Source organism: Neobacillus camarae, from assembly GCF_054950115.1.
The window spans coordinates 1194729-1252399 of record NZ_JBUCKX010000001.1 but is presented as its reverse complement, the minus strand read 5'-3'; the positions used below and the strand labels follow the sequence as shown (position 1 = coordinate 1252399).

Below are 57671 nucleotides of genomic sequence, written 5' to 3'. Positions count from 1 at the left end.
TGGCCGGCAACATGTTTGTTAGGAGGTGCTTCAATGAAAATACCATTATCTAAAAACACATCTGCGGCACGCAGGACCATCTCGGAACTTTCAACCTTGAACGCCGCATGATGGAAACGGCCTTTTGCTCCTGATTTATCAAGCGAAATGGCAAGGTCGTAGGATTTATTGGTCACATACAGCCATGCGGTTGTTTGCTTTCCCTCGTCTGTGATCGCTTGTTCACTCAGGTTAAAGCCGAGATGTTGACGATAAAATGTGCTATCGGCGTTGACATCGGAACTGAACAAATTGATATGGTCAAGTTGGGTAATCGAAGCACCTCTGGCAGAGTATTTTTGCGGCATATTTTTCAATCCTGGCTTTAAATGATCCGGTGTAACATATTTTTCAGCTTCAAAAAATACCTCTAACTGATGTCCATCTGAGTCGGTGAACTGGTAGGATCGGCCATGTCCGTAATCTCCTGCTGACCACCCGATGCCGAATCCTGCTTGTTCAATATCCTGCGCCCTTCGCTCAAGTGCGGCAGGTGAATAGGTTCTTAATCCCACATGTCCTATACCGGCATGGCCCGCTTCGGTCAACTTTAAGCTGTAAAGCTGCTGGTCTCCCCAGCCGCGCAAGAATACGGATTGCCCTTCCTTATGAACCACTTCCATCCCTAGCAGGTTTTGAAAAAATTCTAGACTTTCTGTTGGTTTTGGGGTTAGAAGTTCAATATGGGCTAGATGGGCTATATCTCTGATGGGTTCGTTTGTTGTCATGAGGGGGTCGCCTCCATAATTTTCGTTTCAATAGCTCCGATGCCTGAGATTTCAACCTTTACGATATCGCCTTGTTGAAGGAATTTATTCTGCGCTTCGCCTACACCGCCTGGGGTGCCGGTACAGATGACATCGCCTGGCTCTAACGTCAGGATGCCTGATAAAAATTCAACGAGATATTGGACATTGAATAACAGCTGTTCCGTATTCGAGCTTTGCCGGACCTCTCCGTTTACCGTTAAGGAGATATCGAGAGCGTGCGGATCAGGTATTTCGTCCTTCGTCACCAAAACCGGTCCCAGCGGGAGACTTTTATCCAAAGTTTTTCCCTGAAGCCATTGCAATGTCCGTTTTTGCATATCGCGTGCTGTGATATCGTTTGCCACTGTGTAGCCGTAGACATAATCTAAGGCATCCTCATAAGAGATGTCCTTACCAGTTTTCCCGATTACAAAGGCAAGTTCCCCTTCATAATCTAGCTTTTTGGTTAATTTCGAATGGAGTGGAAAGGAATCGTTTGGACCTGCAACGGCTGTTGCAAATTTCGCAAATATAACCGGATGCTCCGGGAAATCCCGTTTCATTTCAAGGATATGATTTTTGTAATTTAGACCCACACAAATGATTTTATTGGGCTTCAGAACAGGCGGACCGATGTGGACCTGTTCCTTTTTATAAATGGCTTTCGATAGATTGATGTTTCCCAGGGCAAAGCTAATGGCCTCTTTTGCAGTTTGGATTGCCAAGGGGCCGCTTGCGATAAACTCGTTTGGATTGTCCGGCAGTAAAGCGCTTGCAATTTCGAAGGCACGCTCCTGTCCGTTTTCCTTTAACAGCTGTATATAGGCTTGCTGAGGATCGACGATAGTATTTTCGTCTGCCAAGACGCCAACCCTTAGAGGTTGACCGTTTGTGGAATAGGTTAGTAGTTTCAAGATGATTCCTCCTTGCATATTGTTCTATGAATTTATCATAAGACAGTCTGAAATTTTTTTGAAATACATATATTGTATTTGAGAAATCGTGATTTCTGATGAGTAGGTTTGTATTGGTGAATTTTTGCGAACTTCCTATCTTTCGGTTGCTTGTGGACTACGTTACCCTGAGTTCTCTTTTTCAACCGTTTGGGGCACGTTGAAGCCATCTACGTTACCCTGCGCACCTTTTTTCAGCCATTTGGGGCACGTAGAACCTGTCTACGTTACCCTAGGCACCCCTTTTCCTCCGTTTGGGGCACGTAGAAATACTCAAAAAAAATAAGACCCCGCTTTTGCGAAGTCTTATTTTTCCAAAAGGTGTTTCCTAAAGAAGGTTTTAATATACTCAAATATTCGCATCTCCTGCTGCCCAATCTGCACGGTTTCTCCAGATTTTTCACTATGAAGTGTAACGGAAAAAAGCTGTTCATCCAAATCATTTTTATTAAAAAATGCATGTCCTAACCCTTCGATTAAGCATAGCGTGGCCTCATTCCCTTTGGCGATCAACGCCTCATATAACAGGACACTTTGCTGGGCATGGATCGCTGTGTCAGACAACCCATGCATAATTAAAAACGGTGGTGCATCTTCTTGGATATAGGTAATCGGATTTGCTTCACGGACCTTTTCCGGAACGGTAAAAATAGGCGCTCCAAGTAATTGTGACTCGCGGGAATCCGGGTCAGAATGCCGTTCAATCGTTCCCATTAAGTTCGATTCAACATCGATGGAAACGGCCGCCTCATTACTTTCGGGATCATCCAACTGCAAAAAGTCAATAGGACCATATCCTTCCACGACAGCCTGTACGTCACTGGAAAAGTCAGCACACCCTAGTTCCAATCCTTCCAGTATTCCGGCGCCAGTCGTGCCGGCCAGTGCCGCCAAATGTCCCCCAGCCGATGAGCCCCAAAGACCAATATGCCCACTATCAAGACCATACTGATCTGCAACTGAACGGAGCCAGCGGATTGCAGCCTTAACATCATGAAGCTGTGCCGGAAAAATAGCTTCACTGCTTAACCGATAATCAATGCTTGCCATGGCAAAACCGTGTTCCGCAAACCTTACTCGCAAATCAGGCGCTAACTTGCGGTCCCCTACCCGCCAGCCGCCACCATGCAGCCATACAATCACAGGAGCAGGTCTATCCATCCCGATAGGCAAGTAGAGGTCAAGGAGCGACGGCTTTCCATCAGGGGCCGCAAACTCTAAATCTTCTATACACTTTACTTCATACCTCATTAACTATTAACCTCTTCGACCTTCTCTGGTTGACCTGGCGGCTTTCCTAACAATATGAGGTCTACCTCACTAATCCGTTGGATAACTCGATCAAACCGATACGGTGCCGGCTCACTTGGAAAAATCGCATATTCATAAGGGTCTCCCAAAATGCGGAAGAAGTTTTCAAACGCACCAGGAGTCAAAACACCCAAGAACTTTGTATAATGGGCATCACAACGGAAACGATGTGGCGTTCCCGCTGGCACATACGCAAAATCTCCTGGCTGCAAATGCAGCTCTTCCCCATCAACCCATAATGTCATTTCTCCATTCAGGCACATAAAGGTTTCGTTTGTACGTTTATGGGCATGCTCTCCTATTGGCAAGCCCTTTGGTCCTTCAGAGACGAGCGCAAGAAATTGGCCGCCCGACGCCGCTTCTGTAGCCAGCAGAGAATGGACAGTATCACCGCTTAATAAATGGATCCCTTCCCCCGATTCAAGCACATATGGCTTCACTTCCTGTGGTATGGCATTCCCTCTTACCAATTGCGGCAGTCCAGTAGATGGTTGTCGGCTCACAAATTTTATATCCAAGTTTGTTGGTATTTTTGTAAAAACTTCTGGCTCAAATGTTTTTTGGGTTACTGGAGGTCGTTCACACTTATCAAATGGCTCCCCAAGAAAGGCGTACATTTCGGCAACAGGTCCGTTAATGGTAAATGACCAAAAGCGTGTCCGGTGGCTCTGCATCCAATACGCATGTACAGTCCCCGCCGGGATCGAAACATAATCTCCAGCAGTCAATAAATAGACCTGCCCATCCAGTTCCACCTCAAGCCTGCCATCAAGCACTACAATTCCTTCGTGGGCGTGCTCATGAACGTGAGCAGGGAAGCTATCCCCTTTTCCGCCCCACAGTTGAACAATTTCCATCTTGTCCCCAGTACTATTTTGAGTCGCAACAATTGATGCAACCTGGGTGCCGAAAAGGTAACGCTCTCCCTCTCCATTTCTAATATAATATGGCATCTTTTCTTTAAGAAGCTTACCGGTCAATTGCATTACCATCTTTCCACACTCCTTTAATTTCTGTCCGTTTTGAAGCGCTTTCAATTTAAAAATAGTATGAAACTAGTAAAAATGGAAATATATGATTTCGATTTCTGTAATTCCATTTTCATATTAATCAGGTTTTATAAAGATTTGCAGTGTTTCTTTTTTAATACTTTTAATATTTCGTCTACTATTATTTCTTATGATAAAATAAGAAAGAACGATTAACAAGTGGGGGCTTATATGGATATTCGCCAATTGCGTTATTTTATTACTGTAGCAGAGCACTTAAACTTTACCAAGGCAGCCAATCAACTTTATGTGGCTCAATCTGCCATTAGCCATCAAATCGCCGATTTAGAAGATCAGCTGGGAGTAAAACTATTTATTCGAAACAAGCGGTCGGTGCAGCTCACCCCCGCTGGTTCAGTATTTCTGAAAGAAGCGATTGAGATTGTTGATAAAACGTCCACTGCTGTTGAAAAAGCAAAACAAACCGAAGCTGGAAGTATTGGCAGCCTTTCAATAGGTTTTCTGACCGTTCACGTAAAAAGTTTTTTACCAGGTGTTATCAAACGGTTCCGGGAACTTTACCCAAAAGTGGAACTTCAGCTAAATCATTTACCCAGTAAAATGCTAAAAGAGGCATTGGAACAAGGGGAAGTGGATTTGGCGTTTACCTTGCCATCCGGTTTGAACAGAATCGAGGAAATTGAAATACAGACGGTGGCAAGAGAACCGTATTGTATCGTCATGCATAAAAATCACCCTCTAGCGAACCACCAAAAAATTAAACTATCAGATTTAGCATCAGAACCATTTATCATTCATAACCGCCACGACTCCCCCGTAGGTTCTTATGACTTTATTGTCCATTTATGTGAGCAAAGCGGTTTTACTCCGAGAATTGTGAACCAGCCGAGATTTGTCGACACTGTCCCCGTCCTGGTCGAGGCTGAAATGGGCATCTCCATTTTGCCGAAAAGTTTCGAATCTATCTCAAGCCCATCTCTTTGTTTTATTGAAATGGATGACGTGAAAAATAATGATTGCGAACTGGTGCTTGCTTGGAAGAAGAACAATTTGAATCCCTCGATACGAGCTTTTATTCATACCATGGAAACCTCTATTCAAGTTCATGACGAATAAAAAAAGTCCCAAAGAAATGATAGCCTCTTTGGGACTTTTACTATTCTACTTCATTAACTCCTGAGTCAGTTGGATTAATAGTTTGGCTTGGTCTTCTTTGATGTCCTTATTCGTTCTGGCCTTCAATTCGTTGATAAAGGCATTCAGCTGGCCATCTCTGGCATTCTTGTTGCCTTGTTCTTGGGAAGCCTTAGCTGCATTCAGTTTAGTAACATAGGAATCCAGCACTTTACTGTCGCCGCCATTTTGCGATAGGAACGATCCAGTAAGTCTTCCTAAGCTGTCAAAGTCAACCGCTACCGTGATTGTGATCGATTTGGCTGAGCTGTTTCCGGCGACATCGGTTGCTTCTGCCTTAAAGGAGTGGCTTCCTAAACCAAGTTCATAAGCTGGCAAGGAAACATCCTCACATGTAGAAGTGGCAACTCCAGATAAAGTATCCGCTGCATGACAGGTGATACTAATTTGCTGGTCCACTGTGAAGACAGCGCCGTCTTCAACGGAGAATGTAATTTCCGGACCTGTTTGGTCAATATTGAACGAAACTGACTTTTTCGGTTCAACATTTCCGGCGTTATCGACACTCCAGTATTCCAGGGTATGTCTTCCATCTTGATTAACCGTGATGGTATTTCCTTGCTGCTCTGCTGTACCATCTAACGAATAGTAGGTTGCCTTAATACCAGATTGCCAGTCTATTCCGGTCAAACTCACCGTAACCGGACTATGGTACCAACCTTGTTGTTCTGCTCCTGTTACTTCATGTTGGGTGTCCGGCTCAATCCGATCCGGTAAGTCCACTACATCAATGCTCGGAACAGGCGGCTTCTCCATGTCTGTTCCTAGGAAGAAACTCGTATGCGGCGGTTGGTTATAGCCGACGTTCTGCCATGCGATTGATAATCGGTACTGAGGGTCATGCATTAAGGTGTAAATCCGATGTTCCGTTTCTTCGGTTGTCATGTATACCCGTAAGGCACTGCTGTCGTCCGTTCTCCAGATTACCTCTTCTCTCCAGTCGCCGAACAAGTCAGCCTGAAGGACAGGATTTCCTTTTGTGCTGTTATTGGACTGGGTTCCATCTGCCGTTAAAATGTTAACTAGCTTATTATTTTGATAATCCCACTTATCGATGGTTCCTACACCAGTTTTACTGATATCATCCCATTTGTGGTCGAGCAGTTCGCGGGATAGGTCTCCGTCCCACCAGATGGCAAAGTTGCTGGATGGAATATTTTCGGAAATTTTCTGGCCTTGTGCGGAATAGAGTCCGCCAACGGTACTGTTCCATTCGCCATTAATAGCCCATGCTTCTGTTCCCGGGTATCTTGGGTCAATATCGGCTGCCAATCCGCGGCCTGTATCTTCGCCAGTGTATGCGCCCCAAAGGACTTCACCGGTTTCTGCATCGTGCATTTCATATCCATACAAATCACTGTGCTCATGCACGGCGTACACTTCAAGCCCTGGTCGTGTAGGGTCAAGGTCACCCACATGTTGGGCATCTCCATGTCCTAAACCGGTTGCATATAAGCCGGTTCCGTCATCATCGATGACAGCCGCACCGTAATTAATTTCATCTTTACCGTCATGATCGACATCTGCAACGCTTAAATTATGGTAACCTTGTCCTGCATAATCCCCGTTACCTTCAGCGTTTGAGTCAAATACCCACTGCTTAGTCAATTTGCCGTCTTTAAAGGTATAAGCTGCAAGCACAGCTCTCGTATAATATCCGCGTGCCATGATAATACTTGGGGTTTCACCATTTAAGTAAGCCACTGCCGCCAAGAAACGGTCCACACGGTTACCGTAAGAGTCTCCCCATGCCGCAACATCCCCACGAGGCGGTTCATAGTCAATGGTATTGATGGCTTTACCAGTCTCTCCTTCAAATACAGTCATGTATTCTGACCCTTGAAGAACGTAACCAGAGCTGTTGCGGTGGTCAGCATCCGCTCTGCCAATGACATTGCCTTTACCGTCAATCGTTCCATCCGCGGTTTTAAAGACAATCTCCGCTTTTCCATCTCCATCAAAGTCGTAAACCAAGAATGGTGAATAGTGAGCGCCGGCGCGGATGTTTTTGCCTAAGTCAATCCGCCACTTAAACGTTCCATCCATTTCATAAGCATCCACATACACATTGCCTGTGTAACCTGCCTGCGAGTTATCCTTGGAGTTGGTTGGGTCCCATTTTAACACTAATTCATACTTTCCATCACCGTCTAAGTCGCCTACACTGGCATCATTGGCACGATAGGAATATGGATCACCAAGTGGAGTTACCCCATCTGCCGGCTTTTTAAGTGGAATATCAAAGTAATTTTGGTTCAACACGTTGGTTGTATCCTTTGATTTCCGTTCTTTGCCGTCAATCACTGCCCGAATTTCATAGGTCGATTCAGCTTTTCCGTCTTTATCCACATAGTTGGTGCTGGAAGTGATCGGATCAGAATTAATTTTTTCTCCGTCACGGTAAACGTTAAAGCTAATGCTGTCAGGGTCGGTTCCGAGCATTCTCCAGCTGACAAACACTCCTTCTTTCGTTTTCATCGCAACAGGAGCCCGGTCAAGTTCTTCCATTTGTCTTTTCAGCTTTGTGACCGCAGGTGTTTTTAATACTTTTGATTGTTCAGAAATACCACCTGCGTTAACGGCAGCAACCTTATAGAAGTAAGGAATCGTCGTTAAAACAGTCTCATCTTTGTAGGAAGCGATTTTCGATTTACCAATCAATTCGAACGTTCCGTTCTCCTTTTTGGAACGGTAGACATTATAGGTAATAGCTCCATCCACTTGGTCCCAGCTAATGGTCAGATCATTCTTGTTCACTTCGCCAGTCCTTAGATTGCTTGGTGCAGAGGGTTTTGGCTGTGCTGGATCAACCATCGACACTTTAAGTGATAGGGATGGATCTGTTTCCACACCTGCATTGTCTACTGTTGTAGCCACATACTCGTATTCCATTCCAACATCCACTGTTTTATCAGTATAAGATGTAGTGGTGGAGCTGCCGACTAACTTATATTCTTTAGTCCCGGCCACTTTGCGGTAAACATTATATTTGACCGCATCTTCAACCGCTTTCCATGATAAAGTCACATATGGGTTATCAGCATCCAATGACTTTTCATCCACTTTCAGCGCAGATGGAGCAATCAAAATTGGGGTAAGCTCCAATCCGTTGACAATGGCTGTGGAGCCGCCAAAGCTAAAATTCATTTGTCCATCTTTAACAGAAACTTGGGACACCACTTTAGTCGTATAGTTGTTTTTAGATGCAGAAATAGTGCCATAATCCTGGCCTTCTATCGCAAGTGTTGTTCTTGCACTTCCTAAGTAATCACCTACATATAGTTTTACGGCATAAAGTCCATTTGGAACATCCACATTGAACTTCCAACCTACGTTAAAATAGCCCAGCCAATCACGGGTGACATCATCTCCTGTCTTGCGGTCACGGCCAATCATACCAGTGGCATCGACAATCCCGTATCCTCTTTGAGCAGTATACACCGTCGACAGGTTTACTTCTGTATAGCCTTGTGCTGCCGGACTTCCAGCGATTCCAAAGTCATATTTCAACGTTGCTTGTTTCGTTGTAAATTGCTTAACATCTGATTTTTCGGATTCACCTTTTCCATTGACTGCGATTACATAAACATCATACGTTTTCCCATCTTCCATACCCGTAATACTTAATCTTGGGATGGTAGATGACCCAATCATCTTATAATCACTGTCAGACGATAGTTTTCGGTAAACCCGGTAGATGTCTGCACCTTCTACTTGTTTCCAAGTCAAAAGTGCACCGGCATTACTTACACTGCTTACGACCACATCAGCCGGCTTTTCAGGAAGGTTAGCTGGCGGTTCAATACCTGTCACATACTGAGATAGCGGAATATTTAGGTTTTTAATCTCATCCGACACCATACGTGCGAGCTGGATTGCACCGTATTCTTGGAAGTGGGTATTATCCTGTGACCCATTCGGGAATGCGGTATATACACCTGGGTCTGTATGTAAAAATACAGAAAGGGATCCTTCAGGGCCAATCGTGTCATAATAAGCACGGCTTCGGGCACTTAAATCGACGACATCCACATTTAGTTCGGCAGCCACTTCTTTCATTCCCTGAACATATTCCGGGAAGCTGACATTGAACTTACCTGTCTCAGCATTAAAATCACGTCGGCCAACCGGGGTTACCAAAATCGGAGTGGCACCACGCTGACGCGCGCCGTTAATATAAGTTTTTAAATAATTCTTATAATCAGGTACGGATGCATAACGCTCTGGTATACTGATGGTTGCATCGTTATGGCCAAACTGAATTAAGAAATAGTCACCCGGTTTAATTTCATTCAAGATGGCATCTAAACGTCCTTCATTTATGAATGATTTTGTGCTTCTTCCGCCAATCGCTTTATTCTGGAATGTGATATCAGAGCTAAAAAAGCGGGGAATCATTTGGCCCCATCCGGCTTGCGGCTGCCAGTATGCATCATATGTCTGGACCGTTGAGTCACCGGCGATATAGACAGTTGGCAATTCGGCAGCCAATCTCGCCGGGAGTTTCTCGATGATGATTCCGTTTACCTTTGGAGTAGTACCCGTAAATTCAAAATTTAATTGCCCATCTACGAGTGATATGGTAAAAGTCCGTTCAATAAAGGCACCTTTTTGAATATCAGTGTTTTGAATTTTCTGGATATTTTCTGCCTTAATACCTGTATTTGCAGTGTCTTGGGCATCCCCCGCAATGACAGTCACAGAATAATCACCATATGGTAAATCTACGTTAAAGGATGTCTCAGTTGTTGTAATAAAATCTGATTTCAAGGGGTCTGCTGTGTTTCGATCTGTTGAGGTTACCTTGGAGATATCAGCAAAACCATAGCCTGTCTCTGCTGAATAAGCTGTTTCTGAAGATACTTTGGTGTAGCTGTCTTGCACCGGACTAGTTGGTGTGCCAAAGTCAAATTTTTTCACTACAGTTGATTCTTCCGCCGATACTTGGTAAGGTACTGCCGGTAAAGCTGTAATGATTAATAAAAGACTAAGAAAAATGGCAAAAAACTTATTTATTTTTCTTTCTTTCATTTGAAATGCCTTCCTCCCCTGCTAAAATAAAAAAAGTTTTTATTCAAAATCTCTCATTTTTCTCCTAAAAATCACATCCTTTCCAGCACTTGGTAACGTTTACAATGTGTATATTAGCTCTATGAACTATTTTCAGATAGAAAAAAATCAGTTATTCTTGTTTAAAAATCAGAGGTTAGTAGAAAATAGTACTTTTTACCTACTTGTAAACAGGACTTCTAGCATAAAAAAAGCGGTGAAAGACGATTCATCTTCCACCACTTTTTTCCATTGCTATGCCAGTGCAACCTGCTTCCCGGCTTTTACCTCTACTATATTACTGTCAACACTCAGCCAAACAGACATCGCGGATGGATTATATACAAAACTACTATCTGCCGAGAACTTAAGGTTTTGGAAAGCCTTGAAATAATCTACAATTTCAATGTTAGTCGCATACCAAATATCACTCCGCTGGCCGATAAACTTACAAAAGTTCTCTATCAAATCCCAATTTTGATCATTGTCAAACTCATAGCTATGGCCCCATACATACATCATGTACAAGTATTGTTTTTTATGGAGCTGGACAAATTCCTCTGCCAGTTTCATTAAATCCCGTTTATGATGGCAGGTTGGATTCCATTCGTGAAAATCATCCGGAATGGAAAAGTTCATTGTGCTATGGACAGTTCTTGCATATTCAATTCCCAAATATGGCAGCATTTCTTTGATTAATCGATTATAAGAACCATTGGGATAGGATAGTCCCCTAACCGTATATCCTGCAATTTTCTCCAATCCTTTCCGGTCTTCCATGACTTCCTCAATAATTTGTTCTTTGGGAGATCTGGCAATGGTCGGATGTGTTACTGTATGGGTTGAGATTTCATGTCCCTTATACAGCTGCGCGACCTCCTCATGGGGAATCCGGTCCCCGGTCCCAAATAGCCCGGAATTAATATGAAACGTTCCCTTAATTCCATTTTCATTAAAGATTTCTACTAATCTTCTATCGGCTGCCCTGCCATCGTCGTAACTCATAGTTAATACCTTATGTTTTCCTTCAGGAAAAGTCATAATCACTTTGGGCATAACAATACCTCCCATTCTATTAAAATCAATCGCAATCAAAGCATCATTTATTTATTGATAAAGTTTTAATGTCACCGGGCCAATCAGTCCGGATTTAACCGGTTCCTTGGCATATTCGTTTGCCTTACTATTGGTAACGATTACTTTTATGCTCAAGTGTTCATTGTCGGCAAATTGGGTGATGTCAAAAAGATACGGACCCCACAGCTTTACTCCTGCGGTTTTCCCGTTAACCATTACTTCAGCCAGTTCGCAAACCTCACCTAAATTCAATTCAGCCTTTTTATATTCTTTTATCGAATGAACAGTCACGTTAGACTCATAAATAGATTCCCCGGAAAAATATTTCATCTCTTCAAACTCAGTCAAAGAAACCAAGTCTTTGAGTGGTTTTTCATGACAGAAAGGATTGGTTACAGTCCAATTGTCGACACGAACATTCATCTTCGGCTTAGATTCTGTATAACCCTTTGCAAATGATGGCGTTCCATCTGAGTTTACACAAATAATGGCCGACTCCCGGCGCTGCAAGGAAAGCTTGAACCTTGTATAGGTATCATCCGCTCCCTTAATCTCCAATGCCTCTATAATAGAATTCCAAGCATCCCATCTTTCTAGTGCGCCATGACACTTCACAGCCAATTCACCTTCTATGGCATGGTCGTCTTCATTCACTAAAACGTAAAAATCAATGCCTTCTTTTACAATATGGGTAACCCGTAACCCAGGATTAATCGGTGTTAAATAAACATCCCGGGAAAGGACACGATCAATCGCGCCGATTAAGCTGTTATAGTTATAGATTTGGATAACATTGCCAGATAATGGGAGATTGTTCCTTCCAGGATTATAAACAATCACCGCTCCGCCGTTTTCAAGAAACAGATTGAGTTTAAGGGCAAGGTCATTTGAAACGAGTTGTTCAAGATTCTCAATAATAAGAACTCGATAATTTTGGTTTTGTATTTTCACTTTATTTTTCTCAAGAATACAATCTTGAAGAAAAAGTTCTTCTTCTAGATAATTAAATTCAATCTGATTAGTATATAATGGTTCGGCAATTTTCCATGGAAGATGATCTTCTTCGCATAAAATGGCGATATCCGTTACATTCGTGCATTCACTCAACAACCAAGACATGCGTCGTTCGTAATCTGCAATATTCTTATAATATTTCCACCATGCGTTATGAGGACCATTATCCGGTGCACGTTCATTCAGTCGTTCACCTTCAATAGAATAATAGAATGCATGCGGATAAAGTTTGTTCACGCCCCGAACGAACAGCCAGTCAACAAACCATTTCATATCATCTACTGAAAATTGCCATTGGTGTCCGTTTGGACCGCAGCAGCCAAAAACTTCATTGGCATTGCGCGGCAAACCACGATGCCGTGCTGCATCCGATGAACATTTTCCTAATGTACTGTCACGGCCGGTGATTCCTTTATTATCTTCCGGACCCACCCATCTCCACACCAAATCCTGGCCTGGCAGTTGAAAGTATTTTAAAAATCCAATATCGTCACTTGTTTCAGGATGTCCTGTCAATTGAATGCCATGACTATCACACCATTCCGAAATCGGACGGTAGTAAGTTTCTTGAAGCCGTTTGTTGACGGTCTTTTTAAAATTTCTCCTCTTGATGTTGGTGTCAGATCCAACGTTAAACCATAGTGATAATAAATCCGTGCTGTCATTTCCATGTTCCTGATAATAGTCCATAAAGCCGATTGTCCATGGCTTAATTTTTTCGGTGTCCACACAGCGTCCAACCACACTCGGTTCATCGGTGAAAAGCGCTTCGATCGTATTCCCAAAGTACTCCTTCAAGTGTTCGTAATAGACATCATGCGTCACACGAATAAACTTTTGCATGGCATCGGGATTTAATAAATCCCCTGCCGGCGGTGCTCCAGGCTCACCATCATCTTCACCGAAATGAATTCCGCGCACTGTTCCTTTTGAAAAAGTAGAAATAAGGGACACCACGAACCAATCGCCCGGCTCGGTCGGTTCAAACGAAACTGTATTGTTTTGAACTTCCAAAGAAATAATGGATTGGGGATCAATTTCATTTTCTCCGACAAATTTCGCAGCCGCCGCGAGAACTATCTCCTCGTATTCCTCTAAGCTTTCTTCAATTTGTGTATATCCGCTTGCTGGGTGCAACGACATTCTTAAGCCGCGTGCGGCATACTCCGGATTATTTTCAACTACCTTGCCATGGGCTGATCCCGATGGATACATGCCCTCATCATAGATAATCACCTTCATTCCTAACTGAGTGGTTTCCTCCATGATAAATTGCATTAAATCCATAAACTTCGGCCCTAAATATTCGATATCCTTTGGTATGCCAATTCGTGGATGGGCAACCACGCCGAGAACTCCTTTAGATTTGAAATCTCTCAATTGTCTAGAAATCTCTTCTTTCGTAAGATCCCCATTTAAAAACCAAAAGGGAAAAACAGAATACTCTGCGGATGGATTTTGAAACTGGTTTATTAATTGTTGTAATTGGCTCATTGGCTCACCTTCTTTTGTAAATTCACTACCTTAGGCAGTTCTACATTTTGACAGTTTTCCGTTACGATGTCTTCATCCGACTCGATATGCAGCCTGACATTGTTCATTTTCCAATCTTTTATATTCTTTATGTATCCAGCACCTTTTGCATATATTTCAATATCATGGAAGTTTACATGATGAATCGGCTTCTCCAAAAATGCAGCAACGGCAAACGCTACCTTAGCATCCGATGCTTTCAAATTAAAAATTTCCATATTTTTAAATTCAGGTATTCCTAATTCGGGCGGATTAACTTTTTTAGCCAGTACTTTCCAATGTTCAGGAACTTCTCCTTTATAATCTACTGGAATTTCACAGTAGCTATATTTTGGATGCCAGTTTAATTCAAAGATTAACGGATGTGCCACGTCTGTCATTTCAATGTCATGAACAATAATATTTTCAATTAAACCGCCCCGTGTTTTGGCAGATTTTAGTCTGAACCCGTTGTTTGTTTTATTAGCTTTGATGTTATAAAATTCAATATTTCTGATGTCTCCTGACGTTTCACTGCCGATAGTGATCCCTTCGCCATGTCCGAGCACACAATTCCGGACAGTAACGTCTTGACATGGACGTTTCACGCGCAGTCCATCATAATCGCGCCCGGCCTTAATGCACAAATTATCGTCATTGCAGTCAACAAAACAATTTTCAACCAATACATGTTCTGATGAATCGATATCGACTCCATCTGTGCTTGGTCCCTTACTATCAGTAATGGTTAAGCCATTCACTTGAATATGATGGGAATAACAAATATGAACGTTCCAGAAAGGGGAACGTATCAAGCTTAATCCAGATAGTTCCACTTCACTGGATTCGTGAACAATGATCATGCGCGGACGTTTGCAGTCATAATCAACAGCCCAGCGCAACCCCTGGGCTTCGTAAAATTTCCGCATTCCCCCCAGTTTATCTTCCCCCCAATACTTTTTCCACCAATACTCCCCCTGGCCATTTAGGAGGCCTTTTCCTGTAATTTTCACATTTTTTTGATGGAAGACATTAATGAGCCCGGCTGGCCAATTCATTTCTACTCCTGCAACGCGTGACCACATTTCCGGATAGGCTGATTCATCCACAATCCCTCGAATTTCCACACCTTCATCAATTCTTAATTCCACATTGGATTTGACAAAAAGAGAACCCGTTAAGTAAATTCCAGGATCAAAAACAACGGTTCCCCCCGATTCAGCCGCATCATCGATTGCAGTTTGAATGGCTTCTGTTGCACGGGTTTTGCCATCGCCAATTGCCCCATATTCGCACACATTAAAATATTTATTCTGCATGTACATCCTCCCTAATGATATTCCCGATCCGCTCCACCAAATTTCGCCAATCCACATACAGATGCATTAATCTCATTTTGAGAGAGATGCTTGTATCCGTTCTGCTTTGGAAAATGCAAAAAATGCTGACCACATCAAAATCACGGATAATAAGCTGCCGCAAAACAGGGGGATAAGTCCTGGGATTGTCGTCAGTAAAAGGTAGATTGCTACAACGCCAATTGCCATCAAGCCTGTCGAAAGCGGATTGAATAGCATGATGAAGAACGATGTTTTGAATACCTGATGAACTTTAAGCTCATAATGAACAAACGTCGGAAACACATAGCACAATGTTAATATATATCCTAAGCAAATAAGTAACACAGGATAATAGATTAAATTCATAACCCCACCGGTGCTTTTAAGCAAGTGTAGATCAACATATAAGAAGTACCCAAGAATCACAATAATGAGTCCGAGGAGGTTACTTTTCAGAAACTCCTTTTTGTAAGACTCCCAGAAAGTTTTAAACACGGGAACATCAAAATTCCCCATCAACAGTTTCCTCACCACGACAAACATGGCGATGGTTGCAGGAAAAAATCCAAATACCCCTAACCCGGCAACCGAAAAGGCAAGCCATAAAATATTAAGATACGCTAATTTCAAAATCCACTCGCAAAGTTTATATAGCGCTCCTGTAAGCCCATTCATTTGCATAGAAATTACCTCCTGTAGCCTTAATAGATTGTAAAAAGAAATGTCTAAAAAATGTAATCGGTTACGTTTAAAAGTAATCTAAGCTTTTCCTTCAAATCCAGCCCTGTATATCCGGCTAAAGAGGTCATGGGATTTGCGTAAAGGCATTCACCTTTTTCAAACCGAGTACTGCTCATAACAAAATCCCTCCTATGATTTAAAGGAAATGTGCTTTTCTAACTTAATATAAAGGGATAAAACTTTTCCTACAACCATACTTTTGTGTAATCATGAAAAAACGGCTGTTCATAAAAAAAAGTGATGGTTAACCCCGTTAACCATCACTTCCTGCTTTCATTTGATTTGCTTCTTGATTCAGCTTTCGGTATTGGCTCGGTGGAATACCGATTTGTTTTTTGAAAATCCTGTTGAAATAACTATGCCTGTATCCCACGCTCTCGGCAATATCATTTATTTTGATATCGGAATGGATTAATAAGTCTTTTGCTTTATCAATTCTTAATTGTGTTAAGTAATCAATAAAGTTAATACCGATAATCTGTTTAAAAGCTTTGCTCAGCGTATAAGGGTTCGTTCCCACTTCATCGGCACAACTTTCTAACGATATATCATCCATATACCTTTCCTGAATGGTAATAACGACCTTTTCTATAATACATTTTAATTCCATATTCATGCGGCTCTCGAGTTTATCTATATAAGGGCCGATTACTTCTGTTGTAAACCAAGTTACAATTCTCTCAGGGTCACGGATATTAGAAAGTTCATCCATCATGTTTTTTCCGTTAAAAAGGTCAAGCGGATGGATTCCTGAATGCAATATTTCATGCTGAATACTGCTAAAGAGTTGAATCACAGCCTGTTGCAGGAATATTTCACTGATTCCTTTACGAATAAATTCCTGAATGAATTTGTTAATTAATGCTTCGATTTCTTCAACTTGGCCCATTCGAATGGCTTGAATAATTTCTTTTTCAACGGCAAACGGATATTGAAAATCACTATTTCCCGAATGCTTATACTTACGCAAGTCGATAATCTGATTGCTATTCTCATAGATTCGGAATCGGATGCCTGTTTTTACATCTTCAAAAATATAAGGTATTTTCTTTACGCTGTCGGTCTTATCGCTAATGGTTATGGTTACATGCATATTAATAACCTGATTGACAGTTTCACTCACATCTTCTGCAAAGTGATGCAAATCCTCTTCAATGGCATGTTCTGGTGTATAAATAACCAACATTCCTACCGAGAAGTCGGAAAACTTGATAATATCGAATTGTGAAAACATTCTTTGAGCCAATTCTTCCATGATATTAGCCGCCATATACGTGACTACTCCATGATCATTAGGGGGGGTACTTTCTTTGGAACCGGATGGTCCAGTCAGTTGAAGCCCAATAGCAATAAAATTCTGATTTTTCACATTCCAACCATAGGTCTCCATGCGTTGGCGCAAGTCCTCTTCATTGTAGTGATGTAAATCCCCCTGAACCAGTTGATAAAGGAAGTTGTCTTTTAATTCGGTTAATTGCTCAGAAAGCCGGCTTTGGAGTAAATTGCTTTTTTGCGACAACTCTTTCCATTGCTGCTCTATAATGGAAAACGCATCCTTACCGATTTTCTTCCAATTATCGGTATCATCCTCCGAAAATACTCGCATCAGATTTCGGATTGGCGCATAAATACGCTGTGAAGTAAACCATGACAAAATGATTGCCAAAAGAAGGGCCGAACCACTGATAATCATGATTAATCTTGATATAAACAAAATAGGTTTTGTAATGGATGTCATTGGTGAAGCAGAAATATAGGTCCATTGGGATTGAATTCGGCTAAAATGGCCAAAAGAAATCAAATAGTTTATATTTTTATATTCAAATTGAAACGATCCGCTCTCATTCTTTTGTTTACCCAATTCCTTTTTTAGTACATTCATAAAGTTGGATTGACCGGTACTGTTTGAAGAAAGCAGTAATTCATCCTGTTCATTTAAAAGAAATGTGGCTCCATGATCATAGGGATTTAATGTTTTCAATAGATTGAGAGCTTTGTCATGGTCAATCTTAACAATAATCGCACCGAATGGTACCTTATTAATGATTGGAATATTGCTGACAAATGCCAGAGTCGAGGTTTTCTGTCCTTTGGCCGGCGATATTTCTTCCCAATGGAGTCTAGTTCCTTTTGACAGCATATTTTGATAAACTTGGTTCTCTTTTTCATCCAATACATTGTAATTCGTGTTAAATAGCACTGGTTTATCCGAATCCAAATAAAGTTCAGCACCGCTTATCAAATTATGGCTGCCTTCCAATAGCCCCAAAGTTTTGGTAATGTCATTTGTTTCCGTAAACTGTTTGACAAAATCAATATTTTTTAAGTTGTCTCCAAATCGAGGCTCAAACGCCCAATGGGTTGTGTATTCCTCAATGTATTTAAATTGCTCATCAATATTTTTTGCCCGCTGATAAGTTTGGCTTGCGTTGGATGCTCGAAGTTCATTTTCTACCTTACCAACGGCAAACCAATAGATTCCTAAACCTATAATCAATCCTGGTATACTGGTAATTAGTAAGATGAGAATAAAGCTATTCCTATGGTAGCTTCCTTGCCATAAGTTTTTCATTTTAGCAATCATGTTTGTAGGTCCCATTAAAAACACTCCGTTGCCTAAGCATCATTTATATGGTAATAAGACTATTATGGCATAACTATTTACAATTCGAAAGCGCTTTAATGAAAAAGTTTTGTGACATCCCACAAAAAAACACAGCACTGCAGATTCTCTTACCCACCAAAACCCACAAACAAAGAATATTTTCCCGTCTTTTAACAAAATGAATAAAGACTAGTTTTTAATGGACCAATACGATCCATTATAAACTAGTCTTTATTTCTCAAAATATAAAATCTATCATCCTTTTACAGATCCCAGCAGCATTCCTTGGGCAAAGTGCTTTTGCAGGAACGGATAAACGATTAATATTGGCAAGGTGGCCACAACCACTACAGCCAATTTCAAAGATTGGGCAGGTGGAGCTACATATTCACCCATCTGAGTCGTATCTGCCAGATTACCTTGCGATAAAATAATAATTTGCTGTAACAGCACTTGTACTGGCCATTTTGTTGCATCACTAATATACAATAAGGCATGGAAGAAATCGTTCCAAATCCCCACCGCATAGAATAACGTAAAAGTCGCAAGAACTGGTGTCGATAATGGTAAAATAATCCTCCAAAAAATCCCCATTTCTGTACAACCATCCATCTTAGCTGCTTCCTCTAATTCATTCGGAATCCCTTGAAAGAAAGTTTTGACAATAATTAAGTTAAATGGATTAATTGCCCCTGGCAGGATCATAGACCAATATGAATCCAACAATCCCAGTGATTTAACCACAATGTAAGTCGGAATCATACCGCCGCTGAATAGCATCGAAAAGATAACTAGGTTCAAAAAGAAATTACGTCCCAATAAATTACTTCTCGATAACGGATAGGCCATGGTAAAGGTAAAAAACAGACAAACGATCGTCCCGACTACGGTGATACCTATCGATACGAGTAAACTCCGTGAAAATGTCGCAGTAGAGAAAATATATTGATAGGCATCGAGCGTAAATGTTTTCGGCCAGATAAAAAAGCTTCTCGTTGTCAGCTCAGCCTCCGTTGCAAAAGACCCTGCAATGATATACAGAAATGGCAGAATCATCAGAACTCCAATGATTCCTAGAAAAATAACGTTAAATCCATCAAATACGCGCCCTGCACGTGTATTATGCATTTTTGGCATCGACATACGCCACACCTCCTCGATGATACACCATTTTAAAAGATTCCTTCTTCTCCAAATTTCTTGGCTAGTTTGTTCGATCCCAACACCAAGATGATTCCGATGACTGATTTAAACAAGCCGACCGCCGTACTATAACTGTACGCACCTTGGGTAATCCCGACAAAATAAACATATGTGTCAAAAACGTCCGCAACACCGCGGTTTAGTGAATTACTCATCAAATAGATTTGTTGGAAACCGGTATCCAGAAAACGTCCAAGCTGCAAAATCAGCATAACGATAATGGTGCTTCTAATCGCAGGCAACGTGACATGCCATAACCGTCTGAATCTTCCGGCGCCGTCTACAATCGCTGCTTCATATTGCTCTTTATCAACGGATGTGAGCGCGGCTAAAAAGATTACGGTTCCCCAGCCAGTTTCTTTCCAAATAATCTGTAACATAATTAATGGGCGGAACCACTCTGGAGCAGAAAGAAAATCCATTTTCCTGCCATAAATTTGCTCGACGATTTCATTCACAACACCACCGCTAGTTGTAAAAAAGACATACGTGATACTGGCAATGATGACCCAGGACATAAAGTGCGGCACATAGATAAAGGTTTGCATAACCCTCTTATACGAATTACTGCGCAATTCATTTAGCAATAATGATAAGATAATCGGAGCCGGAAAGAAAAACACCAAATTCAACACCGCAAAGATGGCCGTATTTTTCAATAATCTGAAGAAATCCGGATTTTTAAAGAAGTTGGTAAAGTTATCAAAGCCGACCCAGTCACTAGCAAACACGCCCTTAAATGGTGAATAATCCTGAAAGGCAATGACCACTCCCCACATTGGCAGATATTTGAATATGATAAAATAAGCTAAACCAGGGAGCAACAGGACATACAGCCATTTATCCCTTATGATGCGTTGAAGTGGAGTTATATTTGATTTTGCTTTTGTGTTTACTTCTGTTTTTAGGCCGCTTAATTCCGTTTCAACGGTCTGTGCATCAGCTCTTTCCATTGTTCCTCTCCTTCCACTTAACAAATTCTTTTTTTGAAACAGGCAGCTATGGAAACTGCCTGTTTCTTTCAAATCTTACTTTTTGCTTTTGCTTTTGTTAGCTTTGTATAACTTATTCATTTCAGCAACGTAGTCGTCCCCACCGGAAGACTTCCATAATTTAATCGCATCTTTAAATCCGTTTTCATCAATTTGGCCAACGATATATTTGACTCTGGCATCGTTGATAATGTTGTCAAGCTGCTGTCCTTTTTGAGCATAAACTTCTGAAAGCAATGAAGCAGCTGGATTTGCTACAACAATTTCTTCATTATCTACCATGATCTTGTTTTCTTTTAAACGAAGTGCTGAATAATCAGCATGTTTGAAATTGCTTTCAGGAATCCCTGGTATGAATTGGTTAAGGTCTTGGAATTCTGTATATTCTGGGTCTGTAGATGTTGTAATGGCTACGAGTTTTCCATTCTCCATCTTATAATTGCGTCCTTCAACGCCATCATAAGCAATTGTTTGAGCAGGCTCGTTATTCAATTTATCAATGAAAGATAGAACTTGTTTTAATTCCTTTTCAGTTTTTACACTTGATTTTGGAATAGCCAATAAGCCGTTATAACCATCAGTAGGGAGATTGAACAATCCTTCATCTCCTTTGACAGCTCCTGCTACATCCACAACGTCTTTATTTTTTGGATCGATTTTTTCCATAGCCTCTTGATTTCTATGAGCATCGTCCAATGTGCTGATTTGAACGCCTGATTTTCCAGTTTGGAATGGTTCATTCCATTTTGCGGTATCCATTACAGCAAAATCCGAATTGATTAATTTTTCATCATATAATTTTTTAAAGAATTTCAATGAATCCATATATTGAGAAGTCATGAAATCTGGTTGGAGCGTGCCATCCTTTTTGATGCCCCATTTATTCGGTGCGCCAAACCATGTTTGCATAATATCAAACGGTCCATACCATTTCGAAATGGTCATGCCGTAAGTGTCATCTTTCCCGTTTCCATCTGGATCATCGTTTGTAAATGCCTTTAAAACATTATAAAAATCGTCAATTGTTTTAGGTTCACTTAATCCTAAGTTTTGCAGCCAATCTTTACGGAAGAAGAATCCATTTCTTCCTAGTGGACGAGCCCGGTAAATGCCATAAATTTTTCCATCAATTGCACTGTTTGCTAAGGTAATTTCATTAGCTTTACTTAAGTTTGGATAATCTTTTAAATATGGTGTCAAATCCCAGAATGCCCCATCACGGACAGCGCTTACAAAACTTGGAAGTTTACTAGGAATCATAATGATTTTTGGCAAATTGCCAGAAGCTAAGGTTACATTTAATTTATCAGTATAGTTTGAGTTGAAAACATAATTGACAGTTATATTAGCATTCGTGTACTTCTCCAGAGCCTGTAAGGAAGGGCTGCTTTCTGTTGGCGGAGTAGCTGAATAGGCAGTCGTCATGATACTAATATCCAGTTTTTCAGAAGTTTTTTCACCACTTGCTTTACTACTTGCTTTCGTACTTGATTGTGCAGAATCATTGCTGCAGCCGATCAGGGAAGATACCAGCAAAACGGATAATGCCGGGATGGCTGCCTTCTTTCCTATTGATTTTTTTGCTTTGTTCATTCAAATTCCCCCAATAAAAAATAGTAGATTCATTGCCAACATTGTTCAGTTACCCCAACAGCCCACTAGAGCGATTAGTTTGTCGTAACTGTGTCCTGTATTGTCTTTAAATTAAACCGCTTTCATTTTTCTTGCAATTATCAATTTTTGTACTTGAAAAGCCCTTGATACAACAGGGTTTTTCAAGCTCTTTTCACTTTATTGCCGCATTATCACTTTCTTGTGTTTGTTCCATTGGCAGGTAATTTCCTATCAGTTCTAATGCTGCAATCGTATTTAAGCACCACTGTGAAGTTGTGTTTGTCGTTATTTCCGGTATTTCAGACAATTTCTTCCAAATGTCGATTTCCTGGCTTTCTATCGGCAGCACCATTTGACTTATTTCATCATTTAATAACAGATTCCAAGCTTTTTTTGCTAAATTTTCATCTTGCCTTTTTGCCGCCGCATAGGCTACCATCCCGGATGCCAGCATGGGAAGACTAAACAGTTTATCATAAAGAACACCATTACTTCTTTCCAGTTTTTCTTCATTGCTTAACACATAAAATTCTCCGAATTCGGCTAGCATATCATCCCATACTTCATCATCCAATGCCTGGGCAATTTCCATCCAGGCCTGAGGCCCGCCAAATGCAATGACCATATGATAGCCGCCTTCATTTCCATCCCCCATATGAAGAAGGGAACTTGTTTCTGGATCGTAGCCGAAGGTTGGGCCGGAAAGTAATCGGAACGGCAACTTTTTAAGAATGTCAATTCCCGTGACAATTTTCTGTTTATATTCGATATTTTCCGTACGTTCCCATTCAGAAAACCAATTCGAACAAAAGGCTGCCCAATCAGGACCCGTACGAGCATGTGTTGGATATTCTTCAGCAGAATAAAATTCCCTCATTGGGTCAAGTCCGTAAAGGGCTTGATCCGCATCTCGCACCTCTGTTAACAAATCGCGTGTTCTTTCATCGGTTGTTAAAAAGTAGTAATATTTATGCAGCCCGGCCATGCTAATACGGGCTTCTTTGCACCCGCAGCCCCAATGAACGACATTGTGCCTTGAGCCTAGTCCTGCATATTCGCCTAAGTGGTAACGGTCAACTTCGCTGGTGTGCCGGGTCATGGCTTCCGCAAATGTAAAGATGTCTTCCCTGCCTGAACGCAAGAAGGCATACCAAAGCCAAATATTTGGAACCAACTCTGTATTCTGCCATGCAAATCCCCCTAGGTCGTATCGCCATTGATGGCGCACGGGATCATAGGTGTGCATGACATCTCCATAGTTCCAATAACCGTACCATTTACGTTGTTCCACTTCATTTTTGTAAAAAGCAAAGGCATAATCCAATTGTTGCTCTAACATCGCTTTGGCAGGGGTGCTTCTATCGGGTAAGCCCCAAACTCCCAATGCTTTCGTAGCGTAATAGTACTCCGGTTCGCAAACCAGCAACAGAGGCGATTGCCACTCATCGATTTTTTGGACTAATTCTTGATGTGTTGGGGCATTGGCGTATAGTTGCAAGTAAACTTCGCTTGTATTGGCAATGCCATTTGCAGTTGCCCTCATTTCATCAAATCCCTCGTAGGCACTTACCACATGAGTTTCTTGACTGTAATGCCTGAAATCCATTGCCTCGGAATCAGGTGCCCAAAACCATACTTTTACTTTCGATACAGCTTGACTTAATTGGGAAACCTCTAAACTAGACGGAAACTTCTGCCAGAAGTTTTTCATGCCAATTGCAATGCCGCCATCTTCCCCCCCAACATAAATCAAGCCTTTTGCTCTTGTTCCATGTGTCGATTCTACCCATGAGCAGCCGTCCCCAGTTCTTTTTACGATTTTATAATGATCAGAGGAATCTTGCGTGATTTTAAAATCGTTCCAAACCGCATTTTGCTTGGCATGCTCAAGCAATGGTTGATGGTCAGGTCCTGTTAAATCCAATATCTCCCCATCAATCTGTTTTTGGTACAAACCGTTTGCATTGCGATGTCTTCTGGTAAGCAGCAGCTGGGCTGGTTCCGAGTAGATTCCCGTATCACCCGTAAATCTGATATTTCGATTCCAGAGTTCCCCTTTTACTGGTACGGAAAATTCCATGCCTAACCCTTTAATAAAATCAGTTTGCGGGTCAGCATCATATAAAAAGGTATGGACCAGTCGAACCGTGGATGTACCGGCAAAAAAGTACAATCTTAAGATAAATGGCAACAGAGTAGTTTCCTTTGAATGTTCTTGATGGACACCTTCAATTTTAATGACACTTCTTAACGGACCTTTTTGTTCCATTTCTACCTGGATAATTTTACTTTGAAGGGCTGTTTCCCGCGTGACCTTGCATCCGTTCTCCTTGCTGCAGCTTTCTTTAATCGCAACTAATCTTCCGTCTGTGCCAAAAATTTTAGAGCCGTTTTTTATGGTTTGGATAAAGCTGCTACCCCGTTTATTCACAATAAATTGGCTTTCGCCGGTATCTATTTCAATGGTATTATCTGTTTCTGTGATCTGTAATGGACGCTCATTGGTTGCATTTTCGTCTTTTACGATTTCAAATGAATCTAAATCCCCCTGTAGGATGGCTGCATGCCCAGTCCATTTTACGCTTCCATCCGGCCAAAAAGCCATGTGCCAGCTTTGTAATGGAGTTTTTTCCCCCTGAACATTTTCAAGAGAAAGAGAATCCTCCTTCCGCAACGCACCTTGCTTCCATGGCACCCCCCAGGAGACACCCGTTTGCGCTGCCGGTTTTGTGTTTAACCATTTTACTTTCATCGATGTCATTCTCCGTTCTGTCATCCTATTATTTTATTAGTTTCCCATCTATTAGTCTTGGCAGACTTTCAAAGTCGGGAACATCTGCTAAATAAACGTTACCATAGCCATTCATATCGCTTGTGAACAAGATTTTTGTCCCGTCCTGACTAAACCTTGGATGGACATGGATTTGCTGAACATGAAAGCTGCCGCGATGTTTACATAAAACTCTTGGTCCTTCCATGCCTTGATTGGTGTTTTTCCATAGGAATATACAATCCTGGTACCTTTCGCCATGGTAGGCACTCGACTGCTGTCCATCCCCCACTATGAAGGATGAATCATTGGAATGGATGTGCATATTTTGATAAGGGAATTCAAACTCTTGGCAAACTGAATTATCATAAGATGCGAACCCTAGAAACTTGCCATCTGTTCTGTCCAAAGAGTCCGTGAACCCATGATAGCCAATCGTGAGTCCATCCGCATGCCAGTATTCATGGCCGGCATATTGATTGCTTGTTCCCTCGCGAAGCTTCCAAACTTCTCCTGATTCAATATTCATAACCCAGATTCGATGGTCGACTTTTTCCCATGGTCCCTCGTGGCAGAATGTAATCAAATGTGGCTGGGTGGGTGATGCATTGACATGACCAATCCAGCGTTTTTCTTCATGAATGATTCGGGCTTCCCCTGTTTCGAGATTGAGCAAGTTAATCATGCAATAAGGTCTTGCCGCTTCTGTTTCTTCAAAACCTACGTATCCGCCAGAAAGATTGGTTTTGATAGTTTGTGACAAATCTTCTGAAAGACCGAAACATAAATGTTTTCCATCCGCTGTACAGCTTAAATTGCTAAAATGATAGCCTTTTGGCTGATGGTAGATAGTCCGTTCCTCATAGGTATCCAAGTTAATGGAGATAATTTTTTTATCATAAGTAAAATACGCTTCATGTTTGAGCGGATTTAAGAAAGTTCCCTGCAATCCATTTGTAAGCTTTGGATCCAAATCCGTAAGCTGGGTTAATTCTCCGGTGGACAATTCAATGCTGTATAAATTGATCGAGTTCCCGCGGTCAGAACATATCAAAAGCTTAGATCCGTTATCATACCAGCCGTTATTCGTGAAATAAACGTGATAATCGTGTGCCTTGTAGTTCGTTAATTGAGTAATTTTGACATTGGTAATGGAATCCCGAAACTCGCTCCATTCACTTGGCCATATTGTGCCCTTTCCCAATTTGAACGCCTCTTTTCTGTTGTAGTTGCTTTTTAAAAAGTGTTGCTAAATTCCACCTTACAAGCGCTTTCTTTTTCCAGCAATAATACTTTTTTGCACTTGTTTCTAATCGCTTCGGAAATTCGTGTAAAAAAAGACCACCAAAAAAAGGGTGATCTTAAATATCATTCACTTATTTAAAAAACTTAGCGATTGGCAGATTCAGTTCTTTTACTCCCTCGACTACCAGTCTAGCCATCTGGTTTGCACCTGTTTTGGTAAAATGGGTGTAATCGGTTCCATTGACTGACACCATAAAGTAGGCAAGTGCTTCCTCATACCCAATATTCTCAAACAACTTCAGACTTTTTTCCATTAAATCGATTAATGCTACGTTTTCATTTCTTGCAATCTCTTTCATAGCCTGGCAGTATTCCGGAAAGTCATTGATAAAACTTCCATTCTCTAGATGCAGTCTGGCTACCGGGGTAATCAACACCGGTTCTGCCTGACACCTTTTCGCAACCTCAACATATTCTTTTAAATACTCTTTATAGGTTGTGAAAGGTTCCGTATACCGTTCTGGCTTGCTTTTGGTTGCGTCATTATGCCCCATTTGGATGAACAAGTAGTCACCGGTTTTTATTTCCTCCGCAATTTTATCTAAACGCCCTTCCTCGATAAAGGTTTTAGAGCTTCTTCCACCGATTGCATGATTGGCTACTTCTACCTCATCCGTGAAATAGTTCTGAAGGAACTCTCCCCAGCCACCCTGATTTTTTTCAGTCACGTCATACCTTTGTACAGTCGAATCGGCTGCAAGGAAAATTTTCAGCTTATTTGTAATCATTAAAATCCCCTTCCCTTTGGATGCAAATGAAGAAGGGTTTTCCAAAAAGCAAAGGGGTCAGACACCTCTCCGCAATATATAGAGAATTTTTTAAAAAACTCGTTCTATATATTGGTCGAGGCGTAAAGTCAGACCCTTATTGGACAGCCCCTTCCCATCTAGTTCATTTAATTTTTGACAGTTTCAAATTCCCAACCAGGCAGATAGCTTTTTGTATTAAACAACATTTTTTCAAAAAGCTCTTCTGTTTCCTCAGGAGTAAGCGAACTTAACAAAGGATCCTGTCTAAACGCGCTCAAAGCCAATTGTTTGTCACACTTGATGGCCGCCTGCAGCGTCATTTCTTGGATATGGATGTGGCGCAAAACCATATTATTGACAGGAGTTGGCAGTTCACCCGAGACAATTGGCTGGACACTATTGTGACCAAACACCGCATTCGTTTCGACAATCACGTTTTCTGGCACTCCGGCCATTTGCCCCTTGTTCGGTAAATTGACATTCGAAATGATGTCACCCAATCCAAGGATCGCTTTGATCATTTGAACGCCCTCTTCACCTGTAGCGTTTAATACAAAGGATTCCTCTCCATTGGCAAGGCGCCGGCCCTTTTCATAAAGCTCTTTGCCTCTTTCAGCCCGCCAATCAACCGGTGTCAAACCAAATTTCCATTCTCTTACTTTTTCAGGGCTTTGCAAATACCAGGTGTTCGGCATGAATTCCGCCAAATGCCGGTCCCCGGCTGCCGCAATGACACCAAACTTTTTAAACAAGTCGAACTTTACTCTTTGGGCGGAAGAGAAATGGTCGTTCAGCCAGTTCCCCGTGTTTTTTCCCTCAAAACCGGACTCATAATATTTATCAGCAAATTTTTCATATATCGGCAAAAGATTGATATTTTGATAAGAAGCACGGTCGAGCCAAGTAAAATGGTTAATCCCCAGCACATTCACCTTTATGTCACTGCGTTTAACCTTTTCAAATCCTTCCAATTCCTCCAACATGGAAGCCAAAAGTTTTTGGGTGCCAAATACTTCATGACAGCAGCCAAATGCTTTGATTTCTGGGAATACATGATAAAGAGTTCTCGTACAAAGGCTCATTGGGTTTGTATAATTGATTACCCATGCATTTGGCGAATGCTCCTTAATGGCATTGGCAATTTCCACAAAGAGTGGAATGGTCCTTAGTGCCCTGACCATACCTCCGGGACCCACTGTGTCCCCAACAGATTGATAGACTCCGTATTGTTCCGGTGTATGTACATCTGACTTCATCTCTAAGAATGTCCCAGGCAAAATGGAGATAATCACAAAATCTGCACCTGTTAATGCTTCTTTTAATGTTTTAACAGCTTCATAGTTCCACTGGCCGACCACATCGTCACGTTCACGCAAACGGTTGCCGATCGTCTCATTTTGTTTTGCCGCTTCGTAATTGATATCGTACAGTTTAACGGTCCCAGAAATGCTTTCCTCTATCGCTAGATCACTCATTAAGCCCCACGCCCAGCCGCGCGACCCCCCGCCGATATACGCGATTTGTACATCTTTCATTTGCTTAACCATGCAAAACTCCTCCTTTGATTTGTTGAGCCATCCAATTTTTCAGTCTTAATGTCTCAATGCCTGAAAGTAAAACAATGCCAATTCCATGTGTGTCATTCAATATCCATGTTAGGTCATCTTTGTAATATTCCTTCGTGAAGGCATAACCCGAACCTTGACAAACGCCATACACATTTCCATATTTATCAACACCTACTTTAGAAAGCCCTTCAAAGCCTAGAATAACAGCTTCGATAAATTCTTCTGGGTCTTCCAGCCAGCCGTAGCGAATGCCACGTGCAAAAGCATAAATAAACATTGCCGTACACGATGTTTCCTCATAGGAGTCTGGTTCGGTTAACACTTGGTGCCATAAGCCGTTTTCCCCCTGTAAGGCTAAATAACCTTCCGCTAGTTCTCTAAAAAAGGTCAGAAGTTCTTCCCGCTGCGGATGGCTTTCCGGCAGCACAGCCAATAGTTCCGATAAGGAAAAGATAACCCAGCCATTACCGCGCCCCCATGGGATTCCTGTCGCTGTATTAAATTTAAAGTCATAGACATGTGACATAATATTCAAGCCTGGAATAAATAAAAGTTCCTTATATCGTAAAAACTGATTAACAGCATCATCAAGGTAAGCGCTGTCTTTTGTTACCTCAAAATATCTGCAAAGAAACGGTACACTCATGTACAAATCATCGCACCATACCGTATCCTTCATAAATTCCACACTGCCGAAGCTGCGATATAATGCCTGGTTTGGAAGTCGACTTTGTTTATAGGAAATATAATCCGCAATGTCATCGGCAACTTCTCTTGCATCGCGGATTGGTGCCATTTGCTGGCCAACCAGCATGGTTGCTCCAAAAGATCCGCAATCATCTAAACTATCAATCGCCGACAATTGGGTATTAATCCCGGAAGCGCCATACTGCTTTCGGTCCCATAGGGAATATTGATAGAAGGATGTGCATGTCTCGATATGACGCAAAGAGTAGTCGACAATATCCTCGCGGTTTAACTCTTTCCCCGTCTGCAAAAGTCCATACAATGTCACGCCAAGGGGATAATCCCATTTACCAAACAAAGGGTTCTCCAAATAAGGACGTACCCATGTATCCGGCATGTCCAGCCGCCAATAGGTTGGGCCGTCAACACCATCTAATAACGTATCCATCCTCAGTACATCTTCTAGCACAAGAGGCGCCGTCAACGAAAAAGGACCTGCATATATCCAAGCGCCCTTTACACCTTCGATAGGTACCGGGAGGGTAAAATTTTCTCCCCCAAGCCGAAAGCCCCAGTCTTTGTTACCCTGACAGGTGCTTTTGATCACCATCTGATGTTCCCCGTACGGGAGATCAACGGATACTTGAAACTTCTTGTTCTGTGTCGACTGGTAAAGACATTCACCATTTACATATAGTTCAACTGGGCCGTTATTTTCTCCATTCAAGATAAAAGTCCGGATGGCAGGCTTGTTATTGACTAGCTTTGTCCAAGCAAGGGCTTGAGTATTTTCCTGAATCCCAAACATTCTGGAGAGCTGCGGCCTTTGCTGATCCCATTTTTGTTCCGGAAGCCACTTCACATCATCATCACATTCGTATGTACCTTCTTGTGGGAGCTGGTCCATTACACGTTCAAGCGGCTGTGTAAATAGCCAGCCTTCTTGTCCATTTCTTTCTTCTGATGGCATTAAGAAGTGCAGCGGAAACCGTTTAAATGACCCTGTTCCAAATATCCCCCCAAATCCGGAAGGCGTTTTCATAAATTGCAGAATGAAATGATTCCAGCCTTTTTCCAGCCTTACACGGAAATTAGTTCTTCTCTTCGGATTCGTTTCCTCCACAATACTGGATCTAAAGATTGGCTCGTTACGAAGGTAAATCCGTACCGGACCAAAACAGTTTAACCCCAATGCAATATCTTTTTCGTCATCGCTCCATAATTTGGCCCAAGTATAGACCCATTGTCCATCACTTGCTTCCGGGAACTTTTCCTCCAAATTCATTACATAGCGGTAATCGCCCCCACGATGAAACCCTTTTTTACTGAATGCCCGGAACGTTATGGGGTGAGGTGGATTGGATCCTATATATCTATCGGAAATGGTTGCTAGGATTCCTTCTACCTGATTTCCGAGCTTCGCATGGATGCTTTCATTCTCATAAAAATAAGATGGCAATTCTTATTCACTCCTCCTTATATTTAATTAGGGTCATTTAATAACCTCGGCAACAATCCCCCCTTTTCTTTTACTTTAGTAGAGCAGAGGTTTTCCAACAATAACACTTTTTTAAATCCCTTGAAGGCAAAATAAGACTTTTTTGCGGACTTTGGACAAAATTGTTTTAGTAACGGATACTGCCAGTTTCATTGCCTTTTTTTATTTTTCGCGTTACAGGCAAAAAAAACTGCCGTCGATATCCGTTTTTCCTCAGGATATCGACGGCAGTTTAGGCTGCCTAATCAAAGAGTTTCTTTTTCAATACACTTATTATCTAGTAAACGCTGCTGGCACACCGCCATCGACAGTTAACATACATCCGGTAGTTTTGTCTGATTTTGATGAAGCAAAGAATGCAATCGATTCTGCGATATCACTAGGATAAATGTTTACTAACAAGGTAGTACGTTTACGGTAGTGCTCTTCTAATTGGTCAGGGGCAATGCCGTAAGCTGTGGCACGCTCTTCACGCCATTTTGAGTTCCAAATAGCGGATCCCTGGAGTACAGCATCTGGAAGAACGGAATTCACACGGATACCAAACTCGCCGCCTTCAGCTGCAATACATCTTGCCAAGTGGGTTTCAAGTGCTTTAACCGAGCTATAAGCAGCAGCACCTTTACCGGCATAAACAGAGTTTTTAGAACCGACAAATACCATGTTACCGCCAATGTTCTGTTGCTTCATTTGCTTGAAGGCTTCACGGGCTACTAAGAAATAACCAGTTCCTAGTACATTTAAGTTTAGGTTCCATTCTTTAAGAGTTGTTTCGTCAAGCGGGCTTCCTGAAGCAAGACCGGCGTTATTCACAATGATATCGACCCCACCGAAAGTAAGCGCAGCTTGATCAAATGCAGCTTGTACTTGTTCTTCACTCGTTACGTCCATCTTTACAGCAAGAGCACGATCGGCACCAAATTGCTCGTTGATTTCAGCAGCAACCTTTTCTGCCCCTTCAAGATTTAAGTCAGCTAGAACAACTGCAGCTCCTTCAGATACAAAGCGGCGTGCTGTTGCGCTACCGATTCCGCCTGCTCCTCCAGTAATGAATGCCACTTTTCTAGAGAACTCTGCTTCAGCTGGAGCAAGAGATAACTTATATAACTCTAATGGCCAATATTCAACATTGTAAGATTCGTTTGCACTTAGAGAAACAAAGTTTCCTAATGTTGTAGCACCCTTCATTACAGCGATGGCACGGTGGTATAATGCGCCGCTGATTCTTGAATTTTTAACGTCCTTACCAGTGTTCACCATACCAATACCAGGGATCAAGATAACACGTGGTGCTGGTTCGAACATTTTGTCGCCTTCGTTTTTGTTTTCTTCAAAGTATTGTTTGTAAGCTGTTTTAAAGCTTTCGACTCCCTCTTTGATGCTGGAAATCAGCGCTTCAACATCTTTTGTTTGCGGATCCCAGTTTACATAAAGTGGGATCATTTTGGTATGAACAAGATGGTCAGGGCAAGCAGCACCGATTTGCGAAAGTTCTGGTGCGTTGTTGCTGTTCACAAATTGCAGTACATCTTCACCACGGTCAAAAGTTAACAGCATTTTCTTCTCATCACTTACTGCGCCACGGATAACAGGCAATACTTTAGCTAGAACGCTAGTAGCTTCTTCTTCAGAAAGAGATTGATATTTTTGACCGCCAAAAGTTTTAGCCTCGTCAATTCTTTCATTAATATATGCTTCAGCTTCGTTAATAATTTGAATGGTTTTTGCATATGCCTCTTCAGAAGTTTCTCCCCATGTTACAAGGCCATGTTTTTCCATTAATACTAATTCTGCATTTGGATTATTTAATACTCCCTGTGCAATCATTTTTGAAAGAGTAAATCCAGGGCGAATATACGGTACCCAAACAAAACGGTTTCCAAAAATCTCCTCTGCTAATTGTCTTCCATTGTCTGCGCAGCAAAGGCTAATGATTGCATCAGGATGTGTGTGGTCCACATGTTTGAAAGGTAAGAATGCATGCAATAATGTCTCGATTGATGCTCTTGGGTGTTTGCTGTCAATCATACAATGTGAAAGATAAGCAACCATGTCTTCATCAGACATTTCTTCGCGTTCGAATAATGGGCGAATGTCTTCTAAATTAAGACCTGTGAAATTTTGAGCCTTCATTGTGGCTAAATCGGAACCGCTTCCTTTTACCCACATAACTTCAACATCACGGCCGCGGAAATCCTTTTCAATTGTCTTCATAGAAGTGTTACCGCCGCCAAAGTTACATACCGCACGATCTGAGCCAATTAAATTGGAACGGTAAACGAGCTCTTGTACCCCTTTTGTTACTTGTGATGCATTTTCTTGATTCCAAAGGTTCTGTACCATTCTTACTCCTCCGTTTGTTTGCATTTATGTTTGTTATCTTCTGTTTTATTATAATATATCTTTGTTTATTTTTGAATAGAAAAGTTCATAAAAATTTCATTTTTTTATTTTTATATTATTTTTGTTAATGTCTCGGCTATTTTAGACTATTGATTTCCACTACTGGCGTTCGCTTTCCGCGGGCGGAACGGGAGCCTCCTTCCTATCTCCCCAAACGTCCCTTTTTCCTTCTGCTCGGTCAATATAAAGATTTTCGGCACTTATAAAATATGGTGCACTTTTTCAGCTCCTGCTCCGTTCTCCCAACGGTCCTATATGCCTTCCGCTCCAATCAACTTGTTAAAAAAATAAAATTAAACTTTATCCCAGCCAATTTTAAATAAAAAACTGTCCTATGATGGTTTGAAAAAGTCACCATAGGACAGTTTGATTTCATTTTTATCTATAAATCATTGATAACAATATAAGTCGCTTTAACAGGACCGTGGACTCCGACTACTAAATTCAATTCAATGTCGGCTGAGTTGCTTGGTCCGGTTATAAAATTAATACAGGATGCCACATGGCCCGTTTCCTGATGGATTTGCCTCATTTTTTGAGCAGCCTGCGTCATTCTAGACACGATCGAACTTTTTGGGATTAAGGCAATATAGGTGGTTGGCAAGAAACTGACAGTCCTGCCTTTATTTTCGTCGCTAAAAAGAACAACCGTCCCTGACTCGGCGAGTGTGATTTCACTAATGGTAATACCCACATTAGCCTGTTCAGCCTTGGCGATATTTTCTTCACCTTTTTTATGGTCCCATTCATATACATCGATTTCTTTATTCGGCCATTCTTGCTTCATCAAAGAATCGAGTCCCCACCGGGTGAATCTTTCATCCTTCCAAGTCACAACCGAGCCGCCGCCGTAATCGCTGACGACTTCGTCCAGAACCGATGATAGTTGGCCGCTGTCGGTTGTATGAATGGTGGTATGGATTTTTTTGCATTGTTCAATTAAAACCTCTACCAGTTCATCCTGGGTTGCGCCCTTTAACACCTCGTCTTGCGGCCTGAATTTCCAGTTTGGCCGTTCTACAGGCGCGGCAATACGCGGGCGGCCAAGCTGACTGGCAATTTTATTTAAAAATGCATCGCGGTTTTGTATCGTTCCAGTCATGTTATTCGCCCCCCTTTTCCCGGTTTTTAAACCAATCCCGGAATCTTTCTTTATTTGGTGCCGGAAATTCACGGATTTCAGTCCAAGCCTTTAATGGTCCAGGCCCTTTGGAAATTTTATCTCCATCGGTGAAAGGATTCATCGCGGTTGGAGCCAGTTTCGAACCAATTTTATATAAAGTTGGAGATGCAGCCCCTAACCCAAATGCTTTCATAGCCAATTTTTCCGAAATAGGTGCTTTTCCTTCTTTTTCCACAATCACTTCACGGTGTTTGAGCAGCAGATTATGCAGCGGGATTTTCACCGGGCATACTTCCGTACATGCCCCGCAAAGTGAGGAGGCATACGGAAGTTCTTTAAACTCGTCATAACCTCCTAGCAATGGAGAAAGCACGGCACCAATTGGCCCTGAATAGATGGAACCATAGGAATGCCCGCCCACATGGCGGTAAACTGGACATACATTGACACATGCCGCGCAACGGATACATTGAAGCACCGATTGAAATTCTCCGCCCAATATATTGGACCTTCCGTTATCCACAATGACAAGATGGAATTCCTCCGGCCCATCAACATCCAGTTCCTCTTTAGGACCCGTCAGCACGGTAATATAGCTGGTTAGCTTCTGTCCAACCGCGCTTCTGGTTAACAAGGAAACAAGGACCTCCATTTCTTCAAAGGTTGGGACAAGCCGTTCCATCCCCATGACGGTAATTTGCGTTTTGGGGAGTGCCGTAACCAAATCAGCATTTCCTTCATTAGTCACCAAACTAAACGAACCTGTTTCGGCTACAGCAAAGTTACACCCGGTAATCCCGATATCCGCCGTCAAATATTCCTGACGAAGCATCTCCCGGGCATGGGCAGCCAGTTCCTCCGGTTTGGAAGTTTTGGTATAGCCCAGTTTTTCCGTGAACACATCACGGATTTGTTCTTTATTTTTGTGGAGTGCCGGAACGACAATATGGGACGGAGGATCATGGTCATCTACCTGAAGGATATATTCGCCAAGGTCAGTCTCAATCACTTCACAACCTTCCTGTTCAAGAACATGATTCAGACTAATCTCTTCGGTCACCATTGATTTCGATTTGACAATTTTCTTGGCTTGTTTCTGCCTGACAATACCGCGTATATAATCGTTCGCTTCCTCTTTCGTTTGGGCAAAAAAGACATGGCCCCCGCGTTTCGCCACATTGTCACTTAGTTGTTCTAAATAATAATCCAAGTTTTCCAAAACATGTTGACGGATTTCCTCGCCATGATTACGCCAGTCTTCCCAGTTTCCCAGTTCTTCGGCAGCGACCCGTCTTTTGACACCCATGCCATCCTGAGCACCGGAAACGGCACCGCGCATAAAGTCGTCATGGATTCCTTTATTGACACGTTCTTTGAACTGCTCGTTGCTTATTTTCATTGGCATACAAATTCCCCCATTCTCTGCGCCTTCCCTTTTTGAACGTATCAAGGTGATTAAAGGCTGTTTAATACTTCTGCTATATGCATAACCTTAATCGGTTTCCCTTTGCGGCCAATTCTTCCACCGATGTTTATGAGGCAGCCCGCATCGGCCCCTATCAGGATGTCTGCATCTGTTTCTTCCACATGGCATACTTTTTCATCGACCATCTGCTCGGATATTTGGGCCATTTTAACGGAAAAAGTACCGCCAAACCCGCAGCATTGCTCTTTACCAGGAAGTTCGGTGAACTCTAAACCTTTTACATTTTTCAAAAGTTTCATCGGTGCTTCCTTCACACCCAATAATCTTGTCATATGGCAAGATGTGTGATAGGTCGCCTTTGCTTCTAGTCGCGCCCCGACATCTTCGACTTTTAACACATCGACGATGAACTGTGTCAGTTCATACGTTCTCTCTGCCAAACTTTTAGCTTTCGGTTCCCAAACAGGATCACCTTTAAAGATATGTTGATATTCATGGAACATAAAAGCACAGGAGCCGGATGGGCACACGATGTATTCCGCATCCTTAAATGTGTCGATCATCCGCTTCATGGCTTCCTTCGATTCTTTGGTGTAACCGCTATTATAGGCAGGCTGACCGCAGCAAACTTGTGATTCCGGAAAATCTATCTCACACCCTAATCTCTCAAGCAATTCAACGGTGGCTTTCCCCACATTGCTTTGGAAAAGATCCACGAGACATGTGGCAAATAAACTTACTCTCATCTTTCTTACATCCCCTTTTTGACATAAGCAATTGGCCTAACTAAAAAACTTTTATTTATTTTTGTTTTATTATAATACATTTTTGTTTGTTTTTGAAAGCTTCAAATCTTGTTTTTCTATAATGTCTTCAACAAGCCGGATTAAAAAGGGGAATTATGGAAAATGCCATCACTTCTTTATAGTGCCTTTGACCCATAAATTCTAATTTCATTTGAGTAAAATAATAGCCATATAGGCAATATATCACATAGGGAATAATAGAAAATTCTCCAGTTTTGTGAGAGAAAGGAGAGATTGGGAAAAGTTCATATCTTATATAAGCGTTTGAAAAGATAACCAAAACGTCACTAAAGTTTAATTTATCGAAACATTAAGGAGAATGAATCAATGAAATTCAAAAAACTTTTACGGCTGGGTGTTATGGCACTAATCCTAACCATTATCGTTTCATCGCTTAGTCCAGTATCTGCCCAGCCAAACCGGCCGTGGATGAATACCTCTCTCACTGCAGAAGCACGAAGGGATTTATTACTAAAGGAAATGACTTTAGAGGAGAAAGTTTCCTTCGTCACTGGAAACATGAATAATAATTATGGGTTTTATAACGCTCCATTGGAACGTCTGGGAATTCCTGCCCTGCAAATGGCGGACGGTCCTGCTGGTGTTCGTGTTGCCAATCCAAATATACAAGGTAAGAAATCAACCGCACTGCCAGCTCCACTCTCACTGGCGGCTACATGGGATGTGAATGCCGCCAAGACTTATGGTGATTTGATTGGCAATGAGGCATTTAATACCACTCATAATGTCCTCCTCGGACCAGGCCTTGACATAGCACGTTTTCCTTGGGGAGCAAGGAACTTCGAATCACTTGGTGAGGACCCTTTGCTTCAATCAAGGATCGGAACAGCCTATGTTCAAGGAGTACAGCAGCATCCTGTCATTGCTACAGGCAAACATTACCTTTTAAATAATCAGGAAACTAATCGGTTCACCATTAATTCCAAGGCTAGTGAGAGAACCATTCAAGAAATTTATGCACGGCCATTTGGAGATATTATCAAAAATGCCGACATGGGTTCTGTGATGTGTTCCTTTAACAAAGTGAATGGCACTTTTGCTTGTGAAAACGGACCATTGCTTACCGATATTCTTAGGAAACAATTTAATTTCCAAGGCTTCGTCATGAGTGACTATGGAGCCAATAAAAGCACGGCAGCGTCTGCTCTTGCCGGCTTAGATCTGGAGACACCGGGAGACCCAATTGGATTATGGGGGGATAAGCTGCTGGCTGCCGTGCGGGATGGGAAGGTTACAGAACAAAGAATCAACGAGATGGCTGGCCGGACTTTGCTGCAAATGTTCCGCAAGAAATTATTTGATCAACCAGTTCAGAATAACCAGATTCCTGCCAGAGCCCATGGCGAAACTGCGCGTAAGCTGGCTGAGCAAGGTATGGTTCTATTGAAAAATCGGAATTCAGCACTTCCATTAGATCGTAAAAAAGTCAAAACCATTGCAGTAATTGGACCCGATGCAGATAATGCTTCAGCAGCTGGAGGCGGAAGCTCACTAGTCAATCCAACTTATACCGTCAGCCCTTTAGAAGGGATTCGCAATAAAGTGGGGCAGAATGTAACGGTAACTTACTCTCCCGGCAGTGACCCGATTAGTGCTGGAGACATTTTGCCTGGCCCTTCGGCTGTTCCATCTTCCCTTTTGACATCTACGGATGGAACTAAAACCGGGCTGAACGCTGAGTACTGGACCAATATTAATTTCGAGGGCAATCCTTCTTTGGTGCGCGTAGACCCGCAAGTAAACCTGAATCTTGGTTTTTACAACTATGGAGGGTTTAATGCCCAATCGCCAAAGCTGCCCTCAACGCCAACAGATTTTAATAATAAAATGTCTGCACGATGGACAGGGAATTTAACGCCACCTGGGACTGGGAATTACACTTTGTCACTAACCAGTCTCGGATCAGGCAAACTATATGTTAATGATCAACTATTTATCGAAAATAATAATCCAAATTTGACTACGACTACAAAGAAAATGCAGCTCACTAGCGGCCAAAAATACAAAATCCGAATTGAATATAGTACTGGCGAGCCTAGTCCAGGGGCGCAAGATTTCGGTGGAATGGTTCGTTTCGGCTGGGTGCCGCCTGCAGGGGCAATCGATCCTGCCATGAGAAAAGCGGTTGACCTGGCTAGTAAATCAGATGTGGCTGTAATTGTCACAAGGACTTACGAAAGTGAAGGCTATGTTGATCCTTCCCATCTGGATTTGCCAAACAACCAAGAACAGCTGATAAAAGAAGTCGCTAAAGTCAATCGTAAAACCATTGTCGTCCAGATGAGCGGACGGCCAGTTCAAATGAATAGATGGCAAAATGATGTATCTGGGATCATCCAGGCATGGTTTGCCGGCCAAGAGCAAGGGAACGCAGTTGCCAATGTCTTATTCGGTGATGTGAACCCATCCGGTAAACTTCCTGTCACTTTCCCTGTTGATGAAAAATCTACCCCGGTTTCCAATCCTGCACAATTCCCAGGGGTGAATGGAGAATCTCAATATTCAGAAGGAGTATTTGTTGGCTACAAGGGTTATGCGAGGAACAAAATCAAACCTGCGTACCCATTCGGATTTGGTTTGTCTTATACCACTTTCGGATATAGAAATTTGAAAGCCACAGCCAAAGGTGATAATGTCCAGGTTTCGCTTAACCTTCGCAATACCGGTAAAAGGACCGGTTCAGAAGTGATACAAGTATACGCTGGAAAGCTGCCAGCCAAGGTCGAAACACCGATAAAACAACTGGCTGGATTCGCTAAAGTCAATCTTGCACCTGGCAAACAACAGCGGGTAACCATAACTCTTGATCCAAAGGCTTTATCCTACTGGGATGAAACAACTCACAAGTGGGTTATGCCGACTGGCAAAGTCCCAATTTATGTCGGATCATCTTCAGAAGATATACGGTTAAGCGGCAATGTTACCATTGGCCGATAAGTTTAAAAAATAACCAAAAAATCCTTTTAATAATTTGAATCAAATTTCAAAAGAGTTGGGATCAATAGCCCAGCTCTTTTGTTAATAACGAATTAAGAAAATTCATGAAGGAGAAAAGCATGAACGGTGCAAACATCTTAAATACAACTAAAAAGTGGCTGCTGTTCGGGTGCATTCTGTTTATTATTTTTACTTTTTCCTCCCCCGTCCAGCCTCGTCAACCTACCATAGTAAATGTATGGCTTACGACTGGAGATCAAAAGCATCTATTATCCCCCCAGACCTCTTTGGCCTTTACAACCGATACCGAGAACCATTTACCGGCAATTGATGTGAATCCGACCATACGATACCAGACTATGGATGGTTTTGGTGCCGCTATTACAGGCTCATCCGCCTACCTGATTAACCAAAAAATGAGTACTGTTCAACGTGAATCACTTGTAAAGGAGTTGTTTTCTAAAAAGAGCGGAATAAATATCAACTTTATTCGCCACACGATTGGAGCTTCTGATTTTTCAGTTGATGAATATGGTCAACCCAGCAGTTATACTTACGATGATACCGAATTAGAAAAAGACTACGATCTGAAGGAATTTTCTATAAAAAAGGACGCCCAAGTCATTAAGTTGTTGCAAAAAATATTGAACAACAGAAGTAATGTTAAGGTGATTGGTACACCTTGGACAGCACCTTCTTGGATGAAATACGGCACAAAAACCTTGAATGGCTGGTACCTAGATTATACGGACGAGAAGGTGTATGCCTCTTATGCCAATTATTTTGTGAAGTATATCAAAGCCTATAAGAACGCAGGAATACCGATATATGCCGTAACGGTTCAAAATGAGCCGGAGTTTACAACAAACTCCTATCCGAGTATGAGTATGAATGCAGCTGAACAGGCAAAGTTTGTGGGGGAATATTTAGGCCCAGCATTTGTGACCCATAATATTTCTACCAAAATCATCGCCTACGATCATAATTGGGATAAGGGTATTGATTACGCCACTATGGTATTAAGTGATAATCGGGCAAGTGCGTATACAGATGGAACAGCCTTTCACTGCTATGAAGGCCCCCCTGATTCAATGACGTTGGTTCACAACGCCTTTCCAAACAAAAGCATTTACTTTACGGAGTGCAGCGGCGGAAATTGGGGTAGTGATTTTCGGGATAATTTCACTTGGTATATGTCTAATTTAATGATTGGGGCACCGAAAAATTGGTCTAAAACAGTCCTGTTTTGGAATCTGGCTTTAGATTCAAGCGGAGGTCCGGCTAATGGCGGTTGTTCTAATTGCCGTGGCGTCATAACGATCAATCCCAAAAATGGTTCATTTTCAAAAAATGTCGAGTATTATGCACTCGGCCATGTCAGCAAATTCGTTGATGCAGGAGCGGTTCGTATTGACTCTACTGATTATAAAGGAAATATACATTCTGTTGCATACATGAATTCAGATGGTTCTATTGCTTTGATTGTTGCTAATGTCAGCAATGATTTGATGAGGTTCAAAATACGCTGGAATTCAAAATCATTTATTTACACCTTACCATCTAAATCGGCTTCTACATTTAAATGGTCTTCTAATAGCGGAAAAAAATAACGGAAAACACACTCATCAAAAATAGATTTTGCATCTTGCCAAAAGAAGTGATCCAATTTGTAGTCCAGACACAAAAAAACCGAACAAAGGACTAAAGGTGTCCCTTATTCGGATGATCAATGAATATTCAACTTCTTTGCTCGGTCTAGTACTAACTTATTATAATTGGTAACTGATTGCTTGGCTTCCCATTTGCGTCCAGGACGCTTCAAAATTAGCTCTTGAAACAGCTTTATATGGTTGCTCAGCTAATGGATCATTGATGTAAACGTAGGTATCATCATAACCTACAATTAACACGCTGTGCTCCCGATAAGTAATTTTCACTTGGCCTGATGGTGTACTCCATGTTGAAAATTCACTGTCAGGAAGCGAGGAAAACCTTGAGTTCGTAATGACCCAGACTGGTGACCCTTGCTTAACCATTTCGTAAACAGAATCAATGCTTTGCCCTGATAAATCGACTATCTTTCCAGGCAAATATTTCTCCGCTAAATCAGCAATCGGTCCATGATAAACAGCGTATCCCGATTTATTAAATGTATAAATATTACCTACAAACCCGTCATTTGGATTGCCTTTTAGACCGCTTTGGTAACGGAAAGGGACAGTGGTGATTTCCTTAGCAAGTGTTAATTTGTCAATGGAAACCCCGGCATATTGCAGCATCATGGTAAGACTTGTTACCTCACAGCCTCGTGATAGTTCAGGCATTTGCTGGACTAATGGAACATCATTTATGACGATTTTTCCATTTTCATCTTCCGTTACATTTTTTGGTTGATTGTCAGTTGTAGATTCGGTCTCATTTTGGCTGGTTTCATTGTCATTTTGTGCGGTACCTGCGGTACTTGCCTGAGAGACATCCGATGCCGATTCTACTTTATTAGACAGTTTTTGTTCTGTTTGCGTACTTTCGCTTAGTTCACTGCTTGCACTTGTATTTTTGGTAAGCACTGTTTTGGCCCCAACATAACCTACACTTGTTAGTATCCCAAGGATGAAAATAACTAGCAGGACTTTTCGCTTCAATGAATTAACTCCTCTCGAAATTTCTCGTCTGCATATTCTCGTCATATAAACCTATTAATCTACATATTAATTATAATATGTCTTTCTTAAGAGAAACTTAATTTCATGACCAAAATAATTTAAGGATTCAAAATAATACCTATTAAAATACTAACCTTAACATATTTGACGAATTTTGACAACCGATGTTACCATCTTCGAATATTCCTTCTTATTTTTTAAGTAATTTGGAAACTAAAATAAACCGCAAAGTGACTTTGCGGTTTATTACTACATGCAATAATAAAAGTACAAATGTTAACGTTAACATTTTTATATGCCGTGTTTAAACTGTTTCTGTTTGCTTACTAATTTCGTGTTTTGCTTCCTTAGTACAACCAAGGATATTGCCAATAAGCCGACAATCTCACCCGTGGAAGCCGCAATGGCCCCGACAGACCCATTTAATTGCGGATAGAGGGTTACTAACGGGATCATGATTAGAACAACCGATAGCATATTTAAAATTTGCGGTGGCAAAAGGGATTTCGTGCTCTTCTGAAGCATCAGCAACCCGCCGAAAAAATCCACCCATGGAAACACCGACGTTTTAATGAGAAAATATTTTAATACATGCAGGCTTTCTGCCGCAAGCCTCAAATCAGCTCCTAAAATGGTCCTCATGAACCAGAGGCCTGCCGGTGTAAAACATAAAATCCCCAGAAATAAAGTGGGAACAAAGCTAAAAACGAGCACGCATTTTATAACGGCAGCTCTATTATGCTTATAGAATTGCAAAACAATTTGATGGGTATACATAAAAAAGCTCAAGACCAGGTTTGTAATACTAAAAGCCAACGCAAACGAGGCGATGCCCAGATGCGCGTCTTGGATTTTTCCCAGAAAGGCATAAATGACGGGAATCAGAATACTTTGAAAGGACATATAAAAAACCAAAGGATAGTAGAACGAGCGAATTTCCTTCTGTATAACAGGCGTCTCCTTCTTGGTCATGCTTCCATTCACAATCTTATGTCCCCGCCAAACACTGATCAAACATTCTATGGCCATGCCGATTAAAAAAATAATTGCTCCGACTGCACTTGTATTGGCGTGACCTGTAAAGACAAGAAAACTGGCAACGGCAAACATCCCAGCCAATCTAATAAGGACCCCAACAGTCACCCATTTTGTTTCTAGCTGGTTAATGATGATGCCTTGATACAAGCATCGCAAACCCGAAAAGACGATAACCGGAGATAGGACCATGAACGTAATTTTTAAGGAAGCCATTGAATCCGCTTCCGCATTGAATCCATATACGAATAACCAGTCACCAATCTTGGTAAAACCGATTAAAGCACTTAAAACGGCGATGACGAGGCAAACTTTAATAAAAAAAGCCAGGATTCGGTAAAATGAAGCCTTTTCTCTTGCCAATGCCGAGGCCGTTTGCCGGAACACCAAAACCGGCCGCTCAAGAATCCCGAACAAGGATAGAGCAATCGCATAATTGGCTATAATGATTTCGGCATGTTCAGCCCTGCTTAATGTCCCGTTAATGATGACGTGGGAAATGGCCGTTAAACTGGCCGAAATAGCCAATGGTATAAAGAATACCAGCATTGGCATCACGGTAAAGTTCTTCGTTGCGTCTTCCGTTTTGATTGAGTTCACCCCTATTCTTTCTATGTTATATTCAGGATTTTACCAACCTGCTATTTTGCTTTTTAAACTCTGCCGGAGAAAATCCGGTATACTTCTTAAAACTGCTGCTGAAGTAATGAGAATTGGAATAACCCGTTCGTTCTGCCACTTCGTATGTTTTTAAATCACTCTGCTGAAATAGCTCAATAGCCTTATTCATCCGCATTTCCAGCAGGATGTCACCAAAATTCAACCCCAGTTCCACCTTAAAAAGATTACTAAGATAGGCATAACTGACATGGACCTCATCTGCAACCGTTTGCAGATTTAAATCGGTTCGATGGTAATTGGCATGGATAAAATCAATGGCTTGTTTGACTAGAGAATGCTTTCGCCCCCCATTGATCCTTTTAACGCGATTCGTGGCATCCAAGGCCATTCGTTCGATTAGGGTAAAAATTTCATCTATGGTCTGCATTTGGACTAGATCATTTTCAATTTCAAGAATTTTAGCTTCATCCCAAATCTTATTGATTTTGGAAGATTCATAGCCCAGGAGATTGATGATTTTTATTGCTTGCAGCACCATTGCCTGTAAGGTCAAATTTTTATTTGCATTGATTTTCCTTTTTGTCTCCTCCAGCAGTTCCGTTACCTTTTCAGGAAGTCCATAAGTAACATATTTTAATAGTTCTTGTTCTATCTCGGTTGTGAACCCCCTTTCCTCCCCTTGGCAGGCTTCAATTGCTTCTATGTTATAGACACTGTTCATGCCCATTATATGACGGAAGTTCATGGCTTTCAATGCCTCTATATAAGAACAGGCTATGTCCGCCACCTGTTGATAAACCCTTCCTCCGGTAATTGTAACAGTTGTAGGATATTTATTTCTTATCATATTTAGAATATTTTTTGGCAAATTCGCGATGGATTGAGTAAAAACATCTTTGTTCCCGGTACCGAATAAAAAAACCGCAATATTCCCGGCATCACCGTTTAAAACATAACCCTCTAGTGGAATAGTTTTAATATATTCTCTACAATCCTCCAATATGTGGTTTTTCAATACCGGTGTGACTTCCGTCTGATTCAGAGTAACAGACAGAGCGGCCGTCAAATGACCGAAAGGATGGATACCAATCATAGAAAGCTCCTGAAACATTTCCTGTTCATGAAGCGGCCTAAAACAAAGTTTTTTCAGAAATTGCTGTTGCCGGTACTTTTGGCTTTCATGAATCTGGCATTCTATTTGTCTTTCCTGTTCGATTTCCATTGATGCCTGCTCAAGTTTTTCAATCAGTTCGCTTGTTTCTATTGGTTTCAAAAGAAAATCAAATGCCTTTAGTTGAATCGCCTGATGCGCATATTTAAAATCCTGGTAACCTGTTAATAGGATAATCTTGGCTTTGGAATTAAACTTCTTTACTGCCTTTGTCATTTCCAGACCATCCATAAACGGCATTCGGATATCCGAAATGACGATTTGTGGATCGGTTTTTTTAATCACATCCAAACCTTCTACTCCATCGGCTGCCATCCCCGCCAATTCAAACCCGTGTTTGGCCCATGGAATCACTTTTGATAACCCTATGCGGATGATTCGGTCATCATCTACAATTACCACCTTATGCATCCAGTAATCTCCTTCCTTATTGCTAATCCTCACACGCAGCATTGGGAGCGGTTACATTTTTTAAGGCATTTCTCCTTGCTCCTTTCCTTCTACTACTAAAAATAACCTACTCTCCCCTATTGTTAAATGGGTCTAATAGGTTATATTTTGGGGAACAAAAAACCAAGGCTTTTTAAACAATAGCCTTGGTTTTTGGATTTATTCATCAATCTTGCCAGTACCGGCTTTTGCCTTGACAAGGGCTGGGACTGCCTGGGTCGGGTAAACCTTTGTAAATAAAGTTGGCTGCCACCCGACATTTTCATCAAGCTGGACATCACTGATTTTGTTATGGGCTGCTACTAAATCCACTTGACTTGCAGAACTCTTGCCGTCGACAAAAGACCCATCTTCATAAATAGAAGTTCCCTTCCAATCTTTAATAATGGTTCCAGGATCTACATCTGTGTCAAAATCAAAGTAGTTATTTTCCGCATATATTTTGGAGTTGACTCCAACTCCAAGGGCATAGCTATACTCATAATCAGAATTACTATTAAACTCGTAATAGTTATTGTAAACATGGACTTGACCATAACGAACTCTTGGCAGGCGCTGGGTCAAGTTTTTGTAATAGTTATGATGAATCGTGACCTTTAAGTGTCCCGTGTCGCTCGTTTTACTATCGCTGGAGCCGATCAGTGAAGTCTTGTCATGGTCCTCTAACACATTGTAGGAAATGGTTACGTAGTCAGCACCGTTAGTTACATCAAGCAGACCGTCATGCTGCTGGTAGGTGCGTCCAAAAACTTTTCCAAAATCCTCATCATGGTGTTCTCCATCCGTTAACTTGTTATGGTCAATCCAGACATTATGCGTGTTGTTGGTGACGGTGACATTGTCATATTCGGAATTCCACTCGCCATAATCGCCGTCTGTCGGGTCCCATTGCGGGAAGAAATCAACAGGTGCTTGGAACTCAATATTACGGATAATGATATTTTCAGCTTTACTTATAATAAAGCTGCCTCCGATAATCTTGGCATCATCGCCTACTCCGATAATCGAGGTGTTAGAGCCAATATTAACGGTAATCTGCTGTTTTTGTTTTTGAGCGGAGCGTGCACGGGCATCTTCAAGCGGACCTGACACTACTTTCTTACCCCAGACTTCAGGTTTGTAGGCATCAAGGTACGCTTGAAAATCATATGCCGGATCCGCATAATACTCCGGCCCGATTGGCTGGTTATTTTCGTCCACATTAAAATCGATCGTACCTTTAATATAAATGATTTTGGGGGTGTTTAAATTTTCACCGCCAAGCGCCTTTAAGAGCTCACTTTTATTGGTTACGGTAAAAATATGATCCACATCTGCTTTTGCCCCGCCTGTTGTTCCCTCTCCAAAGGCAGCCCACCCATCATTTGGTGCAAGGACTTCCTTTCCTAAATCTGGTGAAGCGGCCGAAACTGTGGATATACTCATTGCCATTAAGGAAGCTGTCAAGATACTGCTGAATGCTTTTTTCATCTTCATCTACTCCTTTTTATTGGTTTCTATTATTGCAGTCTCTTATTCGAAATACGGTATATGTATTTCTAAAGGAAGGCTAACAAACTAAGTAGAATCATTGTTTTTTTATTGTTCTTTAGGATTCCAGCCTTTTAATACATTCTCAATCGTATACTGTTCTGCCTCGTCATCTGTCAGCTGTCTTCGGTCATCATTGCTCACTGTCCCAGGGCCGTTATTATGGTATTCGTAAAATCTGGCATCTTTATATGAAAAACCCGACATATCAGTCCAGCCTTGCGGGATGATATGCGGACCAAGGTAGCTGTTCATGATGACCACGCTGCCGATGGCATTCGGATCCCCACTTGGATGCCATGGCCTTCCCAAATATACGGTGCCGTTTGGCGCGTTGCTAAGAAATCTGCTGTTCAAGAAAAGATAACCGTATGGTTCGGTAATCAAGGTACTCGCTGCTGTGACATAGCCATTATTGGTGGTGGAGCCGCGGTCAAGAGAGAATATGCCGCAATCCTCAAAGACTGCACTTGAACGGCCAAAGATAAAATCGACATCACCCTCGATATAAGATTGATAGAAATATTGAGTGCCGCCATTAACATATAAGGTATCCTGATTTCCGATAAACCGTGAGTTTTTAAAGGACTGACGGTCACCTCTTGCATAGACCGCAACAGCTTGCTTATTATTCACATTAACACTCTGCTCATCAAAAGAATTTTCAAAGGTAATATTTTCAGCAGTAAAATCATTGCCATATACATAAACACTAGCACTGCCGGATGTCCCGTAGGTTCCTCCTTCTGCCTTGGGTTTACCGGAATAATTGTCATATGTGATAACAACTTCGGAAGCGCTTTCGCCTTTAAGATAAATAAAAGGCTTATTTTGTGGGATGGTAACTAGCTCTTTATAGACCCCACATTTGATAAACACTTCGACTTGGTCGGTATTATTGGCAGGAATGGCGTCTATCGCCCCTTGAACGGTGCTGTAATCAGCAGTCCCATCTTTTGCTACGGTCAATAGATTGGGTATGTCTTCTAACTGGGGAGTAGCATCTTTTAATTTTCTGTGATCCCCTGCCTGCAGCGAATTGCCATTGATGTCAACAGAGTTTGTATTCATTACAGAAGCATAAATTTTGTCATCTACGGTGAAGGATTCTGAATCAATCGGTGTGGGAGATTGGTAGATCACTACTGTTTGGCCTTGTTTGTTTCCTAAGACGGCTGCTTTATTTACATCCATAGCCTTGCCATCTTGAGTAAAGGCAAGGTCATTCGCATAAACTGTGGCCAAATGCCTGTCCAATGTAACAGCAATTAGGTTGAAGCCAATATAATCAACCTGTTTCACTTTCACTTTGTTACCCTCAGGAAACTCCAAGGGCCTTACGACTTCATTAGTATCTGCCACGATTCCTAGCATCTTTAGCTTTATCATCAACAGCCCGCTGATTAGCTGAGAAGGCTCAACGACTTGGATGCTCGTCTCCGACTCAATGATAGAAGTTTGGTCCATCGTAACGTTCTGCCCGGTTGTTTCAGCGTAACTGATCCCAGGCAAAAATCCACCAGCCACTGTTAGGACTATTGCTGAATGGATAACAGCCTCCTTAGTGCCCTTCAATCCTGACAATTCTATCACATCCCTTTTCTACTCTAAGGGTAATTATAATAACGGGTAAATTTTTGAGAATACAATATTTTTATGAAAACGTTTTATATTTTTCGATATTTTACATATATAGGTAATTAAGCCTAATCGCAAATCGATTTAATGGTATATAAGTAACAGCTATCAACTTTCAAACATTCCTGGCCTTTCACATTTTTATACTTTCTCATAATAATTGGAAAAAAGATTGACATAAACTGAATTGGCAACTTATACTTTATTTGTGTTAACCTTCATATAAAATTGGTTAACATTAAACATTGGAGGGGATATGATGCTTCAATCACACAATCAATTAAAAATGTGGATTTTTAGTGCTTTATTTGCTGCCATCATTGGTATTTTGGCACAAGTTACGATTCCGTTGCCACTTGTACCAATTACAGGGCAAACACTGGCAGTCGGGTTGGCTGCGACCATTTTAGGATCAAGATATGGCACTCTTTCGGTTATTTTTTATGCCTTAATGGGCGCGATTGGCGTTCCTGTTTTTAGTGGGATGTCCGGCGGATTCGGGGTCATTGTCGGCCCTACTGGCGGTTTTATTATCGGTTTCATTCCTGCGGCATTTTTGATAGGGGTCATTCTTGAAAAGACAAACTTCACTGTGTGGAAAGGGATGATTGCCAATACGGTCGGCATGCTTGTTACCTTGACCATTGGAACCTTTTGGCTTAAATTTGCTGCGGGAATTTCTTGGACAGCTGCCTTAACTTCAGGATTTTACCCATTCATTGTCGTAGGCTTGATGAAAGCATTCTTGGCATCATGGATTGGAATTACGGTCTATAAAAGACTGGTTTCCGCAAGGCTATTACCTTCTCCCCATCAAATATCCGGTTAAATTCCTTTTTACATAGGCACTGTAAGATATTTAAATATAAATCAAGGACCACAAGTAAGGTCCTTGATTTTTTTCATATTGAAGAGAAGTAACCTGATAGTAAGTACATATCTTGACTCTCTCTAATAAAACTGTTTTCACATTTCATACTTTTTCAAAGCAATGACTGCATTATGCCCACCAAACCCAAATGAATTGGAGATCCCTATTTTGAGATTTGTTTGGCGGGCTTTGTTTGGTACATAATCTAAATCACATAATGGGTCGGGGTGTTCTAAGTTGATAGTAGGCGGAATGATGCCCTCTTGGAGACTTTTTGCTAATGCAATCGCTTCAACCCCGCCAGCTGCTCCTAATAAATGTCCTGTCATCGACTTATTAGCCGTAACGGGTATCCTGTATGCTTGTTCACCAAACAATTTTTTTATAGCATTTGTTTCAGATATGTCACCCATCTCTGTACTTGTTGCATGAGCACTAATGACATCTACATCATTAGTAGAAATGGACGCATCTTTTAAAGCCATTTTCATGGCAAGATAGGCTCCTTTCCCTTCTGGATGTGGAGAAACCATATGATAGGCATCAGTACTAGCACCATATCCAATTACTTCAGCATAAATTCGTGCATTTCTGCGTAGGGCATGTGTTAAAGATTCAAGGATTAAAATTCCTGCACCTTCAGACATGACAAATCCATCTCTATTAGCATCAAAAGGACGGCTGGCAGCATTGGGTTCATCATTCCTCGAAGACAACGCTTTTGCATTCCCAAAACTGGCTAGAGACAATTCTGTTATGGCTGCCTCCGCCCCTCCAGCAAATGCTACATCAGCCGTACCATATCGAATCATTCTGAAAGCCTCTCCAATAGCTGTATTTCCAATTGCACAAGCGGAAACAGGTGCCATAGATGGTCCCAATGCCCCCCATTTGATACTTATTTGTGCTGAAGCTGCATTTGCCATCATCGCTGGCACCATTGTTGGACTTACCCTTTGTGGTCCTCTTTCTCGAAGTACATCAATATTTTGCACCAACGTCTCAATTCCACCTATTCCCGAACCAATATATACACTAAGACGCTCTAAATCGATTTCCTTAATGTTCAGGTTGGAATCGTTCCATGCTTGTTCAGCTGCAACTAGAGCAAATTGACAAAATCGATCCATACGTCTTGCATCCTTTTGACCAAGCAGATCCTCGGCATTGAAATTCCTAACAAGACCAGCAATTTTTGTTTTATGTTTACTTATGTCAAATGTATTTGTATGAATGAAAGAAATGCCAGACTTCCCTTCGACCAAATTCCCCCAAAATTTTTCAACATTGTTTCCTAAAGGCGAGACAACTCCCATTCCTGTAATCACAACACGTTCCAAATTTATTCCCCCTAGTAAAAGATTTAACCATATTTTTACACAATACGTATCCTATTACAAGTTGTTGTTTATCCTAGTATAATTAGTAATATGATGACACTTTGTGACGGGAGTAATGTTACATGAATAGTAAAACTAGATTAGAAGCCCTTTCCACTTTTTTAAAGTCTAAACGTGCAAATATTCAACCTCAATCATTAGGATTTCCAACGGGAGCTAGGAGGAGAACACCAGGATTAAGGAGGGAGGAAGTCGCCCAGTTAGCGGGAGTGAGCACTACCTGGTACACCTGGCTAGAACAAGGGCGAGATATTAAGGTCTCTTCTTCTGTACTAGATTCTATAGCCACTGCTCTACAATTAAATAACGATGAACGAAAGTATCTATACGATTTAGCATTAGAAGTAAACACAAATGTGTATAAACAAGAAGTTTTACAAACAAAAATTCCCCCATCTTTAGAAAAAATTTTAACAGAATTAAAATATTGTCCTTCTCTGATCACAGACCGACATTTCCAAATCGTTGGTTGGAATCCTGCTGCAGCCTATGTTTTTTTGGACTTTGAACAAATTCCCATTGAACAGAGAAACTTAATCCGTTTAGTGTTTACTAGGAAAGAATTGAGGTCTTTAGCTGTCAATTGGGAGCATTTTGTGAAAGGTTTTCTATCCATCTTTCGGGTTTATTATGGACAATATATGGGGGATGAATGGTACACTCAATTTCTCGAAGAAATGACTAATCTTAATCCAGAGTTTGAGTCTTTATGGCAAGAAAATCAGGTAAGTATGGCACCCGAAGTTTTAATTGAATTTAGGCATTCCAAGGCAGGAAAAATGCTATTTAATTTATCTTCTTTACAAGTTCATGGTCATACAGATTTTTGGTGCAGCATTTATACTCCTGTTGAGGGTTCATCTACTGAAGAAAAATTGAAGAGAAGGATAAATAAAAGTGAAAAGAGTTAAGGAAAAATCATAATAATTATACAATCAGTTTGGCTTGGACTGGATGAGGATTTTCACTTCTATCTAAGCCTCCAAGCAGAAAAATATTCAAAAAACCCCTTCCCAAAGCTCAAGAAAATCGTTATAATTAGTTTGTTAAGTTTTTCACAATGTTAAGAAATAAAAAACCCTCCATTCATGGAGGGCAAACAATTACATTAACCAAGAAATATAGACAGGCAATGATATTAAAGAAAGAATTGTACTAATGACAAACGATGAGGCTGTTTCCGTTGTTAAGGAATTGAATCTTGTAGAAATCATCGCAGCAACAGCTGATCCTGGGAAAGCTACAAGCAAAATAGCCTTAATTGTATCTTTATGATCTAAGCCAATCAGGCTTGTGACTAGAATCATAAATAAAGGAATAGCAATAACCTTTAGGATAGAAATACCAACCGCAACCTTTTGGAAGCTGATTTTTCGAATCCCTACAGTGACGCCTACAGCAAACAAGGCAACACCAGAAGTTACAGACCCGATTTGTTCAAGTGAGTTCTTCAAGATGTCGGGAGCCTGGAAGCCGCAAAGTGTTAACACAACTGCAAGCAATGGAATACAGGCAAGCGGTTCGCTTACACCGTGTAAAATAATGCCTAATTTATTAGATTTGCCACCCTCTGTTTTTTTGCTAGATTGGCCGATGGTGCCGACAATAGTTGCAATTGGATCTAATAACGCATTCACGACAATCCCAGTAACGGCTACTGGAATCGTGATTTCCTGTGCACCGAATAGACTGCCAAGGACAGAGATTCCCATGAAGGCAAATGCGGGCTGGGTTGAGTTTAATGAAAACATGGAAGCTTTCGTTAAGTCATATTTAAATACGGAACGTGCAATGATTAACAGAATGATATAAAAACCAATAATGCCGATTGTCATGGTTAAAAAGAATGACCACTGGTCGATTAATGTTTGTTTTGAAGTGGTAGTGATCCCAATAAACAAATGGGCAGGCAGCGCAAATTTAGTCACTAATGTGTTAAGACCTTTAGATGATTCTGTATTAAAAATCTTAAAATAGCCGCCTAGATAACCAACAATAATCGTAAAAAAGATAGGTATTAAAGTCAAAAAGATATTTCCGACTGACATAAAAAAAACACTCCTCTTTCCAAAAAATTAAGAAAAGCAAAGGGCCCGCCCAATTTTGGGCAAGCCCCAGCCGACTTAGCAAGAACTTATTTTACATAACGGGTAACTGCTTTATACTCAGGTTTCCACATTGCCTCACTGACCACTTTTTCAATATCGCTAATCTTCGCTCTGGCAATGCCCTCTTCCATTGCTGTTTTAGCCACTTCAATAGCTACAGCCTTCGATACTTCTTGTAATTGATCAATAGAAGGCAACAAGGATGCTCCTTGTCTGCTAATGTCTGACATTTTGGCAACGGCATCCGCTGAAGCTGCCAGCATTCCCTTTGAAATTTTTTCTGCTTTGGCCACAATAGCTCCAAGGCCAAGTCCTGGGAAAACAAACGCATTGTTAGACTGGCCAATCTCGTAAGAGACACCATTGTATTCCACGTTATTGAACGGGCTTCCTGTAGCAATTAATGCTTTCCCTTCCGTCCACTTTATTAAGTTTTCCGGTACTGCTTCTGCTAAATGAGTCGGGTTAGACATGGGCATGATGATTGGGCGTTCCACATGTTTAGCCATTTCTTTCACAATTTCCTCTGAGAAAGCCCCTGCTTGTCCAGAAGTTCCAATTAAAATGGTTGGTTTCACCCTTTTAACGACCTCTAACAAAGAAATATTACCAGATTCGTTGCGTTGCCAGTCTTTCACCTCTGCAGCTTTCCTTGTGTAAGGCTGTTGGAACTTGAATACATCATTTATTTCATCTGTTAATAATCCACGGTAGTCAACAGCCCAGAAACGGTCATATGCCTCTTCTTTCGATAGTCCATCTAAAACCATCGTATCTACCATTTGGTCGGCATTTCCGATTCCAGCTGCACCAGGCCCAAAGACAACAATCCGCTGATCTTTTAAGGACTGACCGGTTACTTTGAGTGCGGACATAATGGCTGCTAAAGTTACGGCACCAGTACCTTGGATATCATCATTGAAAGTAAGAATCTTATTGCCATATTTTTCAATAATATTGCGTGCATTGACATTGCCAAGGTCTTCCCAGTGGATTAATACTTCAGGGAAGAATTTTTTAGCTGTATGGATAAATAGTTCAATAAATTCATCATAACGTTGGCCACGGACACGGCCGAATTTGTTACCAATGTATAATGGATCTTCGATTAGTTTTTGATTATCTGTACCAACATCGAGTACTACTGGCAATACCCGGCTTGGGTCAATTCCAGCAGCAGCTGTGTAAACGGCCAATTTACCAATTGCGATATTAATCCCGCCAACTCCTTGGTCTCCGATTCCAAGGATACTTTCCGAGTCAGTGACAACTATTAAATCAATCGCATCGCGGCTTAAATTTTTAAATGCATCTTCTACTCCAGCTATGTTATCAATCGATAAATACATACCTCCAGGACGGTGATATTCATGAGAGTAACGTTGAATGGCTTCCCCAACTGTAGGTGTGTATATGATAGGAAGCATTTCACTTAAGTGATCTTTTAATAAACGATAGAACAGCACCACGTTGCGGTCATGCAAATCATATAAAAATCCGTTTTTACGGAGATTAGTCGAACGGGATAAGTATTGTTCATAGGCTCTTTTTGCCTGTTCTTCGAGATTAAGCACTTGTACAGGCAATAAGCCGTTTAAACCAAGTTCTGCTCGTTCTTTTTTTGTAAAGGCAACCCCTTTGTTCATATAAGGATTAGCCAGCAGTTCTCTTCCCTTTAATGAGGTAATCAGTATATTTTTCGTTCTAGGTTTGACAGAAGTAGACATACAACTTCCTTCTTTCTAAAATTTATATTAGTTCTATCCTGGATATTTTGTTGCTCTCCGGTAAGCAAAGTTTCAATTCTTTTAAAACATCTTGTTAAAAGGACCTCTCCTATATTAGACACATTCTGTTCACATTTCTATGTTATTTAACTTTTGAAAGTAATTATGTAAATAAAAAAAGCAAGCAACCTTTTGTAAATAGTTTGGATTAGAGGTGGAAAAATAAAAATATCAAGTGTTTTAAGGGACGAATTCATATAGGAATTCTTCATTATGTATATATTGATGTAATAGGATTTATTTGATTTTAGCAGTATTTTTATTGTTATACTTAAATTAGTACAACATTAAAAAAATATATAAAAAAGTAAATTATCATTTTACAAGGTGAGACAGCAGCCGAAAAAAAATAAACACGGGGGAGTTAAAAATATGAAACAATTGGGGACGCTATACTTTTTCTGTGGAAAAATGGGTGCAGGAAAATCAACTAAATCAAAACAATTGGCAATAGATAAAAATGCGGTACTGTTGTCTGAGGATGAATGGCTTTCCTCTCTTTACCCCAATCAGTTCGCATCATTTGAGGACTATCTAAAATTCTCAGCACAGCTCAAACCGTTGGTGAAAAAGCATGTCCAAAACATATTAAGTGTCGGCACAGATGTAGTGATGGATTTTCCAGCCAACACTCAAAAACTTCGAAAATGGTTCTTGGATATGGCATCAGAAGTCAATACAAGCCATCAACTAATTTTCCTTAACCTAAATAACGAGCAATGCCTTCGTCAAATTGCACAAAGGCGTAACGAACAACCAGAAAGAGCAGCTTTTGACACGGAAGCGATGTTTATTCATGTTACTAGTTTTTTTGAAGCACCAAAAGAATCTGAGGGTTTAAATATTTTAGAATTTAGCGGAAAAGAATAACAAGAAGTTCATTACAGCGTTAAGAACCATAAAGCACAGGTTATTAGATTATAAAAAATGCAGAGGATGCTAAAACCTCTGCGTTTTTGGTGTGATTTTTTTGTCTAAAATTCGTGATTTACCTTGATATTAGCCTTGTGAATTCGGTTTTTCTACTTCACAACCGAACTGCTACAGCCTTTTGACTACTTACAAATAATGTTGCATAAAGTCTGTGTTTTTTTCGATTATTCGGTGCTCAGAGTAAGGTCTTCCAACGGTGCCATAGTGAACTTGCACCTCTAAAACACCTATATCATTCAGAAACTTTAAATATTTCCGAACGGAAACACGGGAAATTCCCGACTTTAGCACGATATCATCTGTGGAAAACGGAGTGGCCTTCATTTCCACAACAGAATTCCAAATCACTCGTAACGTTTCTTTAGATAATCCTTTTGGCAATTCCTCTGGTAAAGTATTTTCCTCCTTATGCAAAATCATTTGATCTAGTTCTTCTTGATTTAGTAGATTATGTTCATTGATAAACGATAAATTTTCGCGATAAGCCGTGAGTGCCGCATTGAAACGGTCAAATTCAAATGGCTTAATCAGATAATCTACGGCGCCCAATCTTAATGCCTTTTGAATTCTTTCTGTATCAGATGCAGCGGAGATCACAATGACATCTACTGCTAAATCCTGTTTTCGTAAAGAAGAGAGTAGTTCGAGACCATTCTTTCCCGGCATAAAAATATCTAATAACAGCAATTCGACTTTTTCTTTTTTTAGTGTTTCAAAGGCTTGTTCCACTGTCTTGCATATTGCCGTCAGTATAAAACCGTCGATTTGTTCGAGGTAGCGCTTGTTCAACTCTGCCACCATTGGATCATCTTCTACAATAACGACTTTAATCATCCGGCCCACCCTTTGCTATATATGGAATGTAAACGACAAATTTAGTCCCCTGTCCTTCTATAGAAGAATAGTTTAACTCTCCACCTAATTTTTTCACACTAGAAGACAACAGATGAAGTCCAAAGCCCCGGTTTTCACCTTTGGTAGAAAAGCCCTTCTGGAAGATATGCTCAAGTTCGTTTTGGGATATTCCTTGTCCTGTATCCCGTACCTCAATCGTTAAAACTTGGTCTGCATATTCGAATAGAACATCAATCCGTTTTATGGATCTAATTTCCACAGCTTCCACGGCATTATCAATTAAATTACCGATGATGGTGATTAATTCATGAGTGATGTCAGGATTTATTGGCTGTGGCAGCGGGAACTTAGACATCACCTTAAGTTCAGCACCTGCCTCGCGGGCAAAGCTTTGCTTGCCAATCAAGAAACCTGCCAAAACAGGGTCCTTCACCGTTACCGAAATGGTACTTATTTGATTCTCGTTATTATTTGCAATCTCGTGAATATATTGGGCAAGCTTATCATAATGACGCAAATGAACCATTCCTAGTATGACATGAAGCTTATTCATGAATTCATGGGACTGCGCTCTCAAGGCATCGGCATATAACTTTACTCCCGTTAACTGCATTGCTAGCTGTTGAAATTCTGTTTTGTCCCGAAAGGTCGCTACCGCGCCAACAATTTTGTTTTTTACGATGACTGGTACCCTGTTTACCAGCAGGGTTGTCCCCTGCAAGTCCATCTCTTCATCTAAAATGGATTCTCCGGTTTTAAGGACTGTGTCCAATCTGCTCATAGGTAATATACGGTTTGCCTTTTTTCCGAATGGGTCTTCAGTGATGCCTGCATTTTTTAATGCATGTAAAGCAGATTTATTTACAAGAGTGATGTTGGAATCCTGGTCAACCGCGATGATTCCTTCACGAAC

Annotated in this window: 39 protein-coding genes (2 of these 39 cut by a window edge); 6 read left to right on the top strand and 33 right to left on the bottom strand. The window is 41.2% G+C overall.

Annotated features, from left to right (window positions below; all coding sequences use genetic code 11):
* From ACY8D0_RS05770 to ACY8D0_RS05755, 4 genes are all read right to left on the bottom strand, one after another.
* Positions 1-767, bottom strand: partial view of a VOC family protein gene (locus tag ACY8D0_RS05770; protein WP_462409520.1) — the 5' portion only. The gene continues 190 nt to the left of window position 1, outside the view; 767 of the gene's 957 nt are visible here — the first part of the coding sequence; it begins with the start codon at positions 765-767; its stop codon lies off the left edge, out of view.
* Positions 764-1702 (bottom strand): fumarylacetoacetate hydrolase family protein, encoded by a 939-nt coding sequence (locus ACY8D0_RS05765; protein WP_462409519.1) that lies wholly within the window; start codon positions 1700-1702, stop codon positions 764-766. Before ACY8D0_RS05765 ends, ACY8D0_RS05770 begins: the two co-directional genes overlap by 4 nt.
* Before the next feature lie 345 nt (positions 1703-2047).
* Positions 2048-2992, bottom strand: coding sequence for an alpha/beta hydrolase fold domain-containing protein (locus ACY8D0_RS05760; RefSeq protein WP_462409518.1), 945 nt, complete (start codon positions 2990-2992; stop codon positions 2048-2050).
* Positions 2992-4044: a quercetin 2,3-dioxygenase gene (locus tag ACY8D0_RS05755; protein ID WP_462409517.1), complete on the bottom strand. Its 1053-nt coding sequence runs from the start codon at positions 4042-4044 to the stop codon at positions 2992-2994. Before ACY8D0_RS05755 ends, ACY8D0_RS05760 begins: the two co-directional genes overlap by 1 nt.
* Positions 4045-4272: 228 nt before the next feature.
* Between ACY8D0_RS05755 and ACY8D0_RS05750 the strand changes: the two genes are divergently transcribed.
* On the top strand, positions 4273-5178 hold the full coding sequence (locus ACY8D0_RS05750; protein ID WP_462409516.1) for a LysR family transcriptional regulator: 906 nt from the start codon (positions 4273-4275) through the stop codon (positions 5176-5178).
* Positions 5179-5223: 45 nt separating this feature from the next.
* Here the strand turns inward: ACY8D0_RS05750 and ACY8D0_RS05745 are convergent, their stop codons facing one another.
* The 19 genes from ACY8D0_RS05745 to ACY8D0_RS05655 all read right to left on the bottom strand — a co-directional run bounded on the left by ACY8D0_RS05745 (position 5224) and on the right by ACY8D0_RS05655 (position 36678).
* The gene (locus ACY8D0_RS05745; RefSeq protein WP_462409515.1) at positions 5224-10287 is read right to left on the bottom strand and encodes a rhamnogalacturonan lyase family protein; all 5064 of its coding nucleotides are present in this window, start codon (positions 10285-10287) and stop codon (positions 5224-5226) included.
* Positions 10288-10560: 273 nt separating this feature from the next.
* Entirely contained in the window at positions 10561-11361 is an 801-nt protein-coding gene (locus ACY8D0_RS05740; RefSeq protein WP_462409514.1) for a polysaccharide deacetylase family protein, read from the bottom strand.
* Positions 11362-11412: 51 nt separating this feature from the next.
* Positions 11413-13890, bottom strand: a complete 2478-nt coding sequence (locus tag ACY8D0_RS05735; RefSeq protein WP_462409513.1) for a glycosylhydrolase-like jelly roll fold domain-containing protein — start codon at positions 13888-13890, stop codon at positions 11413-11415.
* Positions 13887-15227, bottom strand: a complete 1341-nt coding sequence (locus tag ACY8D0_RS05730) for a glycoside hydrolase family 28 protein (protein ID WP_462409512.1) — start codon at positions 15225-15227, stop codon at positions 13887-13889. Before ACY8D0_RS05730 ends, ACY8D0_RS05735 begins: the two co-directional genes overlap by 4 nt.
* Positions 15228-15299: 72 nt before the next feature.
* Positions 15300-15929, bottom strand: coding sequence for a YesL family protein (locus ACY8D0_RS05725; RefSeq protein ID WP_462409511.1), 630 nt, complete (start codon positions 15927-15929; stop codon positions 15300-15302).
* 44 nt (positions 15930-15973) lie between these two features.
* Positions 15974-16105, bottom strand: a complete 132-nt coding sequence (locus ACY8D0_RS05720) for a hypothetical protein (RefSeq protein WP_462409510.1) — start codon at positions 16103-16105, stop codon at positions 15974-15976.
* Positions 16106-16242: 137 nt separating this feature from the next.
* Positions 16243-18588 (bottom strand): helix-turn-helix domain-containing protein, encoded by a 2346-nt coding sequence (locus ACY8D0_RS05715; protein WP_462409509.1) that lies wholly within the window; start codon positions 18586-18588, stop codon positions 16243-16245.
* 261 nt (positions 18589-18849) lie between these two features.
* Entirely contained in the window at positions 18850-19731 is an 882-nt protein-coding gene (locus tag ACY8D0_RS05710) for a carbohydrate ABC transporter permease (RefSeq protein ID WP_462409958.1), read from the bottom strand.
* Between the two features lie 35 nt (positions 19732-19766).
* Positions 19767-20750: an ABC transporter permease gene (locus ACY8D0_RS05705; protein WP_462409508.1), complete on the bottom strand. Its 984-nt coding sequence runs from the start codon at positions 20748-20750 to the stop codon at positions 19767-19769.
* Between the two features lie 75 nt (positions 20751-20825).
* Positions 20826-22382, bottom strand: coding sequence for an extracellular solute-binding protein (locus tag ACY8D0_RS05700; RefSeq protein WP_462409507.1), 1557 nt, complete (start codon positions 22380-22382; stop codon positions 20826-20828).
* 193 nt (positions 22383-22575) lie between these two features.
* Entirely contained in the window at positions 22576-25155 is a 2580-nt protein-coding gene (locus tag ACY8D0_RS05695) for an exo-rhamnogalacturonan lyase family protein (RefSeq protein ID WP_462409506.1), read from the bottom strand.
* A 28-nt stretch (positions 25156-25183) separates the two neighbouring features.
* Positions 25184-26377, bottom strand: coding sequence for an oligogalacturonate lyase family protein (locus ACY8D0_RS05690; RefSeq protein WP_462409505.1), 1194 nt, complete (start codon positions 26375-26377; stop codon positions 25184-25186).
* Positions 26378-26549: 172 nt separating this feature from the next.
* On the bottom strand, positions 26550-27206 hold the full coding sequence (locus tag ACY8D0_RS05685; protein ID WP_462409504.1) for a rhamnogalacturonan acetylesterase: 657 nt from the start codon (positions 27204-27206) through the stop codon (positions 26550-26552).
* 167 nt (positions 27207-27373) lie between these two features.
* Positions 27374-28774 (bottom strand): family 4 glycosyl hydrolase, encoded by a 1401-nt coding sequence (locus ACY8D0_RS05680; protein ID WP_462409503.1) that lies wholly within the window; start codon positions 28772-28774, stop codon positions 27374-27376.
* On the bottom strand, positions 28767-30941 hold the full coding sequence (locus ACY8D0_RS05675) for a glycoside hydrolase family 88/105 protein (RefSeq protein WP_462409502.1): 2175 nt from the start codon (positions 30939-30941) through the stop codon (positions 28767-28769). The genes ACY8D0_RS05680 and ACY8D0_RS05675 overlap by 8 nt, the downstream gene beginning before the upstream one ends.
* 312 nt (positions 30942-31253) lie before the next feature.
* Positions 31254-33347 (bottom strand): bifunctional aldolase/short-chain dehydrogenase, encoded by a 2094-nt coding sequence (locus ACY8D0_RS05670; protein ID WP_462409501.1) that lies wholly within the window; start codon positions 33345-33347, stop codon positions 31254-31256.
* A gap of 418 nt (positions 33348-33765) precedes the next feature.
* A complete protein-coding gene (locus tag ACY8D0_RS05665; protein WP_462409500.1) occupies positions 33766-34485 on the bottom strand; it encodes a LutC/YkgG family protein in 720 nt (239 codons plus the stop codon).
* A gap of 1 nt (position 34486) precedes the next feature.
* Complete coding sequence (locus ACY8D0_RS05660; RefSeq protein WP_462409499.1) at positions 34487-35911, bottom strand: LutB/LldF family L-lactate oxidation iron-sulfur protein; 1425 nt, start codon at positions 35909-35911, stop codon at positions 34487-34489.
* Between the two features lie 50 nt (positions 35912-35961).
* Positions 35962-36678, bottom strand: a complete 717-nt coding sequence (locus tag ACY8D0_RS05655; RefSeq protein ID WP_462409498.1) for a (Fe-S)-binding protein — start codon at positions 36676-36678, stop codon at positions 35962-35964.
* A 387-nt stretch (positions 36679-37065) separates the two neighbouring features.
* Here ACY8D0_RS05655 and ACY8D0_RS05650 point away from each other — a divergent pair, with 387 nt between their 5' ends.
* A complete protein-coding gene (locus ACY8D0_RS05650; protein WP_462409497.1) occupies positions 37066-39696 on the top strand; it encodes a beta-glucosidase H in 2631 nt (876 codons plus the stop codon).
* 119 nt (positions 39697-39815) lie between these two features.
* Positions 39816-41306, top strand: coding sequence for a glycoside hydrolase family 30 protein (locus tag ACY8D0_RS05645; protein ID WP_462409496.1), 1491 nt, complete (start codon positions 39816-39818; stop codon positions 41304-41306).
* Positions 41307-41465: 159 nt separating this feature from the next.
* Here ACY8D0_RS05645 and ACY8D0_RS05640 read toward each other — a convergent pair whose 3' ends face one another.
* From ACY8D0_RS05640 to ACY8D0_RS05620, 5 genes are all read right to left on the bottom strand, one after another.
* Positions 41466-42338: a C39 family peptidase gene (locus ACY8D0_RS05640; RefSeq protein ID WP_462409495.1), complete on the bottom strand. Its 873-nt coding sequence runs from the start codon at positions 42336-42338 to the stop codon at positions 41466-41468.
* Between the two features lie 312 nt (positions 42339-42650).
* A complete protein-coding gene (locus ACY8D0_RS05635; protein WP_462409494.1) occupies positions 42651-43994 on the bottom strand; it encodes a multi antimicrobial extrusion protein MatE in 1344 nt (447 codons plus the stop codon).
* Positions 43995-44016: 22 nt separating this feature from the next.
* A complete protein-coding gene (locus tag ACY8D0_RS05630; RefSeq protein ID WP_462409493.1) occupies positions 44017-45597 on the bottom strand; it encodes a response regulator transcription factor in 1581 nt (526 codons plus the stop codon).
* 198 nt (positions 45598-45795) lie between these two features.
* Positions 45796-47106 carry a pectate lyase family protein gene (locus ACY8D0_RS05625; protein ID WP_462409492.1) on the bottom strand — a complete coding sequence of 437 codons (1311 nt, stop codon included), beginning with the start codon at positions 47104-47106 and terminating at the stop codon, positions 45796-45798.
* 108 nt (positions 47107-47214) lie between these two features.
* Complete coding sequence (locus tag ACY8D0_RS05620) at positions 47215-48750, bottom strand: pectinesterase family protein (protein ID WP_462409491.1); 1536 nt, start codon at positions 48748-48750, stop codon at positions 47215-47217.
* Positions 48751-49063: 313 nt separating this feature from the next.
* Between ACY8D0_RS05620 and ACY8D0_RS05615 the strand changes: the two genes are divergently transcribed.
* On the top strand, positions 49064-49633 hold the full coding sequence (locus ACY8D0_RS05615) for a biotin transporter BioY (protein ID WP_462409957.1): 570 nt from the start codon (positions 49064-49066) through the stop codon (positions 49631-49633).
* A 137-nt stretch (positions 49634-49770) separates the two neighbouring features.
* On the opposite strand, the gene fabF is transcribed toward ACY8D0_RS05615, so the two are convergent.
* Positions 49771-51015 carry a beta-ketoacyl-ACP synthase II gene (gene fabF / locus ACY8D0_RS05610; protein WP_462409490.1) on the bottom strand — a complete coding sequence of 415 codons (1245 nt, stop codon included), beginning with the start codon at positions 51013-51015 and terminating at the stop codon, positions 49771-49773.
* Between the two features lie 122 nt (positions 51016-51137).
* Here fabF and ACY8D0_RS05605 point away from each other — a divergent pair, with 122 nt between their 5' ends.
* Positions 51138-51986, top strand: a complete 849-nt coding sequence (locus ACY8D0_RS05605; RefSeq protein WP_462409489.1) for a helix-turn-helix transcriptional regulator — start codon at positions 51138-51140, stop codon at positions 51984-51986.
* A gap of 192 nt (positions 51987-52178) precedes the next feature.
* Here the strand turns inward: ACY8D0_RS05605 and ACY8D0_RS05600 are convergent, their stop codons facing one another.
* Positions 52179-53123, bottom strand: a complete 945-nt coding sequence (locus ACY8D0_RS05600; protein ID WP_462409488.1) for an AEC family transporter — start codon at positions 53121-53123, stop codon at positions 52179-52181.
* A gap of 86 nt (positions 53124-53209) precedes the next feature.
* Positions 53210-54910, bottom strand: coding sequence for an NAD-dependent malic enzyme (locus tag ACY8D0_RS05595; RefSeq protein WP_462409487.1), 1701 nt, complete (start codon positions 54908-54910; stop codon positions 53210-53212).
* 432 nt (positions 54911-55342) lie between these two features.
* On the opposite strand from ACY8D0_RS05595, the gene ACY8D0_RS05590 reads away from it, so the two are divergent.
* The gene (locus ACY8D0_RS05590; RefSeq protein ID WP_462409486.1) at positions 55343-55840 is read left to right on the top strand and encodes a P-loop nucleotide/nucleoside kinase family protein; all 498 of its coding nucleotides are present in this window, start codon (positions 55343-55345) and stop codon (positions 55838-55840) included.
* A 189-nt stretch (positions 55841-56029) separates the two neighbouring features.
* On the opposite strand, the gene ACY8D0_RS05585 is transcribed toward ACY8D0_RS05590, so the two are convergent.
* Complete coding sequence (locus ACY8D0_RS05585) at positions 56030-56737, bottom strand: response regulator (protein ID WP_462409485.1); 708 nt, start codon at positions 56735-56737, stop codon at positions 56030-56032.
* Positions 56730-57671: the 3' portion of a DcuS/MalK family sensor histidine kinase gene (gene dcuS / locus ACY8D0_RS05580; protein WP_462409484.1), read on the bottom strand. 663 nt of this gene lie beyond the right edge of the window; only the last 942 of its 1605 coding nucleotides appear in the window; its start codon lies beyond the right edge, outside the window; the stop codon is at positions 56730-56732. The genes ACY8D0_RS05585 and dcuS overlap by 8 nt, the downstream gene beginning before the upstream one ends.

Coding starts and splice junctions, on each gene's coding strand:
- ACY8D0_RS05760 (WP_462409518.1), bottom strand. CDS start 2,992: ATGAGGTATGAAGTAAAGTGTATAGAAGATTTAGAGTTTGCGGCCCCT.
- ACY8D0_RS05755 (WP_462409517.1), bottom strand. CDS start 4,044: ATGGTAATGCAATTGACCGGTAAGCTTCTTAAAGAAAAGATGCCATAT.
- ACY8D0_RS05750 (WP_462409516.1), top strand. CDS start 4,273: ATGGATATTCGCCAATTGCGTTATTTTATTACTGTAGCAGAGCACTTA.
- ACY8D0_RS05745 (WP_462409515.1), bottom strand. CDS start 10,287: ATGAAAGAAAGAAAAATAAATAAGTTTTTTGCCATTTTTCTTAGTCTT.
- ACY8D0_RS05740 (WP_462409514.1), bottom strand. CDS start 11,361: ATGCCCAAAGTGATTATGACTTTTCCTGAAGGAAAACATAAGGTATTA.
- ACY8D0_RS05735 (WP_462409513.1), bottom strand. CDS start 13,890: ATGAGCCAATTACAACAATTAATAAACCAGTTTCAAAATCCATCCGCA.
- ACY8D0_RS05730 (WP_462409512.1), bottom strand. CDS start 15,227: ATGCAGAATAAATATTTTAATGTGTGCGAATATGGGGCAATTGGCGAT.
- ACY8D0_RS05725 (WP_462409511.1), bottom strand. CDS start 15,929: ATGCAAATGAATGGGCTTACAGGAGCGCTATATAAACTTTGCGAGTGG.
- ACY8D0_RS05720 (WP_462409510.1), bottom strand. CDS start 16,105: ATGAGCAGTACTCGGTTTGAAAAAGGTGAATGCCTTTACGCAAATCCC.
- ACY8D0_RS05715 (WP_462409509.1), bottom strand. CDS start 18,588: ATGGGACCTACAAACATGATTGCTAAAATGAAAAACTTATGGCAAGGA.
- ACY8D0_RS05710 (WP_462409958.1), bottom strand. CDS start 19,731: ATGCCAAAAATGCATAATACACGTGCAGGGCGCGTATTTGATGGATTT.
- ACY8D0_RS05705 (WP_462409508.1), bottom strand. CDS start 20,750: ATGGAAAGAGCTGATGCACAGACCGTTGAAACGGAATTAAGCGGCCTA.
- ACY8D0_RS05700 (WP_462409507.1), bottom strand. CDS start 22,382: ATGAACAAAGCAAAAAAATCAATAGGAAAGAAGGCAGCCATCCCGGCA.
- ACY8D0_RS05695 (WP_462409506.1), bottom strand. CDS start 25,155: ATGAAAGTAAAATGGTTAAACACAAAACCGGCAGCGCAAACGGGTGTC.
- ACY8D0_RS05685 (WP_462409504.1), bottom strand. CDS start 27,206: ATGATTACAAATAAGCTGAAAATTTTCCTTGCAGCCGATTCGACTGTA.
- ACY8D0_RS05680 (WP_462409503.1), bottom strand. CDS start 28,774: ATGGTTAAGCAAATGAAAGATGTACAAATCGCGTATATCGGCGGGGGG.
- ACY8D0_RS05670 (WP_462409501.1), bottom strand. CDS start 33,347: ATGCAAACAAACGGAGGAGTAAGAATGGTACAGAACCTTTGGAATCAA.
- ACY8D0_RS05665 (WP_462409500.1), bottom strand. CDS start 34,485: ATGACTGGAACGATACAAAACCGCGATGCATTTTTAAATAAAATTGCC.
- ACY8D0_RS05660 (WP_462409499.1), bottom strand. CDS start 35,911: ATGCCAATGAAAATAAGCAACGAGCAGTTCAAAGAACGTGTCAATAAA.
- ACY8D0_RS05655 (WP_462409498.1), bottom strand. CDS start 36,678: ATGAGAGTAAGTTTATTTGCCACATGTCTCGTGGATCTTTTCCAAAGC.
- ACY8D0_RS05650 (WP_462409497.1), top strand. CDS start 37,066: ATGAAATTCAAAAAACTTTTACGGCTGGGTGTTATGGCACTAATCCTA.
- ACY8D0_RS05645 (WP_462409496.1), top strand. CDS start 39,816: ATGAACGGTGCAAACATCTTAAATACAACTAAAAAGTGGCTGCTGTTC.
- ACY8D0_RS05630 (WP_462409493.1), bottom strand. CDS start 45,597: ATGCATAAGGTGGTAATTGTAGATGATGACCGAATCATCCGCATAGGG.
- ACY8D0_RS05625 (WP_462409492.1), bottom strand. CDS start 47,106: ATGAAAAAAGCATTCAGCAGTATCTTGACAGCTTCCTTAATGGCAATG.
- ACY8D0_RS05615 (WP_462409957.1), top strand. CDS start 49,064: ATGCTTCAATCACACAATCAATTAAAAATGTGGATTTTTAGTGCTTTA.
- ACY8D0_RS05605 (WP_462409489.1), top strand. CDS start 51,138: ATGAATAGTAAAACTAGATTAGAAGCCCTTTCCACTTTTTTAAAGTCT.
- ACY8D0_RS05600 (WP_462409488.1), bottom strand. CDS start 53,123: ATGTCAGTCGGAAATATCTTTTTGACTTTAATACCTATCTTTTTTACG.
- ACY8D0_RS05595 (WP_462409487.1), bottom strand. CDS start 54,910: ATGTCTACTTCTGTCAAACCTAGAACGAAAAATATACTGATTACCTCA.
- ACY8D0_RS05590 (WP_462409486.1), top strand. CDS start 55,343: ATGAAACAATTGGGGACGCTATACTTTTTCTGTGGAAAAATGGGTGCA.
- ACY8D0_RS05585 (WP_462409485.1), bottom strand. CDS start 56,737: ATGATTAAAGTCGTTATTGTAGAAGATGATCCAATGGTGGCAGAGTTG.